The sequence below is a fragment of the Pseudomonas sp. FW305-20 genome (genome assembly GCF_058788075.1).
The window spans coordinates 1-57,096 of the sequence record NZ_JBYTAJ010000008.1; the positions used below are offsets into that span (position 1 = coordinate 1).

52 protein-coding genes (1 of these 52 only partly in view) are annotated in these 57,096 nt (G+C 59.5%); 18 read left to right on the forward strand and 34 right to left on the reverse strand.

Annotated features, from left to right (window positions below; genetic code table 11):
* Positions 1–77: 77 nt before the first annotated feature.
* Positions 78–1,424 carry a class II 3-deoxy-7-phosphoheptulonate synthase gene (locus tag AC3WP4_RS09010; RefSeq protein WP_074878329.1) on the reverse strand — a complete coding sequence of 449 codons (1,347 nt, stop codon included), beginning with the start codon at positions 1,422–1,424 and terminating at the stop codon, positions 78–80.
* 149 nt (positions 1,425–1,573) lie between these two features.
* Here AC3WP4_RS09010 and AC3WP4_RS09015 point away from each other — a divergent pair, with 149 nt between their 5' ends.
* Positions 1,574–2,329, forward strand: a complete 756-nt coding sequence (locus tag AC3WP4_RS09015) for a spermidine synthase (RefSeq protein WP_102616747.1) — start codon at positions 1,574–1,576, stop codon at positions 2,327–2,329.
* Positions 2,330–2,487: 158 nt separating this feature from the next.
* On the opposite strand, the gene AC3WP4_RS09020 is transcribed toward AC3WP4_RS09015, so the two are convergent.
* Positions 2,488–3,279: a crotonase/enoyl-CoA hydratase family protein gene (locus AC3WP4_RS09020; protein ID WP_102616746.1), complete on the reverse strand. Its 792-nt coding sequence runs from the start codon at positions 3,277–3,279 to the stop codon at positions 2,488–2,490.
* 421 nt (positions 3,280–3,700) lie between these two features.
* Here AC3WP4_RS09020 and AC3WP4_RS09025 point away from each other — a divergent pair, with 421 nt between their 5' ends.
* Positions 3,701–5,374, forward strand: coding sequence for a DEAD/DEAH box helicase (locus AC3WP4_RS09025; RefSeq protein ID WP_008146183.1), 1,674 nt, complete (start codon positions 3,701–3,703; stop codon positions 5,372–5,374).
* Between the two features lie 132 nt (positions 5,375–5,506).
* On the opposite strand, the gene AC3WP4_RS09030 is transcribed toward AC3WP4_RS09025, so the two are convergent.
* The 8 genes from AC3WP4_RS09030 to minC form a co-directional block, all read right to left on the reverse strand.
* Positions 5,507–7,660 (reverse strand): mechanosensitive ion channel family protein, encoded by a 2,154-nt coding sequence (locus tag AC3WP4_RS09030; protein ID WP_102616745.1) that lies wholly within the window; start codon positions 7,658–7,660, stop codon positions 5,507–5,509.
* 78 nt (positions 7,661–7,738) lie between these two features.
* Positions 7,739–7,915 (reverse strand): hypothetical protein, encoded by a 177-nt coding sequence (locus AC3WP4_RS09035; RefSeq protein ID WP_162842863.1) that lies wholly within the window; start codon positions 7,913–7,915, stop codon positions 7,739–7,741.
* 229 nt (positions 7,916–8,144) lie between these two features.
* Entirely contained in the window at positions 8,145–9,434 is a 1,290-nt protein-coding gene (locus AC3WP4_RS09040) for a M18 family aminopeptidase (RefSeq protein ID WP_074878319.1), read from the reverse strand.
* A 103-nt stretch (positions 9,435–9,537) separates the two neighbouring features.
* A complete protein-coding gene (locus AC3WP4_RS09045; protein WP_102616744.1) occupies positions 9,538–10,380 on the reverse strand; it encodes a protein kinase family protein in 843 nt (280 codons plus the stop codon).
* A gap of 143 nt (positions 10,381–10,523) precedes the next feature.
* The gene (locus AC3WP4_RS09050) at positions 10,524–11,159 is read right to left on the reverse strand and encodes an RluA family pseudouridine synthase (protein ID WP_046037585.1); all 636 of its coding nucleotides are present in this window, start codon (positions 11,157–11,159) and stop codon (positions 10,524–10,526) included.
* A gap of 256 nt (positions 11,160–11,415) precedes the next feature.
* On the reverse strand, positions 11,416–11,670 hold the full coding sequence (gene minE / locus AC3WP4_RS09055) for a cell division topological specificity factor MinE (protein ID WP_007898843.1): 255 nt from the start codon (positions 11,668–11,670) through the stop codon (positions 11,416–11,418).
* The gene (gene minD / locus AC3WP4_RS09060) at positions 11,670–12,482 is read right to left on the reverse strand and encodes a septum site-determining protein MinD (RefSeq protein ID WP_008146172.1); all 813 of its coding nucleotides are present in this window, start codon (positions 12,480–12,482) and stop codon (positions 11,670–11,672) included. The genes minE and minD overlap by 1 nt, the downstream gene beginning before the upstream one ends.
* A 201-nt stretch (positions 12,483–12,683) precedes the next feature.
* The gene (minC, locus tag AC3WP4_RS09065) at positions 12,684–13,421 is read right to left on the reverse strand and encodes a septum site-determining protein MinC (protein ID WP_074880809.1); all 738 of its coding nucleotides are present in this window, start codon (positions 13,419–13,421) and stop codon (positions 12,684–12,686) included.
* A 118-nt stretch (positions 13,422–13,539) separates the two neighbouring features.
* Here minC and AC3WP4_RS09070 point away from each other — a divergent pair, with 118 nt between their 5' ends.
* Together AC3WP4_RS09070 and AC3WP4_RS09075 are read left to right on the forward strand one after the other, a co-directional pair.
* Positions 13,540–14,472 (forward strand): lipid A biosynthesis lauroyl acyltransferase, encoded by a 933-nt coding sequence (locus AC3WP4_RS09070; RefSeq protein WP_102616743.1) that lies wholly within the window; start codon positions 13,540–13,542, stop codon positions 14,470–14,472.
* Between the two features lie 34 nt (positions 14,473–14,506).
* The gene (locus AC3WP4_RS09075; protein WP_074878314.1) at positions 14,507–15,679 is read left to right on the forward strand and encodes a patatin-like phospholipase family protein; all 1,173 of its coding nucleotides are present in this window, start codon (positions 14,507–14,509) and stop codon (positions 15,677–15,679) included.
* A gap of 109 nt (positions 15,680–15,788) precedes the next feature.
* On the opposite strand, the gene AC3WP4_RS09080 is transcribed toward AC3WP4_RS09075, so the two are convergent.
* From AC3WP4_RS09080 to puuE, 8 genes are all read right to left on the reverse strand, one after another.
* Complete coding sequence (locus AC3WP4_RS09080; protein WP_074878312.1) at positions 15,789–16,574, reverse strand: outer membrane protein OmpK; 786 nt, start codon at positions 16,572–16,574, stop codon at positions 15,789–15,791.
* Positions 16,575–16,948: 374 nt separating this feature from the next.
* The gene (locus AC3WP4_RS09085) at positions 16,949–17,734 is read right to left on the reverse strand and encodes an outer membrane protein OmpK (protein ID WP_074878310.1); all 786 of its coding nucleotides are present in this window, start codon (positions 17,732–17,734) and stop codon (positions 16,949–16,951) included.
* 159 nt (positions 17,735–17,893) lie between these two features.
* A complete protein-coding gene (locus AC3WP4_RS09090) occupies positions 17,894–19,252 on the reverse strand; it encodes a nucleobase:cation symporter-2 family protein (RefSeq protein ID WP_074878309.1) in 1,359 nt (452 codons plus the stop codon).
* 185 nt (positions 19,253–19,437) lie between these two features.
* Positions 19,438–20,739 (reverse strand): urate hydroxylase PuuD, encoded by a 1,302-nt coding sequence (locus AC3WP4_RS09095; protein WP_074878307.1) that lies wholly within the window; start codon positions 20,737–20,739, stop codon positions 19,438–19,440.
* Between the two features lie 50 nt (positions 20,740–20,789).
* Complete coding sequence (locus AC3WP4_RS09100; protein WP_007988150.1) at positions 20,790–21,293, reverse strand: ureidoglycolate lyase; 504 nt, start codon at positions 21,291–21,293, stop codon at positions 20,790–20,792.
* A gap of 120 nt (positions 21,294–21,413) precedes the next feature.
* Complete coding sequence (alc, locus tag AC3WP4_RS09105; RefSeq protein WP_102615547.1) at positions 21,414–22,409, reverse strand: allantoicase; 996 nt, start codon at positions 22,407–22,409, stop codon at positions 21,414–21,416.
* A gap of 88 nt (positions 22,410–22,497) precedes the next feature.
* Positions 22,498–23,013, reverse strand: coding sequence for a 2-oxo-4-hydroxy-4-carboxy-5-ureidoimidazoline decarboxylase (uraD, locus tag AC3WP4_RS09110; RefSeq protein ID WP_074878303.1), 516 nt, complete (start codon positions 23,011–23,013; stop codon positions 22,498–22,500).
* Complete coding sequence (gene puuE / locus AC3WP4_RS09115) at positions 23,010–23,936, reverse strand: allantoinase PuuE (RefSeq protein WP_102615548.1); 927 nt, start codon at positions 23,934–23,936, stop codon at positions 23,010–23,012. Before puuE ends, uraD begins: the two co-directional genes overlap by 4 nt.
* A gap of 422 nt (positions 23,937–24,358) precedes the next feature.
* On the opposite strand from puuE, the gene uraH reads away from it, so the two are divergent.
* Positions 24,359–24,712, forward strand: coding sequence for a hydroxyisourate hydrolase (uraH, locus tag AC3WP4_RS09120; RefSeq protein ID WP_008146146.1), 354 nt, complete (start codon positions 24,359–24,361; stop codon positions 24,710–24,712).
* 184 nt (positions 24,713–24,896) lie between these two features.
* On the opposite strand, the gene AC3WP4_RS09125 is transcribed toward uraH, so the two are convergent.
* The 9 genes from AC3WP4_RS09125 to AC3WP4_RS09165 all read right to left on the reverse strand — a co-directional run bounded on the left by AC3WP4_RS09125 (position 24,897) and on the right by AC3WP4_RS09165 (position 32,326).
* On the reverse strand, positions 24,897–25,523 hold the full coding sequence (locus AC3WP4_RS09125; RefSeq protein WP_074878299.1) for a LysE family translocator: 627 nt from the start codon (positions 25,521–25,523) through the stop codon (positions 24,897–24,899).
* 79 nt (positions 25,524–25,602) lie between these two features.
* Positions 25,603–26,952: an NCS2 family permease gene (locus AC3WP4_RS09130; protein ID WP_074878297.1), complete on the reverse strand. Its 1,350-nt coding sequence runs from the start codon at positions 26,950–26,952 to the stop codon at positions 25,603–25,605.
* A gap of 471 nt (positions 26,953–27,423) precedes the next feature.
* Positions 27,424–27,795 carry a glutathione S-transferase N-terminal domain-containing protein gene (locus tag AC3WP4_RS09135; protein WP_074878295.1) on the reverse strand — a complete coding sequence of 124 codons (372 nt, stop codon included), beginning with the start codon at positions 27,793–27,795 and terminating at the stop codon, positions 27,424–27,426.
* A 100-nt stretch (positions 27,796–27,895) separates the two neighbouring features.
* Positions 27,896–28,441 carry a GTP cyclohydrolase I FolE gene (folE, locus tag AC3WP4_RS09140; RefSeq protein ID WP_207250594.1) on the reverse strand — a complete coding sequence of 182 codons (546 nt, stop codon included), beginning with the start codon at positions 28,439–28,441 and terminating at the stop codon, positions 27,896–27,898.
* A gap of 399 nt (positions 28,442–28,840) precedes the next feature.
* On the reverse strand, positions 28,841–29,515 hold the full coding sequence (locus AC3WP4_RS09145) for a polysaccharide lyase family 7 protein (RefSeq protein ID WP_074878291.1): 675 nt from the start codon (positions 29,513–29,515) through the stop codon (positions 28,841–28,843).
* A gap of 292 nt (positions 29,516–29,807) precedes the next feature.
* A complete protein-coding gene (locus AC3WP4_RS09150) occupies positions 29,808–30,542 on the reverse strand; it encodes an XRE family transcriptional regulator (RefSeq protein WP_102615549.1) in 735 nt (244 codons plus the stop codon).
* Between the two features lie 108 nt (positions 30,543–30,650).
* Complete coding sequence (locus tag AC3WP4_RS09155) at positions 30,651–31,208, reverse strand: Smr/MutS family protein (protein ID WP_008146127.1); 558 nt, start codon at positions 31,206–31,208, stop codon at positions 30,651–30,653.
* 75 nt (positions 31,209–31,283) lie between these two features.
* The gene (locus AC3WP4_RS09160) at positions 31,284–31,604 is read right to left on the reverse strand and encodes a hypothetical protein (RefSeq protein ID WP_074878287.1); all 321 of its coding nucleotides are present in this window, start codon (positions 31,602–31,604) and stop codon (positions 31,284–31,286) included.
* Positions 31,605–31,735: 131 nt separating this feature from the next.
* The gene (locus tag AC3WP4_RS09165; protein WP_074878285.1) at positions 31,736–32,326 is read right to left on the reverse strand and encodes a cysteine hydrolase family protein; all 591 of its coding nucleotides are present in this window, start codon (positions 32,324–32,326) and stop codon (positions 31,736–31,738) included.
* 238 nt (positions 32,327–32,564) lie between these two features.
* On the opposite strand from AC3WP4_RS09165, the gene prmB reads away from it, so the two are divergent.
* Positions 32,565–33,473, forward strand: a complete 909-nt coding sequence (gene prmB, locus AC3WP4_RS09170; protein WP_008146120.1) for a 50S ribosomal protein L3 N(5)-glutamine methyltransferase — start codon at positions 32,565–32,567, stop codon at positions 33,471–33,473.
* A gap of 116 nt (positions 33,474–33,589) precedes the next feature.
* On the opposite strand, the gene AC3WP4_RS09175 is transcribed toward prmB, so the two are convergent.
* The gene (locus AC3WP4_RS09175; protein WP_076027952.1) at positions 33,590–34,381 is read right to left on the reverse strand and encodes a hypothetical protein; all 792 of its coding nucleotides are present in this window, start codon (positions 34,379–34,381) and stop codon (positions 33,590–33,592) included.
* A gap of 367 nt (positions 34,382–34,748) precedes the next feature.
* A complete protein-coding gene (locus tag AC3WP4_RS09180) occupies positions 34,749–35,747 on the reverse strand; it encodes an alpha/beta hydrolase (protein ID WP_102615550.1) in 999 nt (332 codons plus the stop codon).
* A gap of 83 nt (positions 35,748–35,830) precedes the next feature.
* On the opposite strand from AC3WP4_RS09180, the gene aroC reads away from it, so the two are divergent.
* The 3 genes from aroC (at position 35,831) to AC3WP4_RS09195 (ending at position 38,760) form a co-directional block, all read left to right on the forward strand.
* Complete coding sequence (gene aroC / locus AC3WP4_RS09185) at positions 35,831–36,922, forward strand: chorismate synthase (RefSeq protein ID WP_074878277.1); 1,092 nt, start codon at positions 35,831–35,833, stop codon at positions 36,920–36,922.
* A 34-nt stretch (positions 36,923–36,956) separates the two neighbouring features.
* Positions 36,957–38,102: an MFS transporter gene (locus tag AC3WP4_RS09190; protein WP_102615551.1), complete on the forward strand. Its 1,146-nt coding sequence runs from the start codon at positions 36,957–36,959 to the stop codon at positions 38,100–38,102.
* A 112-nt stretch (positions 38,103–38,214) separates the two neighbouring features.
* Positions 38,215–38,760, forward strand: a complete 546-nt coding sequence (locus AC3WP4_RS09195) for a 1,2-dihydroxy-3-keto-5-methylthiopentene dioxygenase (RefSeq protein ID WP_074878274.1) — start codon at positions 38,215–38,217, stop codon at positions 38,758–38,760.
* 127 nt (positions 38,761–38,887) lie between these two features.
* On the opposite strand, the gene AC3WP4_RS09200 is transcribed toward AC3WP4_RS09195, so the two are convergent.
* Positions 38,888–39,166: a DUF3509 domain-containing protein gene (locus AC3WP4_RS09200; RefSeq protein ID WP_102615552.1), complete on the reverse strand. Its 279-nt coding sequence runs from the start codon at positions 39,164–39,166 to the stop codon at positions 38,888–38,890.
* Between the two features lie 344 nt (positions 39,167–39,510).
* Between AC3WP4_RS09200 and AC3WP4_RS09205 the strand changes: the two genes are divergently transcribed.
* Both AC3WP4_RS09205 and AC3WP4_RS09210 read left to right on the forward strand, forming a co-directional pair.
* A complete protein-coding gene (locus tag AC3WP4_RS09205) occupies positions 39,511–41,349 on the forward strand; it encodes a long-chain-acyl-CoA synthetase (protein ID WP_102615553.1) in 1,839 nt (612 codons plus the stop codon).
* Between the two features lie 111 nt (positions 41,350–41,460).
* On the forward strand, positions 41,461–41,979 hold the full coding sequence (locus AC3WP4_RS09210; RefSeq protein WP_056740408.1) for an ankyrin repeat domain-containing protein: 519 nt from the start codon (positions 41,461–41,463) through the stop codon (positions 41,977–41,979).
* 225 nt (positions 41,980–42,204) lie between these two features.
* Here AC3WP4_RS09210 and AC3WP4_RS09215 read toward each other — a convergent pair whose 3' ends face one another.
* Positions 42,205–43,545 carry a substrate-binding domain-containing protein gene (locus AC3WP4_RS09215; protein ID WP_102615554.1) on the reverse strand — a complete coding sequence of 447 codons (1,341 nt, stop codon included), beginning with the start codon at positions 43,543–43,545 and terminating at the stop codon, positions 42,205–42,207.
* Between the two features lie 200 nt (positions 43,546–43,745).
* Entirely contained in the window at positions 43,746–44,558 is an 813-nt protein-coding gene (gene xthA, locus AC3WP4_RS09220) for an exodeoxyribonuclease III (protein ID WP_076027945.1), read from the reverse strand.
* A 311-nt stretch (positions 44,559–44,869) separates the two neighbouring features.
* Here xthA and AC3WP4_RS09225 point away from each other — a divergent pair, with 311 nt between their 5' ends.
* The 7 genes from AC3WP4_RS09225 to AC3WP4_RS09255 all read left to right on the forward strand — a co-directional run bounded on the left by AC3WP4_RS09225 (position 44,870) and on the right by AC3WP4_RS09255 (position 56,181).
* Positions 44,870–45,520, forward strand: a complete 651-nt coding sequence (locus AC3WP4_RS09225) for a GNAT family N-acetyltransferase (RefSeq protein WP_046047485.1) — start codon at positions 44,870–44,872, stop codon at positions 45,518–45,520.
* Between the two features lie 65 nt (positions 45,521–45,585).
* Positions 45,586–47,313, forward strand: a complete 1,728-nt coding sequence (locus AC3WP4_RS09230; protein WP_102615555.1) for an autotransporter assembly complex protein TamA — start codon at positions 45,586–45,588, stop codon at positions 47,311–47,313.
* Complete coding sequence (locus tag AC3WP4_RS09235) at positions 47,310–50,984, forward strand: translocation/assembly module TamB domain-containing protein (protein WP_102615556.1); 3,675 nt, start codon at positions 47,310–47,312, stop codon at positions 50,982–50,984. The genes AC3WP4_RS09230 and AC3WP4_RS09235 overlap by 4 nt, the downstream gene beginning before the upstream one ends.
* Positions 50,985–51,309: 325 nt before the next feature.
* A complete protein-coding gene (locus AC3WP4_RS09240) occupies positions 51,310–51,783 on the forward strand; it encodes a MarR family winged helix-turn-helix transcriptional regulator (RefSeq protein WP_033057114.1) in 474 nt (157 codons plus the stop codon).
* On the forward strand, positions 51,780–53,249 hold the full coding sequence (locus AC3WP4_RS09245) for an efflux transporter outer membrane subunit (RefSeq protein WP_074878262.1): 1,470 nt from the start codon (positions 51,780–51,782) through the stop codon (positions 53,247–53,249). The genes AC3WP4_RS09240 and AC3WP4_RS09245 overlap by 4 nt, the downstream gene beginning before the upstream one ends.
* A 15-nt stretch (positions 53,250–53,264) precedes the next feature.
* On the forward strand, positions 53,265–54,467 hold the full coding sequence (locus AC3WP4_RS09250) for an HlyD family secretion protein (protein WP_102615557.1): 1,203 nt from the start codon (positions 53,265–53,267) through the stop codon (positions 54,465–54,467).
* A gap of 184 nt (positions 54,468–54,651) precedes the next feature.
* Positions 54,652–56,181 carry a DHA2 family efflux MFS transporter permease subunit gene (locus tag AC3WP4_RS09255; RefSeq protein WP_074878260.1) on the forward strand — a complete coding sequence of 510 codons (1,530 nt, stop codon included), beginning with the start codon at positions 54,652–54,654 and terminating at the stop codon, positions 56,179–56,181.
* A gap of 126 nt (positions 56,182–56,307) precedes the next feature.
* Here the strand turns inward: AC3WP4_RS09255 and lpxH are convergent, their stop codons facing one another.
* On the reverse strand, positions 56,308–57,060 hold the full coding sequence (gene lpxH / locus AC3WP4_RS09260) for a UDP-2,3-diacylglucosamine diphosphatase (protein WP_102615558.1): 753 nt from the start codon (positions 57,058–57,060) through the stop codon (positions 56,308–56,310).
* Positions 57,057–57,096, reverse strand: the 3' end of a protein-coding gene (locus tag AC3WP4_RS09265; protein WP_102615559.1) for a peptidylprolyl isomerase. The gene runs 464 nt beyond the window's last position; 40 of the gene's 504 nt are visible here — the last part of the coding sequence; its start codon lies beyond the right edge, outside the window — the gene reads right to left on this strand; its stop codon occupies positions 57,057–57,059. The genes lpxH and AC3WP4_RS09265 overlap by 4 nt, the downstream gene beginning before the upstream one ends.

The window sequence follows — 57,096 nt, forward strand, 5'->3', positions numbered from 1 at the left end:
GCCTCTAGGGACGCTCCGCGTCCAGTGACGCGGAGCGTCACGGGCTGCATTCCCACGCAGAGCGTGGGAACGATCATTTAGCGTCGGACTTGCTTCAGCGTCTCGGCAATCAAAAACGCCAACTCCAGCGACTGATCGGCATTCATCCGCGGGTCGCAATGGGTGTGATACCGATCCGACAACCCGTCTTCGGTAATCGGCCGCGCCCCACCAATGCACTCAGTGACATTCTGCCCGGTCATCTCGATGTGAATGCCCCCGGCATACGTGCCTTCGGCTTCGTGAACCTGGAAGAACTGCTTCACCTCACCAAGAATCTGCGCAAAGTCGCGGGTCTTGTAGCCGCTGCTGGCCTTGATGGTGTTGCCGTGCATCGGATCGGAACTCCACAGCACCTGCTTGCCTTCGCGCTGTACGGCACGGATCAGTTGCGGCAGGTGATCGCCGACCTTGTTCGCACCCATCCGCGCAATCAGGTTCAGACGGCCCGGATCGTTGTCCGGATTGAGCACATCGATCAGGCGAATCAGGTCTTCGGGGTTCATGCTTGGGCCGACTTTGACCCCGATCGGATTGTTCACGCCCCGCAGGAACTCGACGTGAGCGCCGTCGAGCTGACGGGTGCGGTCGCCGATCCACAGCATGTGCGCCGAGCAATCGTAGTAATCGTTGGTCAGGCTGTCGCGACGCACGAAGGCTTCTTCGTAGTTCAGCAGCAGCGCTTCGTGGGCGGTGAAGAAACTGGTTTCGCGCAGTTGCGGCGAGCTGTCCATGCCGCAGGCGCGCATGAACGCCAGGGTTTCATCGATGCGATCGGCCAGGTGGCTGTACTTCTCGGCCAGCGCCGAGTTGGCGATGAAATCCAGGTTCCATTTGTGCACTTGATGCAGATCGGCAAAGCCGCCCTGGGCGAAGGCGCGCAACAGGTTCAGGGTCGCGGTGGATTGGTGATAGGACTGCAGCAGGCGTTCCGGGTCCGGCACGCGGCTTTTTTCGTCGAAGCCGATGCCGTTGACGATGTCGCCACGGTAGGCCGGCAGGGTGACGCCGTCGATGGTTTCATCGTTGGCCGAACGTGGCTTGGCGAACTGCCCGGCCATGCGCCCGACCTTGACCACCGGGCAACCGGCGGCGAAAGTCATGACGATCGCCATTTGCAGCAGCACTTTAAAAGTGTCGCGGATTTTCGCGGCGGAGAACTCGGCAAAGCTTTCGGCGCAGTCGCCGCCCTGCAGCAGAAACGCGCGGCCCTGGGTCACTTCGGCAAACTGACGGCGCAACTCCCGGGCTTCGCCGGCAAACACCAGCGGCGGGTAACTGGCCAGCGTTTGCTCGACGTGCAGCAAATGCGCTGCGTCGGGGTAACGGGGTTGTTGCTGGATCGGCAGGGCGCGCCAGCTGTCAGGGCTCCAGGGTTGGCTCATCACGGTCTCTAGTGTTTTACGCTCGGACGGTCATGTTATCAGCAATTAGTGCGTGACCTGTTCCCGTCGCTTCGCGGACAATCGCGCTTTTGCCGCGCCACTCCGCGGTTTTAGTACGTTGCCGGGCACGGCGACGATCAGGAGACGAAATGACTGAGGAGCGCGTCGAGCATTTGCTCGCCGAGGTACAGGATGAGTTCGGCGTGATTCGCGTGCTGGAAGTGGCCGATTACCGTTTTCTCGAGTTCGGTGATGCCATCGAACAGAGCTGCGTGTTCACGGCTGATCCGAGCTGGCTCGAATACGATTACACCCGGGCGATGCTGATTGGCGCGTTGTGCCACGAGCAGCCGGAAAGCGCGCTGTTCCTCGGCCTCGGTGCCGGCACCCTGACCCAGGCCTGCCTCAAGTTCCTGCCGCTGGAAGACGTCGAAGCCATCGAGCTGCGCCCCGACGTGCCGCGCCTGGCCATTGAATACCTTGGGCTGGATGACGATCCGCGGCTGTATATCCGGGTGGGCGATGCGCTGGAGCTGCTCGATAGCGCTGAGCCGGCGGATCTGATTTTTGTCGACCTCTATACCGATGTCGGGCCGGGTGTCGGGCATCTGGCGTGGAGTTTCCTGGAAAATTGTCAGAAACGCCTGAACCCGGGGGGCTGGCTGGTGATCAATCAGTGGGCCACCGATGATGGCAAGCCGTTGGGCGCCGCATTGTTTCGCGGGCTCTATCACCGGCATTACTGGGAGCTGCCGGTGAAGGAGGGCAATGTGATTCTGCTCGTGCCTTCGGAGCTGGATCAGGAACTGGACATGAACGGCCTGATCGCCCGCGCCGAAGGGCTGGCGCCGCGGTTGGGGTATTCGTTGCAGTCATTGATCAAGGCAATCCGCCCGGCGACGTGAAGGCTGGTGAGGTACTGTGGCGAGGGGGCTTGCCCCCGTTGGGCTGCGAAGCGGCCCCAAAATCAGGCTGATGCGGTTGAGCTGTTACCCCCGGTTGAATGGTTTTAGGGCTGCTGCGCAACCCAACGGGGGCAAGCCCCCTCGCCACAGGTGGGCAGTCATCGGCCTTTGAAGACTCCGGGTCGCTTCTCGATCATCGACCGCACGCCTTCCTTGGCATCTTCACTGGTCAGCAACTTCTTCACCATCGGCGGCAATGCCTGGGCCGCCGCTGTTTCCCCTTCATAACGCGCCTGCCTTGCAGACATCAACGTCGCCCGAACCCCAAGCGGCGCTTGCCGGGCAATCCGCTCAGCCAACTCAATCGCCCGGGGCAGCAGGTCCTCGCTGGCCATGACTTCCTGCACCAACCCCAGGTGCAACGCCTCATGGGCATCGAAGTCATCGCCGGTCAGCAGCCAGCGCATGGCATTGCCCCAGCCAGCGACCTGATGCAGGCGCAACGTGGCGCCGCCGAACGGGAAGAGCCCGCGTTGCACTTCTTTCTGGGCGAAACGGGTATTGCTGGCGCACAGGTTGATATCGGCGGCCAGCATCAATTCGATACCGATGGTCAGGCAGTAGCCTTGCGCGGCGACGATCACCGGTTTGCTCACCCTGGGGCCGGCGAACACCCCCCACGGATCGCAGCCGCCGGGCGGTGCCTGCCAGCCGTCAGCCAGGGCCGCGCTGGCGCTGACCAAATCGAGCCCTGCGGTGAAATGCTCACCGTGGCCGAACACCACTGCCACCCGCGCTTCGCTGTCGGCCTCGAACTCGCCATAGGCCAGGCTCAGTTCGTTGAGCAAGTCGAGATCGAAGGCGTTGCGTTTGGCCACTCGATCCAGGCCGATCATCAGGACGTGACCGTGCCGTTCACGGCTCACACGGCTGGAGCAGGGCTGATTCATGGTGTATTTCCTCGGGCGGGGAAGGGATGTCAGGCAGCAGGTCTGCGTGACAAGGGTGAACCGTTTTAGCGCGATCGTCAGCAGGGCTGGGCCTTTGAAAAATAGACTGTTGTCCGATTGTCCGCAAAGCGTGTGACAGAACGCTAAACACCGCACTTTTCCGACAAATAAAGCTCCCTTTTTGAGCGAATTCCGGTATAGTGCGCGCCGGCCTTTAACCAGGCCGCGTTTAGGTAGCGCAATTCCCCGAAGTCAGCTTCGGCTGCACGTCCGCACAGCGGACTCTCCCTTGACGAATCTTTTTCATTCATTCGTTTTCGCAAATCCCCGCCGACAAAGCAGCCAGGGCGACTCTTGAGTCTTACACGGCATGCGCAGCTTTGGAGCATGGGTCTTTGCGGATGCACTTAGAGGCAGACCCATGACCCAGGAAACCGGCGGCTTCGCCGCTTTTAATCTTAATCCGAACATTCTTGCAGCCGTCATCGCGACTGGCTACGAAGAACCTTCGGCTATTCAGCAGCAATCGATCCCGATCATCATGGCCGGTCACGACATGATTGGTCAGGCGCAAACCGGTACGGGTAAAACCGCTGCGTTCGCCCTGCCGATCCTGCATCGCATCGATCCTGCTAAGCGCGAGCCGCAAGCCCTGATCCTGGCGCCAACCCGTGAGTTGGCGCTGCAAGTAGCAACCGCTTTCGAAACCTACGCCAAGCAAATGCCGGGCGTTACCGTTGTGGCCGTTTACGGCGGCGCCCCTATGGGCCCACAACTGAAAGCAATCCGTAATGGTGCACAGATCGTTGTCGCCACTCCGGGCCGTCTGTGCGACCACCTGCGTCGCGACGAAAAAGTTCTGTCGACCGTGAACCACCTGGTTCTCGACGAAGCGGACGAAATGCTCAAGCTGGGTTTCATGGACGACCTCGAAGTTATCTTCAAGGCCTTGCCTCCAACCCGTCAGACCGTATTGTTCTCGGCTACCTTGCCGCAGTCGATCCGTGCCATTGCCGAGCGCCATCTGCGCGATCCGCAACACGTGAAGATCCAGACCAAGACTCAGACCGTTACCGCGATCGAACAGGCTCACCTGTTGGTTCACGCTGACCAGAAGACCTCGGCTGTATTGAGCCTGCTGGAAGTTGAAGACTTCGATGCCCTGATCATGTTCGTGCGCACCAAGCAAGCGACCCTGGACCTGGCCAGTGCCCTGGAAGCCAAAGGCTACAAAGCCGCTGCGCTGAACGGTGACATTGCTCAGAACCAACGTGAGCGCGTGATCGAATCCCTCAAGGATGGCCGTCTGGACATCGTTGTGGCGACCGACGTTGCTGCTCGTGGTCTGGACGTTCCGCGCATCACTCACGTGTTCAACGTTGACATGCCGTACGATCCAGAATCCTACGTTCACCGTATCGGCCGTACCGGCCGTGCCGGTCGCGAAGGTCGTGCACTGCTGCTGGTGACTCCACGTGAGCGCCGCATGCTGCAAGTGATCGAGCGTGTAACCGGTCAGAAAGTTGCCGAAGTCCGCCTGCCGGACGCTCAGGCTGTTCTCGATGCCCGCATCAAGAAACTGACCAACAGCCTGTCGCCGCTGGTGGCTGATGCCGAATCGACTCACGGTGATCTGCTGGATCGCCTGACTGCCGACATCGGTTGCACTCCGCGTGCACTGGCCGCTGCTCTGCTGCGCAAGGCAACCAACGCTCAGGCGTTGACCCTGGCAGCCATCGAGAAAGAACGTCCACTGGTGCCGAACAACGCACCGCGTGGCGATCGTCCAGAGCGTACCGGTGATCGTCCGGACCGTGGTGATCGTGAGCGTCGTGCTCCGGTTCCATTGGCCGAAGGTCGTGCTCGTTGCCGTACCGCGCTGGGTGCGCGTGATGGTATCGCTGCCAAGAACCTGCTGGGCGCTATCCTCAATGAGGGTGGTCTGGCTCGCGAAGCAATCGGTCGCATCCAGGTGCGTGACAGCTTCAGCCTCGTTGAGCTGCCGGAAGATGGTCTGGAGCGTCTGCTGACCAAGCTGAAGGACACTCGCGTTGCCGGTAAGCAGTTGAAGCTGCGTCGCTATCGCGAAGATTGATCCGCTCTCGGGCTGATTGATCGAACATAAAAAATCCCCGACTGGTTCGGGGATTTTTTTTGCCTGCCGTTTGTAGCAGCTGCGTTGTGGTGAGGGGATAAATCCCCTCGCCACAACGCAGTTGCTACAGGGTTAGTCCGTCACTTGGCCGCCGCCCGCGGTGATCACCTGCACGCTCATGCGTGGTGTCGCCAGGTCGAATCCGGCTTCGTCCAGGTGCCGCTTGAGCGACAGGTTGAACGCTCGGGACACTTCCCATTGCTTGATCGGCGCGGTCTTGAACCGGGCGCGAAGAATTGCGTTGCCTGACTCAAAACTCTCGACACCCTGGATCTCCAGGGGCGACCAGATGTTGCGCCGTTGCAGTGGATCGGTGCGCATCTTCTGGCCGACGTCGCGCATCAGTTTGATCGCGTTATCGATGTCCATGTTGGAAGGTATCGCCACCCGGAAAATCGCGTAGCCGAATTCCCGGGAATAGTTCTTGATGCTTTTGATTTCGCTGAACGGAATGGTATGGACGATGCCGTCAATGTCCCGCAGGCGCACGGTACGAATGGTCAGCCCTTCGACAGTGCCCAGGTGGCCGCCAACGTCCACGTAGTCGTCGATGGCCAGCGAGTCTTCGATGATGATGAACAGCCCGGTGATCAGGTCCGCCACCAGCGACTGTGCGCCGAATCCGATGGCCAGGCCGATCACGCCGGCACCGGCCAGCAAGGGGGTGACGTTCATGCCCATGTTTGCCAAGGCAACAATTAGCGCAATGATGAAAATCGCCACGAACAACACATTGCGAATCAACGGCATCATTGTCTGTGCGCGGGCATTCGCCAGGCCTTTGCGCGAGCGGGTGAGGGCGTGGTGCACGGCGGTGTCGCTGAGAATCCAGATCAGCCAGGCAAAAATCAGCGTGCCGCCGAGGCTGAACAGTTTGACGCTGACTTCATGCCCTTCGCCTTCGGTGAAGCTGATCAGCGACATGCCCCAGACCCGCAGGCCGAGTTCGATGAACGCCAGCCAGACCACCAGGTGGGCGAGTGTGTAGAAAAAGCTTTTCAGGCGATCCGAATACAGGGCATGACGCTTCACGCTGCGCTGTGGCTTGAGTGAATGGCGGCGCACCAGGCCATTGATGACCATGCACAACACCAGCAGCACGGTGCAAATCAGCGACTGACGCAATGCGGTGCTGGTATCGCCGGCCGAGACGAACGTGGCGAACAGCGAAATCCCCACCAGCACCAGCGCCGGCATGTACCAGAAGGTCCCGAGAATCTCGATCGTGTCGCTGAGGGCGCGGCGGGTCAGGCGCCGGGACAACGGTTGGTTGCGGATCAAGTGGGCGATGGGGCGACGGAACCGCAGGATGAACATCCCCGTGGACAACGCCGCCAGTACGTTGGCGACTGTCGCGGCGGTGTGCGCCAAATGACTGCCAAGGCTTTCGACCAGCCGCGGATCGCTCAGGGCTTCACCGAAGGCGGCGAAACTGCCGATCAGCCACAGGGGCCGAAAGGCTTGATGCCGCAGGATGTGCAGGGCGCGGTGGCGGTGTGGGCCGTCGAGCAGCGAAAAGGCGATCACGCAGATTGCCGAAAAACAGGTGCCGACCACCAGCGCATACGCCAGCACCATGGCCAGGCTTTTGCCCAATGACGAAGGCAGGGCGTAGCTCATGTAGACCGTGATGACCAACGCAATCAGCCACGGTCCGAGTTTGCGCAGGGCGAAGCGCAACATGTCCAGGGCCTTGGGGTGCTGCGGCAGTTCTTCGGTGAGGCCGAAGCGCATCCGCACCCGGTGGCTGATCCAGATCAGCGCCGCCGCCAGCAAGCTCCAGAGCATCAGGATCAGGGCGAAGGCAAAGATGATCGGCAGCCATTCATTGGCCGGCAGCACCAGCGCTGTCAGTTCATCCTCAGCCAGTTTGAATTCTTCAGACCAGCGCGTGAGAGGGCTGTCCGCGCCTGAAAACTGTTTTTCGAAACTGGCCAGGGTGCCACCGATCAGTCCCAGGACGCCTGCTTCGGCGACCGGCTGGGCCTTTTTGGTGGCGTCGCGCAGCTTCTTCAGATCCGCCAGCAATTGGGCGCGTTGCTGGTCGTTCTCCAGCGACTTGATGACTTCGTCCAGGGATTGTCCCAAAGGCTCTTGCGCCTCTGGCTGTTTTGCCGAGCTGTTGAGCAGGCCAGGCAAGCCGACCGCCTGGGCAGGCGCCATCGGCAGCAGCGTCATGAGACAGACAAGGAACAAACACGGCAGGGCAAAAAGACGAGCGAACACTAGGCGGTCAACCTTGGAATGAGCAGATCGACCGAGTGTACGAGCCCGTCAAAATCAATGCGAGCCAGGGCTGGGGATTTATTCGTTGAGTTTGGCGAGGATCTTGAAAACCACGGTGGCGAGGATCGTCAACATGCCGATCCACATCGCGAACACGCCGAGGTTTTTATCGCGAAAATTGAAGCCGATTGCCAACATGACCATCCCGGAGAGAATTGGAATCAGCATGGCGTGAAACGAAGATAACGAGATCATGGGCGACTGCCTTGTCAAAGGGGTAGTTAAAGTCTAGGCGGCTTTTGGGCGACCGGTGGTGAGGTGTATCCGAGAGCGGCGAGACCACTGTGGCGAGGGAGCTTGCTCCCGCTCGGTTGCGCAGCAGCCGCAAACACCTATACATGCGGTGTTCCTGAAACACCGCATCAGTGGAATTCGGGGCTGCTTCGCAGCCCAGTGGGAGCAAGCTCCCTCGCCACAGGGTTTGTTACGGCAGTTCGCGGCAAGCGTAAAACGCGCTCAGCACTTTGACCAGGTGTGCCAGGTCATGGCTGCCGCACAATTCGCGGATCGAGTGCATGGCGAAAGTTGGCAGGCCGATGTCGACGGTGCGCACGCCCAGGTGGCTGGCGGTGATCGGGCCGATGGTCGAGCCGCAACCCATGTCGCTGCGCACCACGAAGCTCTGTACCGGCACTTCTTCGGCCATGCACAGGTGACGGAAGAACCCGGCGGTTTCGCTGTTGGTGGCGTAGCGCTGGTTGCTGTTGACCTTGATCACCGGGCCGGCGTTGAGTTTCGGACCGTGGTTGGCATCGTGCTTGTCGGCGTAGTTGGGGTGCACGCCGTGGGCGTTGTCAGCCGAGACCAACAGGGACTTCTGAATGGTGCGCACGAACTCATCGCCTTCAGGCAGCAGGCGACGCAGTGTCTGCTCCAGCATCGGGCCGTCGGCACCGCAGGCCGAGCAGGAACCGACTTCTTCGTGATCATTGCAGACCAGCACGCAGGTTTCGTCGGTTTCGGTGGTCAGCAAGGCTTGCAGGCCGGCATAACACGACAGCAGGTTGTCCAGGCGCGCGCCGGCAATAAAATCGCCATGCAGGCCGATGACCGCAGCGCTTTGGGTGTCGTAGAAGCTCAGCTCATAGTCGAGCACCACGTCGGCGTTCAGGCCATGTTCGCGGGCAAGTTGATCGGTGAGCACGGCACGGAAGTCCACGCGCTCGTCACCGGCAAATTGCGCGAGGATCGGCGGCAGTTCGGTCTGGGCGTTGATCGCCCAGCCCATGTTGGCTTCACGGTTCAGGTGAATGGCCAGGTTCGGGATGATGGCGATCGGCGCCTTGAAGTCGACCAGTTGGCTCTCGACCTTGCCATCACGGCGGAAGGTCACGCGGCCGGCCAGGGACAGGTCGCGGTCGAACCATGGCGCCAGCAGTGCGCCGCCATAGACTTCGACGCCCAGTTGCCAGAAGCCCTGGCGTTGCAGTTCCGGCTGGGGTTTGACCCGCAGGCACGGGCTGTCGGTGTGCGCACCAACCAGGCGAATGCCGCCGTGCAGGGGCGAATGACGGCCCATCTTGAACGCGACGATCGATGAGTCGTTACGGGTGACGTAGTAACGGCCATTGGCTTCGGTGGCCCATGGCTCGCGCTCGTCAAGGCGTTGAAAGCCTGCCGCTTCCAGGCGCTGAACAAGGCTGGCGGTGGCATGGAATGGGGTAGGGGAGGCCTTGAGGAAATCGATCAGGCCTTGGTTCAACTCTTCGCGCATAAGTAGCTCCAGACAGCAATGGCGCAAGTTTAACGTATTGGCTCACGGCATTGCAGAGACAATGCCGTTCGACGTACGCCGGCTGCTGGCTGGTGAAGAGATGTCAGCCGGTGATCAGCTTTCCCTTGAGGAACACTTCGCGACGTTGCTTGCGGCCTACATGCTCATGTTTGCTCGCGAGGTACACCTCGTCGAATTTTTCCTTCGAAATACCCGGGATCTGTCGGATGTATTCGTCCACCAGGCGGTCATAGGCGGCTTCGGTGATGAGCTTGTAGATGTCCCGGCGATAGAAGAAGCCCAGTTGAAAACCCAGGGTTTCGCTTTGATGGTTTGTCTGGCCGGCAAAGCAGTTTTCAAAGTCGATGGCTTTGAGCTGAGTCTGTGGTGTTTGCGGGATCATGATGTTGCCAGCCCAGAAATCCATGTGCGTGATGTTTTTGCGCGCCAATGAACTCAACAAATCGAAGGCGTCGAGAATGAATGTTTCGACGTTGTCCGGGTTGCGTTTAAGCCATTGCACGCCGTCGATATGGTCGTCGAGCAGGCGGGTGATAATGAAATATTCCTGGGTCAGCCCCAGTCGGTCCTTTGTGTAACCGAACCCTTGCAGCGGCGGCATCTGCACGCCACGGCGCTGCGCTTCGAGCGTATTGATCAATTCTTCGAGCGGCCAGTCGAATCGGCCATTGCGCTGTGGTTTGCCAAAGGTCACGCGCATTTTTGCCTTCAGGGTATCCAGCGGCTGGACCTTGGCAAACAGCGGCGTATCGCCGGAAGCCAGCGGCGCACTCGCACGGGTGAGCTTGTGCGCGCGTCGTTTGTGTATGAGCTGTTCAAGCGCCTGTTGTGCTTCGGCTGAAGGCTGCTCGCTAAAGTGCAGGGTGGTGTTGAACAGGCAGAAGGTGAATGGGTAGTCGTCTTGGAATGTCTTGTTGCTGAGCACGAGGGGGCTTCCTGCCTGCTATCAAAGTGATGGCAGTTTACGTTTCATTACAAATTCATGACAATAATTTCACATTATTTTCACTTCTATTTGTAACAAAAAACGCCCTTCAATTGAAGGGCGTTTTTAGATTCTGCGGTTGCTCAAAAAGGAGCAGGACATTCGAAGCGTAAGCGCTCGCCGCTTTGCGGGTGAGTGAAGCTCAGCATGCTTGCGTGCAAGCAGAGTCGTGGCCAGGCGGCCAGTGCTTGCTCGTGGGCATATAGCCCGTCACCCAGCAATGGATGGCCGATGGAAAGCATGTGCACGCGCAACTGATGGGAGCGGCCGGTGATCGGCGTCAATTCGACCCGACACCAATCGCCACAACGTTCCAACACCCGCCAGAAGGTCAGGGCATGTTTGCCGAACTCATGGTCCACGACGTGGCGTGGCTTGGTCGGCGGGTCGTAGCGCAAGGGCAGATCGATGCTGCCACTGTCCAGCTCCGGTTGTCCCCAGCACAGGGCGGTGTAGGCCTTTTCGGTTTCACGGTCGTGAAATTGCCGAGACAGCTCGCGATGCGTGTCCGGATCACGGGCCAACAGAATAATGCCGGAGGTTTCCCAGTCCAGACGATGGACGATTCGCGCTTCCGGGTAGCCGTTTTCTTGCAGGCGGGTAATCAGGCAATCCTTGTTGTCGTCCGCCCGGCCAGGGACAGAGAGCAATAGCGTCGGCTTGTTCACCACCAGTACGGCGGCGTCCTGATGGATGATATGGATGTTGGACAACGGCATTAAAACAGCCTCGTAACAAACGCCAACGGCGGCTCAGGCCTCACACCCGTAGGAGCGACCTGTGGCGAGGGGGCTTGTCGGAACGCCGCATCGCCCCGTTGGGCTGCGAAGCAGCCCCAAAACTTTCGGTGTACCGAAAGTCCTGTGAGTGCTGCGCACTCAAACGGGGCGATGCGGCGTTCCGACAAGCCCCTCGCCACAGTTCGCCCCTACAGGATCTGGAAGGCCTGAACCGCCGTGGCTCCCGCCGGATCGACTAGCGATCTGGCAGGGTGATATTGAGTTCCAGAATCGAGCAGCTGCCCTGGTTTTCCAGAGCGACGTGCACGTCATCGGACCCGATATTGACGTACTTGCGGATGACCTCGACCAATTCCTTCTGCAAGGCTGGCAGGTAGTCCGGTGTACTGCGTTGGCCGCGTTCGTGCGCCACGATAATCTGTAGACGCTCTTTCGCTACCGACGCGGTGCTGACTTTTTTGCTGGCACGAAAGAAGTCAAAAAGATTCATTATCTACCTCCAAACAGGCGCTCGAAGAATCCCTTCTTCGTTACATCGAGAAAACGATGCTCCACGTTCTTGCCCAGCAGGCGATCGACCGCATCGCTGTATGCCTGACCGGCATCGCTCTGGTCGTCGAGAATGACCGGCACGCCTGAGTTGGAAGCCTTGAGTACGGCCTGGGATTCTGGAATGACACCCAGCAGGGCGACTGCCAGAATCTCTTTGACGTCTTCGACGCCGAGCATTTCGCCGTCACTGACTCGTTGCGGGTTGTAGCGGGTCAGCAGCAGGTGTTCCTTGATTGCCTCTTCGCCCTTTTCCGCGCGGCGCGATTTGCTGGCCAGCAGGCCGAGCATGCGGTCCGAGTCACGAACCGAGGACACTTCCGGGTTGGTCACGATAATCGCTTCGTCTGCGAAGTACATGGCCAGGTGAGCGCCTTTTTCGATACCGGCCGGCGAGTCGCAGACCACGTATTCGAAGTCTTCTTTGAGCGCCATCAACACTTTTTCCACGCCTTCCACGGTCAGCGCGTCTTTATCGCGAGTCTGACTGGCGGCCAGTACGTAGAGGTTTTCCAGGCGTTTGTCTTTGATCAGGGCTTGTTGCAGGTTGGCTTCGCCGTTTACCACGTTGACGAAGTCATACACCACACGGCGCTCGCAACCCATGATCAGGTCGAGATTACGCAAACCGACGTCGAAGTCGACGATAACTGTTTTGTGACCGCGCAGTGCGAGGCCGGTACCGATAGCAGCACTGGTGGTGGTCTTACCCACACCACCCTTGCCGGATGTAACCACGAGAATCTTGGCCAAGGTGTTTCACCCCTAAGGAAAAAGGACATTTAGCCCCTGAAAAACATCTCTAGAAAAACTACTGCAGTCGGACAGCCTTGGCTGGAATTCGGCCCAGAGCGGCGCTTACCTCGGGTAAACACTGCTTATGGCCTTTTTCCTACTTCGTTTGAGCCGTTTTCGCTACGTTTTAGAGATGTTTGGAAAATGCGGCAGTATCCGTTAAAGCCGAATGATGTTCAACACATCGCCCGACAGGCTGACCTGTACGCCCGCGCCCCACAAAGGGTCGCGACGCAGATCCTCCGAAACCTTGTAATGCCCTGCAATGGAGACCAGTTCAGCGCTCATTTGCTGACAGAAAATCCTGGCTTTCGTGTCGCCTTTGACACCGGCCAACACTCGACCACGCATCGGGCCGTATACATGGATGTTGCCATCGGCGAGAAGTTCCGCCCCCGGGCTGACTGAGGAAATCACCACCAGATCGCAGCCCTGGGCATAAATCTGCTGCCCACCGCGTACGGGGGAGGTGATGATCTTCGTTGGCTTGATTGTCGGCTCCGGCGGTTTTTCCGGTTTTTTCGGAACTTGGCCTTCGAGCGGGTCCAGCGGACGCTCACGGGCACCGGACGGTGGCAGCACCGGCAGGTCGACCGCAATGGCCGCGGCAATGTCTTCGATACGGCTGGCACGGATCGCCAGGGTGCGCAGGCCATGCTGGCGGCAGACGCGCATCAGGCTCGGCAGATCGACCGCGCCTTCGCCGGCCGGGAGTTTGTCCAGGGCCAGCACCAGTGGCGCGTTACTGAAAAAGTTTGGCGCCTGGGCGACCTTGGCGGCCAGTTGACGATCGAGGTTCTCGAGGTCGTTACGAGCCAGTTCCAGCACCGTAATGGCGAGCATGCTGCCCTTCAGCTGGAACACGGGATCTTGGTCTAGCGGTTCGGTTTGGCTCATGGTCGGCATACAACGACTTGTCACTAAAAGTGCCGAGACTTATAACGAGAACGCCCGCGAGCCGCAAGCCGGGTCGAACGATGTAGAATGCGCGGCCATTGTCTTTCCGGAACCTTTAATGGATCGCCCGCGTTTTCGAACAGCATTTCTATCTCCACGTTTCTGGCCGCTGTGGTGTGGCTTGGGGCTGTTGTGGCTGATTGTCCAGCTGCCGTATCCGGTATTGCTGTCGATCGGTCGCGCCCTGGGTGCATTGATGTATCGAGTAGCGGGCGACAGACGGCGCATAGCCAAGCGCAATCTCGAACTGTGTTTCCCTGAAAAAAACGCTGCCGAGCGCAAGCGCCTGCTCAAGGAAAACTTCGCCTCAACGGGCATCGCGTTTTTCGAAATGGCCATGAGCTGGTGGTGGTCGCGCGAGCGTCTGGCGAAGCTGGCCCATGTCGAAGGGTTGGAGCATTTGAAAAAAGCCCAGCGCGACGGCAAAGGCGTGATCCTGATGGCCGTTCACTTCACCACGCTGGAAATCGGCGCGGCCTTGCTCGGCCAGCAGCACACCATTGATGGCATGTACCGCGAACACAAGAATCCATTGTTCGACTATGTCCAGCGCCTGGGGCGCGAGCGGCACAACGTCGATTCGCTGGCGGTGGAGCGTGACGACGTGCGCGGCATGCTCAAATTGCTGCGCGCAGGCCGGGCAATCTGGTACGCACCGGACCAGGACTACGGCGCCAAGCAAAGTATCTTCGTGCCGCTGTTCGGGATTCAGGCCGCCACCGTCACCGCCACCAGCAAGTTTGCGCGGTTGGGAAAGGCGCTGGTGGTGCCGTTCACTCAGGAACGTCTGGCGGACGGCAGCGGTTATCGACTGGTGATTCATGCACCGCTCGAGGGCTTTCCCGGCGAAACCGAAGAGGCCGATTGCCTGCGGATCAACCAATGGATCGAAGGCGTCTTGCGCGAATGTCCGGAGCAATACCTCTGGGCGCATCGCCGCTTCAAGAGTCGTCCACCGGGCGAACCGAAGCTGTACGCAAAACGCGGTTGAACCACCGTCCTTATAAGCACCATGGAGTGTTGCGATGAGTCCTGCTGAACCGGTAACAGGGTTGATTCTTTCCGGCGGCGGGGCTCGGGCGGCTTATCAGGTCGGTGTGCTGGCGGCGATTGCCGAGCTGTTGCCGGTGGGGGCGAGCAATCCTTTTCCGGTGATCGTCGGCACTTCGGCCGGCGCAATCAACGCAGTCAGCCTCGCCAGTGGGGCGATGGATTTTCGTGGTGCGATTCAACGTCTGACAGCCTTCTGGCAGGGCTTTCGCAGTCATCTGGTGCTGCGCAGCGACTGGCCGGGCGTGATCCACCAGGCCAGCCGTTTTGTCAGCCACAGTTTGCTCGGGATTGGCGCTCAGGTGCCGGTGGCTTTGCTCAACAGTTCGCCGCTGCGTGGGCTGCTCGACGACAAACTGCAGATGAGCGGGATTGCCGAGGCCATTGCACAGAAGCAGTTGCAGGCGGTTGCGGTGACGGCGTTCGGCTACGAGTCCGGTCAGGCCGTGACCTTTTATCAGGGCGGCGGCACCATCGATGCCTGGTTGCGCCATCGGCGGATCGGCGTTCCCACGCAATTGACGGTCGATCACTTGCTGGCCAGTTCAGCCATTCCGCTGTTGTTTGCGCCAGTGAAAATCGGTGAAGAGTATTTCGGCGACGGCGCGGTGCGCCAATCGGCACCGATCAGCCCGGCGCTGCACCTGGGTGCCAGCCGAGTGCTGGTGGTGGGCGTCAGCGGCAACCCCCGCGGCGTCGACCCGGAACAACCGCTGCAACGCGCCTACACCGGCCAGCAGCCGAGCCTGGCACAAATCGGTGGGCACATGCTCAACAGCACGTTCATTGACAGCCTGGAAAGTGACATCGAGTTGCTGCAGCGGCTCAATCAGTTCAGTCATCTGCTGCCCGATGGCACGCCTACGCGTGCGCTGGGTGTGGCGCCGATAGATGTGCTGGTGATTTCGCCGAGTCAGCCGATCGATGAGATTGCGGCGCGGCATCGGCAGGAGTTGCCGGCGGCGCTGCGTCTGTTTCTGCGCGGGCCGGGGGCGACCAAGACGAGCGGGGCGGGGGTGCTGAGTTATCTGCTGTTCGAGGCGGGGTATTGCAGCGAATTGATTGATTTGGGGCGGCGGGATGCGTTGGCCAAGCGCGGGGAGTTGTGTCGGTTTCTCGGGTTGGCGGAGCCTGTGGTTTCGGCTTGAGATTTTTTGTGTTGCGGCCATTCGCGAGCAGGCTCGTTCCCACAGTTGAAATGCATTCCAATGTGGGAGCGAGCCTGCTCGCGATGGCGTCCTTACAGACGCCGCCGAATCAGAAGTGCACCTTGACCAGGAAACTGGTCACGCTCTGATCGGTCTTGAAACCCTGGCTGTCTTCGATGCCGTACTTGTTTTTCCAGTAGTCATACTCGACACCCACGTACAACTGCTTCTCGCCCAGGTTCAGCGCCTTGCCCAGGTCGTATTTGACCTGTGGATTGAAGTGCAGGTTGGCGTGGTATTCGCCTTTTTTGTTGACGTCGTTGTCGACCACCCAGTCCATGAAACCATCGACCAGGATGTTCGAATCGCCCACCGGGATGGTGTAGGACCAGACCGGTGTGACCTGCCAGATATTGTCCCCCGGGCGGTCGCCTTCGGTATGACGGTTGTAGAAGTTCAGCTGGAAGTAATCAAAGCCGGGGATGGCCAGGTCAAAAGCAGGACCGATCAGGTAGGACTCGGTATCGTCTTCACCAAACTCGTACGTCATGGCCAGCAACACGTCCTTGATCGGGCCGAACTCGAGTTTCTGATCGAAGATCTTGCCGAACGACAGGCGCGGGCTGATTTCACCGTAGTAGGTGTTCTCACCGGCGAAGGAGTCTTCCTTGCCGTTGTAGAAGATCTTGTCGACGAACACGAAGTTGTCGCCGTATTTCCAGCCATCGGCGTGTTCGAAGGTCACGGTCTGCTGAATGCGCGGGTTGACCTGGAAGTCCTTGCCATACAGGTAGGTCAAGCTGTTGTTCTGCCATTGCAGCAAGTCGCCAGCCATGGCCTGCCCCCCGGCCAGCAAAGATCCCGCCAGCATCAGGCTAGTGCACGTACGTTTCATTCGGTTGCTCCCAAAAAGTAGGTGTTCCACGTTATTTTTCTAAGGTCGGCGCTCTGGTGTGGCGCCTTTTTCTGTCGCTGTAAAAAATCATCCAATCGGTCAGCTTCAGTGCTGTTAGCAAGAGCTGAGCCAAGGCTTTTGAAAAGCCAAAAAACTCCCGCTCGGCGGCTCAAGAGCAGTCGATTGAGAGTGTTATTGGAGTGCCTTGGTACCGTCCAGGGCCGGGATAAGTTGGCTTTCTGGTCAGGAATTAAATCCGGGCTTTTTTTTAGACCAGATTCGGGCGGCCGCGGAGAATACTGACTCCTTGGCCAGGTCTCAAGTGCCCCGCAACAGCGCACCGACGACAGGTTTGGAGCACCGTTGCGGATCATTTAGAAGTGCACCTTCACCAGCAGGCTGGTGGTGTTTTCATTGGTGTCGAAGCGGGTGCTGTTTTCGATGCCGTATTTGTCTTTCCAGTAGCTGTATTCGGCGCCGACGTACACCTGTTTCTCTCGCCAGCCCAGGGCTTTCCCCAGGTCATATTTGATCTGTGGGTTCACGTGCAGGTTGGCGTGGTAGGTGCCCTGTGAGTTCTGGTCGTTATCGACGACCCAGTCGATGTAGCCGTCGATCAGCAGGTTCGAGTTGCCCAATGGCAGGGTGTAGGACCAGGCCGGCGTGATTTGCCAGACATCGTCGCCGGGACGCGAGCCTTCGGTCTGGCGATAGTAGAAGTTCAAGGTGAAAAAATTGAAGCCCGGCACCGCGAGGTCGAAACCGGGGCCGATCAGATAGGCCTCGGTGTCGTCTTCGCCATTCTCGTAGGTCATGGCCAGCAACACGTCCTTGATCGGGCCGAACTCGAAACGGCGGTCGAGGATTTTGCCGAAAGACAGGCGTGGACTGAACTCGCCGTAGTAGGCGTGAACGCCTTTGTTGCGGTCTTTCTCGCCGTTGTAGTAAGTGCTGTCGACGAACAGGAAGTTGTCGCCGTACTTCCAGCGGTCGGCGTGCTCAAAGGTTATCGTCTGCTGGATCGACGGGTTGACCGCGAAATCCTTGCCATACAGATAGCTCAGGCTGTTGGTCTGCCACAGCAGCAGATCGCCGGCCATGGCCTGACTGGCGGCCAATAGACCACCGCCTAACAGCATGTTTGTCTGTGTCCGAATCATCTGTTGCTCCCTCTTGTTTTTATTTTTCAAGGCGCAGGAGTTTCCACTGTGGGAGCGAGCCTGCTCGCGATGGCGTCGGTTCAGTCAACATCGATGTTGAATGTGATATCGCTATCGCGAGCAGGCTCGCTCCCACAGGGGGCTTGTGGCGTTGGTGGATCAGTGCGGGTGCGCGTGGCAGTCGTTGATGGCCGCGCGTTCGGCGCCGCCGAGGATGTTGAACAGCAGGTTCAGCGACAGCGCACTGAGCGTGGCCATGGCGATGCCGCTGTGGGTGATCGGGCTCATCCACAGCGGAAGGTGAGCGAAGAATTCCGGACGGACCACCGGAATCAATCCCATACCGATGCTCACCGCCACCAGCAACTGGTTGCGACGGTCGCCGATGTCGGCTTCCTGAAGAATCTTGATGCCAGTGGCGGCGACCATGCCGAACATCGCAATGGCCGCACCGCCCAGTACGGCGGGTGGAATCGAGGCCACCAGAAACGCCGCTTTCGGCAACAGACTCAACATCACCAGCAAACCGCCGGCGACGATGGTCACCGAGCGGCAACGCACGCCAGTCATCTGCACCAGGCCGATGTTCTGCGCGAAAGAGGAATGGGTGAAGGTGTTGAAGAAACCGGCGAAGAACGAAGCGCCGGCATCACACAACAAACCGCGGCGCAGCATCCGTGGGCAAACGTCCTGGCCGGTAATTTTGCCCAGCGCCAGGAACATCCCGGTGGACTCGACGAAGATGATCACCACCACCAGGCACATGGACAGGATCGGTGCGAGTTCGAACTTCGGCATGCCGAAATGCAGCGGGGTCACGAATTGCAGCCACGGCGCCTGGGCCATGCCGCTCAGGTCGACCATGCCAATCAGGCCGCAGAGCACGTAACCCAGGCACATGCCGATCAGCACGGAAATGTTGACCCAGAAACCGCGCATGAAGCGGTGGACCAGCAGAATGGTGGCCAGTACCAGCGCGGCGATGGCCAGGTAAATCGGCGAGCCGAATTGTGCGGCACCGGCACCACCGCCGGCCCAGTTCACGGCCACGGGAAACAGCGACAAACCGATCGAGGTGATGACCGTACCGGTCACCAGCGGCGGGAAGAAGCGTACGACTTTGGACATGAACGGCGCGATGATCATGCCGAAGAATCCGGCGGCGATGGTCGCGCCGAAGATCCCTTGCAGACCGATGCCAGGCATGCCGGCCATGGCGACCATGCTGCCCACTGCGGCGAAACTGGCGCCCATCATCACCGGCATGCGAATGCCCATGGGGCCGATGCCCAGGGACTGCACGATGGTCGCGATCCCGGCTACCAGCAGGTCGGCATTGATCAGGAAGGCGATTTCTTCACGACTCAGGCCAGCGGCCTGTCCGATGATCAGCGGCACCGCGATGGCTCCGCCGTACATCAACAGAACGTGTTGCAGGCCGACCAGGATCAGTTGCAAAAGGGGCAAACGCTGAATGGCGGGTGCGTCGGGGATGCGGGCTTTGGTTAGCTCGGACATGCAACACCTCGGATCTTTTTTATTCTTGTGATGTTTGTATCAGGGGACCTGTGGCGAGGGAGCTTGCTCCCGCTGGACTGCGTAGCAGTCCCCTTCTTTTCAGATAGAGAGGGGGCCGCTTCGCAGCCCAGCGGGAGCAAGCTCCCTCGCCACAAAAGCCCGCTTGTCACAGGCTTTTGTGTTGCTTAGTTGGTGGGGGCCCCCTGCACAATCCAGGCACCGATCAGGTCACGTTCCTGCTGGGTCATCTGGGTGATGTTGCCCAGTGGCATGATCTGGCTGGTGACGGCTTGCGCCTGGATGCGCGCCGCGTTCTGGCGGATCTGCTCGGGGGTGTCGAGCATCACGCCGGCCGGTGCAGCACTGAACAGCGGACTGGTCGGTTTGGCAGAATGGCAAACCGTGCAACGTTCCTGAATCACGCTGTGCACCTTGTCGAAACCGGGGCCGGCGTTGGACGCCTGAGCCGGTGCAGCGGCAGGTGCAGCAGGTTTCGCCGCTTCAGGTTTCACGCCACCACCGAGGGCAGTTTCCGGCAACGGCTGGTACTCGATGGTGCCAGGCGCCTTGGCCACTTCAGGTGCGCTGGACATCTGCGCCGGGCCAGTCACGTAAGCCAGGCAAATCATGCCCACTGCCGCGGCGGGCAGGGTCCAGGCAAATTTGTGGCTGTCATGACGGGTGTTGAAGTAGTGACGCACCAACACCGCCAGCACCGCGATCCCGGCCAGGATCAGCCAGTTGTATTGGCTGCCGTAGGTGCTCGGGAAGTGGTTACTGATCATGATGAACAGCACCGGCAAGGTGAAGTAGTTGTTGTGACGCGAACGCAGCAAGCCTTTGGCCGGCAGCGCCGGATCCGGCGTGCGGTTTTCGGCAATCGCGGCAACCAGTGCGCGCTGGGCCGGCATGATGATGCGGAACACGTTGCCGACCATGATGGTGCCGATGATCGCGCCGACGTGCAGGTACGCACCACGACCGCTGAACACTTTGCTGAAGCCGTAAGCGGCGCCAATGATCAGCACGAACAGGATAAAGCCAAGCAGGGCAGGACGTTTGCCCAGGGCCGAGTCGCAGAGGAAGGAGTAGACGAACCAGCCGACGAACAACGAGGCAATGCCCAGAGCGACCCCTTCAGGGCCGGTCAGGCTGCTGCCCGGTGCCAGCAGGTACAGCGTCGGGTTGGAGTAGAACACCACGCACAGCAGCGCGACCCCCGACAGCCAAGTGAAATAGGCTTCCCATTTGAACCAGTGCAGGTTGTCCGGCATGGTCGGTGGAGCCAGTTTGTATTTTTCCAGGTGGTAGATACCGCCGCCATGGATCGCCCACAAATCGCCCGCCAGACCGTTTTTCGGGTTGACCCGATTGAGGTTGTTTTCCAGCCAGACGAAATAGAACGACGCACCGATCCAGGCCACGCCAGTAATCATGTGAACCCAGCGCACGCTCAGGTTCAGCCATTCCAACAGATGTGCTTCCACAGTCTTTACCTCTCGCCTGTCACTCTGTTGTCGAGTGATCAGACCTTCTCTTATTGGTGGGGGGCAAGGATCAAACGCTCATCCTCTTTGAAAAAATGCTCATCGCAGTTATTGCCTGTGCCACTGCGATCAACCACCAGGAAGTCATCCCGCTTTTCGATCGTCAGCACCGGATGGTGCCAAACGCCGCGATGGTAATTAATGCCCTGCCTGCCGTTGGTGACGAAGGCGCGGACCAAGCCTGATACAGGTTCATCGCCAAGTGGCGCGACCACGATCAGAAAGGGGTTGCCGAGCAGCGGAATGAAGGCCTGGCTGCCCAGCGGGTGACGCTCCAGCATGCTGACGGTCAGCGGCATGTCCTGCGCGTCGGCGCGGAAAATGCTGATGATCGCCTTGTCCTCTGGCGTGGCGGTTTCCACCGTCGCCAGTTTGTGAAAGCGCATGGTCGAACCGTTGTTGATCATGAAGTGATCGCTGCCGTCGGTTTCGATCACGTCACCGAAAGGGGCGAAGGCTTCTTTGGTCAGCGGTTCAATCGTCAATGTGCGCATGCTGGTCTTCTTTTCCGAATTCTGTGTTGTTGGTTCTATTGCTATCGCTAGCAGGCTAGCTCCCACATTTGGAATGCATTTCCCTGTGGGAGCCAGCCTGCTGGCGATTGGGTTCAGCGCTTATTTAGCGACCTTGCCCAAAACCCGCAGGCGGCTAACACCGCCATCCGGGAACACGTTCAGGCGGATGTGGGTGATCGGCCCCAGCGCCTTGATCTGTTCGGCGAAGGTGTGTTCGGCGTGCATTTCCAGTTTCTGCGCCGGCAGCAATTCGCGCCAGAACAGCGATTGGGTTTCGATCTGGCTGTCGGTGCCGCCCTTCACGAACGCGCCCTGGATCGAGCACGTGTCCGGGTAGTTGCCCTTGAAGTGCAGGGTGTCGACGATGACTTTCTCGATCTCGCCGGCATGGCCCAGTGCGACGATCACCCAGTCATTGCCCGGCGTGCGACGACGTGCAGTTTCCCAGCCGTCGCCCATGTTGATGCCGCGGCCCGGGTTGAGGATGTTGCTCATGCGCCCGAAGTGTTCGTCGGAGCAGGCGAGGGCGCGGCCACCGTTCAGGGCTGCTGCCAGGTCAACTTGCTCGTTGTCGCCCACAGCGGACCAGTCGCGGAACGGAATACCGTAAACACGCAGGCGGGCCACGCCACCATCCGGGTAGATGTTGAAACGCAGGTGGCTGAACGCCTTGTCATTGTTGATTTCGTGGTAGTGGTGGCTGTTGCCTTGCAGCTCGACGGCGGACAGCACTTCAGTCCACTGGGTGTTTTCGTCCGGTTCGCCCGAAGCGAGGAAGCACGCTTCCAGCGAGGCCGACGGCGGGAAGTTGCCGGTGAAGAATGAAGTGTCGATGTCCACGCCCTTGATCGAACCCGGAACGCCCAGGCGGATCACCGCGCTGTCGTAGCCTTCGAAGCGCTTGCGGCGCGACTCCCAGCCGTCCATCCACTTGCCGTTGTCATCGAACACGCCCTCCTTCCACACAGCCGGGGTCGGCTGGAACAGGCGGTTGGCATCAGCGAACCAGTCATCGGTGACCGAGATGATCTTGGTGCCCAGGCGGGCGTCGGCCAGGTTGACGAACTTCTCGAAAGGTACGGCGTAAGCTTTCATTCTTCTTGTCTGCCTTTAATTAGTTGGCTTGGGATGCTTGCAGGGCCCTGGGCGTTTTCCGCGTTTTTTAACACTCGGGCCAAGTTCGCTATAGGGTCAGTAATCGGAACAGGGCGATCTTGTTGATCTCCGCCAGCGCGCACTTGAACTCGGTGTCTTCCGGGTTGTGAATGCGCGTTTCGAACGCCGCGAGGATCTGATGCCGGTTGCTGCCTTTTACCGCCATGATGAAGGGAAACTTGAACTTGGCCTTGTAGGCGTCGTTCAGCTCGGTGAAGCGTTGAAACTCTTCGGCCGTGCATTGGTGAATACCGGCGCCAGCCTGTTCATTGGTGCTGGCTTCGGTTAGTTGGCCCTGGACGGCAGCTTTGCCGGCCAGGTCCGGGTGAGCGTTGATCAGGGCCAATTGGCTTTCGTGATCGGCGCTCAACAGGATGTCGCTCATGCGCTGGTGCAGGGTTTCGATCTGGTCGATCGAAGCGTCCTGGCCCAGGTCGAAGGCCTTCTCGGCCACCCATGGCGAATGTTCGTAGATGTCGGCGAAGGCCGCGACAAACGCGTCGCGGCTCAGGGTCGAGGGCTTCAGGGTTTGGAAGTGGCTCATTTCGCGGCCCCTTGATGCGGGTGGGTTTCGTGCCAGTGGCGAGCGATGTCGACGCGACGGCTGAACCACACCTGTTCATGACTTTTAGCGTATTCGATAAAGCGTTTGAGCGAGGCCAGGCGCGCCGGGCGGCCGATCAGCCGGCAGTGCAGGCCGATCGACAACATCTTCGGTGCTTCGGCACCTTCGGCGTACAGCACGTCGAATGCGTCTTTCAGGTATTCGAAGAAATCGTCGCCCTTGTTGAAGCCCTGGACCTGGGTGAAGCGCATGTCGTTGGTGTCCAGCGTGTACGGGATCACCAGGTGCGGCTTGCCGGTCGGGTTGTTCGGTTCCCAGTAGGGCAGGTCGTCGTCGTAGGTGTCGCAGTCGTAGAGGAAACCGCCTTCCTCCATCACCAGTCGACGGGTGTTCGGGCCCGTGCGGCCGGTGTACCAGCCCAGTGGGCGCTCGCCGGTGATTTCGGTGAGGACGCGGATCGCTTCGAGCATGTGCTCGCGTTCTTGCGCTTCGTCCATGTATTGGTAGTCGATCCAGCGATAGCCGTGGCTGCAGATTTCGTGGCCGGCATCGACCATCGCGCGGATCACGTCCGGGTGACGCTGGGCGGCCATGGCCACGGCGAAGATGGTCAGCGGAATGTCGAATTCCTTGAACAATTTCAGAACCCGCCAGACGCCGGCACGGCTGCCATACTCGTAAAGGGATTCCATGCTCATGTTGCGCGCGCCTTGCAGCGGCTGCGCCGAGACCATTTCTGAAAGGAAGGCTTCGGATTCTTTATCGCCGTGCAGGATGTTGCGCTCGCCGCCTTCTTCGTAATTGAGCACGAAGGACAAGGCGATGCGGGCATTGCCCGGCCAGTGTGGGTGAGGAGGGTTACTGCCGTAACCGATCAGGTCGCGTGGGTAGTCAGCGCTCACTGCAGTCTTCCTTCTTATTCGTGGTAACAGTTTGTGTGCGCGGCCTGGCGATGAGTTGCAAGGCTGGCGTCACAGCGATGGGCTGATTGTATACAACTTTATATCCACTTTGTAAGCCTGTTTTTTTGCATTTTTCATTGATTGTCATCTACACATGTTATTGCAAGAAACCTGCCTGACTGGTCAGCTAATAGATGAAAGGTCCTTTGGCCCTATGGCTCAGCGACAGATTCAGCGGCAATTCCTGTATGACGGCGATGGCGGTAAATATGTTGTTTTTATTGTGTACAATTTTTTTGAAAAGTGTCTTAATTAGTCGCTCGCCGCAGCGTTTCGTGCTCCGAATCGGTGCGGTCTCCTTTTCAACTGACTTCGGGAGGCGCGAGGTCTGACTGCTCCACGCAGGCAGGCGCGCAGAATCAATGGGACGTTTGACTACTCACGTTTTAGACGCTGCACATGGTTGCCCGGGCAGCTCGATCAAGGTCGAGTTGTACCGCGTTGAAGGTTCGCAGCTGGAATTGGTCGCCACTGCGATAACCAACAGCGACGGTCGGGTCGATGCACCGCTACTGCAAGGCGATGACTACCGGTCCGGGGTCTATCAGGTTCAGTTTCATGCGGGCGATTACTACCGCGCCCGTGGCGTTCAACTGCCAGAACCGGCGTTCCTGGATGTGGTGGTGCTGCGTTTTGGCATCTCTGCGGAACAGGATCACTACCATGTGCCGTTGCTGATTTCGCCTTATAGCTATTCGACCTACAGAGGAAGCTAGACTCCCCCAAGAATCTGCGCATAAAGCTTCTTTGGTCTTTCGCCCGCTCACACTGCGGGCTTTTTTTTGCCTGGAGAAATGTGCTGTCCGTGCCGACGTAATCGCTAGCAGGCTAGCTCCCACAGGGATGTGTGAACGCCGCAAATCCAATGTGGGAGCTAGCCTGCTAGCGATGCTTTTGACGTTAGCGGCTCAACAAGGATGCCGCGCCCGCACCACTGAACAACCCGGCACTCACCCGGTTAAACCAACTCTGCCCCTTGCCGCTGCGCAAATACCGCGCCGCACCATGGGCACCCAGCCCATAAGCCAATTTGCACAGCAGATCCAGCACGGTCCAGGTCACAATCATCACCAGCAACTGCGGCAGGAATGGCTGCTCGGCACTGAGGAACTGCGGGAGGAAAGCGGCGAAGAACAGGATGTCTTTCGGGTTGCTGGCGCCCAACATGAACGCGCGCCCGAACAGTGCGCGAAAGCGTGGCACTGGGGCAGCCTGGGGCACTTCAGCGCCGTGGGAGGGCAGACGCGATTGCTGCCAGCTCTGCCAGGCCAGGTAGAACAGGTACAGCGCCCCGACGACCTTCAGCGCGCTGAACAACTGTTCCGATGCCAACAGCAAGGCGCCTAAACCCAGCGCCGACGCACTGAGCAAGCAGATCGACGCAATCACGCCCCCCAGAAACGCCGGGTAAGAACGGCGCAAACCGTAATTCAGACTGTTGCTGATCATCAGCAAAGACAGTGGCCCCGGGATCAGGATCACCACCAGCGCAGCGCCGCTGAACAGCAGCCAGGTTTCCAGACTCATCACTTTCCTCCATTTGCACAAAAGCCTCACCCGACGGGGTGAGGCTGTTTTGAAACACTGTTTTCGAAACGTAGACGGCTTACAAGAAAACGAACTTGGCGATGAAGATCGCGCAGAGCACCCACAGACTGACGGAAATCTCCTTGTGTTTACCGGTGAAAGCCTTCAGCACCACGTAAGTGATAAAGCCCAGCGCGATGCCGTCGGCGACCGAGAAGGTCAGGGGCATCATGATCGCGGTAACGATCGCCGGAATGCTGTCGGTCGCCTCGTCCCATTCGATATGCGCCATGCCGCCCATCATCAGCATCGCCACATAAATCAGCGCACCGGCGGTGGCGTAAGCGGGGATCATGCCAGCCAGCGGTGCGAAAAACATTGCGGCAATAAATAGCACACCTACGGTCACAGCGGTAAGACCAGTCCGACCACCCGCGGCGACACCCGCGGCACTTTCCACGTAGCTGGTGACTGGCGGAACACCGACCACCGCACCGAATACACTGGAAGCACTGTCGGCCTTGAGGGCGCGGGAAAGGTTTTCGATCTTGCCATCAGCGTTTACCAAACCGGCGCGCTGGGCGACGCCCATCAGGGTGCCGGCGGTGTCGAACATGTGCACAAAGAGGAAGGCCAGCACCACGCTGATCATGCTGATATTGAATACACCGGCGACGTCCATGGCCATCCAGGTCGGTGCCAGGCTCGGCGGGGCGGACATGATGCCCTCGTAGTGCACCAGGCCCAGGCCCCAACCCGCCAGGGTGACGGTGATGATGCTGATGAGAATCGCGCCAAACACTTTGTGGTAGCTGAGTACGGCGATCATCAGGAAGCAGATGGCGGCCAGCAGCGGGCCAGGTTCGCGCAGGGAGCCGAGTTTGATCAGGGTAGCCGGGCTATCAACCACGATGCCCGCGGTTTTCAAGCCTATCAGCCCCAGGAACAAGCCCACGCCGGCACCCATGGCAAAGCGCAAACTCACCGGGATGCTATTGAGCAGCCATTCGCGGATCCGCGAAAAAGTCAGAAACATGAACAACACACCGGAAACAAACACCGCGCCAAGGGCGGTTTCCCAGTTGTAACCCATGGTGCCGACCACGGTGTAAGTGAAGAAGGCGTTGAGGCCCATGCCCGGCGCGAGCCCGACCGGCCAGTTGGCGTACAGGCCCATCAACAGGCAACCCAGCGCGGCGGCGATGCAGGTGGCGACGAACGCGGCACCGTGATCGATCCCGGCATCGGCCATGATGTTGGGGTTGACGAAGATGATGTAGGCCATGGTGATGAAGGTTGTCAGACCGGCAATCAGCTCGGTCTTCACCGTGGTGCCATGCAAGCTGAGTTTGAAGATGCGCTCCAGCCAGCCATTGCGTATTGGCGGCGAGAGTTCCAGCGTCGGGGCTTCGGATTTGCGGCTTTCCACAGCGAGTACTCCTCAAGAGTTTTATTGTTATTTCCAGGGCCGGACCCATGAGGGTGGCAGCGACCCTTTGAGGTACTTGCGAATTTGTTGACCGCTTGGTCAGGAACTCGCACGAAGTGGATTATGCTTTTGTATACAAATAAAGCAAATAATGTTTTTGATTTTGTAGACGAAAAGTTTGGCAATAGGGATATATCGCCGCAGAGGTGCGCTGGATGGACGAAGGATTCACGTGGCTGGCAGGCTGCTGAGTCAGGGCCGGCGGGAAAAGCGGCTCGAGGGGGAGGGTAGAAACGAATAAACCGGCGCAAGGGCCGGTTTATTTTTTGTCTGGAGTTTTGTGGTGACTGTGCCGGCCTCTTCGCGAGCAAGTCGGATCGCCGCACCGCCGCTCCCACAGTTGATCGCATTCTAATGTGGGAGTGGGCTGGGCTTGCTCGCGAAGGCGTCACTCAGAACAGCACAAAACCATCAGGCTGCGGCGAACCGCTTGTCCAGATAATCGATGATCACCTTGGATTCGTACATCCAGGTCGTCTGGCCATTCTCTTCGATGCGCAGACATGGAACCTTGATCTTGCCGCCCTGTTCCAGCAGGGTCTGGCGATCCTGTTCGTTGTTCTTCGCGTCGCGCAACGCCACCGGCACGTTCAAGCGGCGCAGGGTGCGGCGGGTTTTCACGCAGAACGGGCAGGCGTGGAACTGATACAGGGTCAGGTCCTTGGCAGCCGTGTTGACCTGAGCCTGAACCTCGGCAGGGCGCTGCTTTTTGCTTGGGCGGGTGATGAAGTCGATGAAGATGATCAGTTGGCCAAGGCCGACACGAAGCGCTTTAACGAACACGGTATAAGCCTCACAGGGGCAAACAGAAGGCGCGCAGCTTACCTGATTTTCGCAGGCGAAAAAAAACCGGCGATGAATGCCGGTTTTCTTCTGCTGCGAATTACTTGATCAGGCTGAGAAACTCGCTACGGGTGGCCGCGTTTTCGCGGAACTCACCCAGCATCACCGACGTGATCATCGTCGAATTCTGTTTCTCCACACCGCGCATCATCATGCACATGTGCTTGGCCTCGATCACCACTGCAACGCCCAGGGCGCCGGTGACTTGCTGGACCGCATCGGCGATCTGGCGGCTGAGATTTTCCTGGATCTGCAGGCGGCGTGCGTACATGTCGACGATCCGCGCGACTTTCGACAGGCCCAATACCTTGCCGCTCGGGATGTAGGCGACGTGAGCCTTGCCGATAAACGGCAGCAGGTGATGTTCGCACAACGAATAGAGCTCGATGTCCTTCACCAGCACCATTTCGCTGTTGTCGGAGCTGAACAAGGCACCGTTGGTGACCTCTTCCAGTGTCTGTGCATAACCGCGGCAGAGGTACTGCATGGCTTTGGCGGCACGTTTTGGCGTGTCGAGCAGGCCCTCGCGGGAGGCGTCCTCGCCCAATTGGCCGAGAATCGCGGTGTAGTTCTGTTCCAGTGTCACAGAGGCTGATTCCATAAGGGTTTCAGAGGGGTACTGTTTCTGTCTGTACCAATTGTGTACCAATCAAGCTCTTTTCAAGCGTCCCGAGTTCACACCAGTCGATGCTGGAGTTGATCCATCGGGCGGAGGTCGATAGCAACATCTGAACGCCATGACCGAGCTGAGTGGCAATAAACGCAGGGTTCATCCCCGACATGAGGCACATGGTAGCGTATGTGTGCCGGCAGTTGTATGCCGACGGGCGCGAAGCGACATTTCGGCCAGTGCGGCGCGGAAGTGTTTGTCGGTTCCACTGGCCAGGCGGATTTTATCCGCATCCCGCTACACCCTGTCGCCAAGGTGCAGCAGTGATGCTTTCCTGAAGCCTGTCATGACTCATCAGGCCGAAGCAGGTCGTTATCAGACGTGAGTGATCGACAGGTCGCTGATGATGCAGATAGAACCGTCTAGCGGGTCGGTGGTGTCGGAGTAATCGATCTGGTTGTACACGCCACCGTGGAAGGCGAGTGTTTTCGTGTCCCAGGTGTTGTCGAGGCGCATGATCGCGGAAGTGGATTTAACGCCGTTACAGCTAGCCGATACAGAGACGGCGCCGCTCGAGTTGGCGTGAATGTTGATTTTGAAAAGTGCACCGAGCGGCACGTTCTCCAAAACCGTCGAGTTGACCGGATCGTCCTGGAGGTAGCTTGACCGGAACCCCATGGTGATTTTTCCTTTGTTCCAGAACACCTTTACCGGAGGTCGTTCTGAACCCTTCACATGAATCTGGCCGATCACGACTTTCTGCAGCGAGTTGACTTTGGTCAGTCGCATTTCCTGGCGGTTCCAGTGGTCCGCTGCGCTGGAGAACAGCCAGTAACCTGGCTCTTTCCACTCGCAGCGGGTTCGTAGCGTGCTTTTGCTCGAGGCTCCAAGTGTCGGCGCCGTCATCTGCACCGAACCATCGTCAAGCATTGAGATGACGTCGGGGCATTCGATCAGTGCGCGCCAGCCGATGAGCTCAAGCGCAATCGGGTTGGTGTCGGAGATAGGAAGCGGGGTAGCGATGGTGAAGTTGCTGATGTCTACAGTCATGGTTTTTGCCTCAGTCCATTGATGTCGTTTTTGCTCTGGTGAGCCTTGCGTTTGATGCAGGCCTGCATCCTTCTGCCCACTCAGTAAATGGGCAGAAGTGATGCCTGGCAGCTTCCGATCGATTTCCGTTGGCCTGGATATAAATATGGGTTTTCCCATATTTCGTGTCAATGGGTATTCCTATATTTTATTCGGCGCCTATATCCAAGATGCAAAAAAAGCCCGCGCTTGGCGGGCTACTCTTGGAGGGCGTCGAACGTCATGGCACGTTCCCGAGCCACTGCAACTTGGTTCACCGTGAATACATCGCCCACCAGAAGACATGACCCAGAATCGCAATCTGCTGGTCCTGGATCTCGGCGAAGGTGTAGTCCTCGTCCGGATGCTCGTCACGGTTGAAGCTGCGCAGGCGGATCCCGCTGGGCAGTCGGTAGACTTGTTTCACGCGCAACTGACCGTTGTGATTGATCGCGTACATCTCGCCATCGACGATATCGCCGAGCGAGTTCTTTGCGACGTTCAAGCCCACGGTAGCGCCGTCGCGCAGTACCGGGATCATGCTGTTTCCGCTCACCATTACGCACTTGGCATGATTGAACTGCACGTTGTTATGACGCAGGTCTTTCTTGAAGAAACGCAGCCTGGCGCTGTCGTTTTCCGCGATCACGAAACGGCCTGAACCGGCCGCCAGCTCAACTTCACGCAGGAAGGGGACATAAACCTCGTCGTCATCCAGGGGCGTGCTGTCGTCCCAAGGCTGAATGTCTGACATTGCAACGTTTGGAGCAGGGCGATTCAGCGGAACCGCATCGGACAGCCCTTTGAGCATGTCCCCGACACCTTCAGCCAGCCACATCGGTGAAACGCCACACGCTGAAGCGATCTGGGTAGCGAAGGCTGTTGCCTTCGATTTCCCGCGCTCAAGATCGGAGATTGAGGTTTGCGTCAGGCCTGCGCGCGCGGCAAGCTCGGTCTGATTGAGCTTGGCGTATTGGCGGGCTGCTTTGAGTCGTTCTTTGAATTCCATCTGCGGAGTATTACGGGGGCTCCTATATCATTGCAAATCGTTATCTCTACAACGTGCTATGGATGTTCCCGTCCTGGGTGATATGAGTACATTTACAAGGCGACCGCTTTACTCGTCTCGACCTTCCATCATGGTCCGTTTGAGCATCACATAAACTGCTCCGGCGCCGCCGTGTTTAGCTTGGCACGAGGTGAAACCGAGCACTTGTGAATGCTGGCGCAACCAGGTGTTGACGTGGCTTTTGATCATCGGTCGCTTGCCGTCCAGACGCACAGCCTTGCCGTGGGTGACGCGCACGCAGCGGATTTCGAATTTGGTCGCTTCGGCCAGAAACGCCCAGAGGGTTTCCCGGGCCTTTTCCACGCTCATGCCATGGAGGTCGAGGCTGCCTTCGAATGGGATCTGGCCGATCTTGAGCTTGCGCATCTGGCTTTCCTGAACGCCGTCACGCGCCCACATCAGCTCGTCTTCCGGGCCAACATCGATAACGAACTGATCGGACAGCCCGTCAACGGTGGTGGCGTCGGTGCGCACAGTGGCGGCCTGACGCAACTTGGCGATTTGCGCGCGGTCAGCTTTGGGTTTGCCGGTTTCGGCGCGATCGTGTTTGATCGGCTTGACGCCTTGGATCGCGCTTTTGAACAGGGAAAAATCGTCGTCTTGCATGTCAGCCTCCGCGAAGGGCGGCCAGTTTACCCAACTCGAGACGAATGGGGCGCGAGAAAACGCACAGCACTCGGCTCAGTCGTGCTTTTTCATCAAATGCGGGGAGATGTTCAACGCTTGCGACTGCCGCGCGCGGCGACGGCAGCGGCGCCACAGCCACACGCCGAGGTACAGCACGAACAGGCCAATCGCCAGAATCACTGCCGACCCGACCCGGTTGGTGTTCAACTCGCCGAGGGCGGGGGCATGGCCGAGCAGGCTGGCGGCGCCTGCCATCGCCATCAATACGCCGCTCATCGACAGCACGGCAGCAAATGCCGCGCCGATTCGAAAACGCCAGTTGCGTTGGCCTTTGGGCCGCAAGCGGCGAGCGTCAAAACCATCGGATAACTTCATTCCGACCTTCCTCAATGGGTATCGGCCCTTCGACCGGGAGTTGACCGGGATGTTCCTGAGGCTAAGACAATTACAGCAAATGATAGGCTTTTGCGGATGAGCGGCGACATGCACCGCTCATCGAGCGTCGATCAGATCAGTTCGTGAGTCTGTGCGAGGGTGGCGAAGTTGTCCGCCATGATCGCCATTTCCGTCTGCTGAACGTGGGCTGCGCTCAGGACGCCGCCCTTGTAAGGCAGGTCGCGGGTCGCGCAGGCGTCTTCTACCAGCGTGCAACGAAAGCCCAGGTTCTTCGCGGCGCGCACCGTGGTGCTGACACTGGAGTGGCTCATGAAACCGCATACGATCAGGTCCAGCGAGCCGAGGTTCTGCAGGCGCTCCAGCAGTTCGGTGCCGTGGAACGCACTCGGCAGCAATTTACCAATGACGGTTTCGTCGCCCTGTGGTTCCAGGCCCGGGATGAATTCACCGCGCTCACCTTGTGGATCGAACAGCCCCCCGACGGTGCCGAGGTGATGGACATGCACGATCGGCCGGCCAGCTGCACGGGCAGCGGCCACCAGTTGCTTGATGTTCGCGACGGCAGCATCCATACCGCTCAAGGCCAATGGGCCGCTGAGGTATTCTTTCTGGGCATCGATGATGACAAGGGTCGCATGACTCAGAACGGCTGCCGCGTAACCGCGGCCGCTGAGTTGAAACATCGTTTTTGGAACGGACATTCTGGGGCTCCTTCGAGTGGGGCTTTTGCGACATTGTCCTCTGGCTGAGCGCTTCTGTGAATCGCTACCATCGTAGGCGCCGTCTTTGCTGGCTCGCAGCCTTGTCAATAGGCTCGTTTTGTTCAATAGCCAGCTGAAAAAACAGAATAGTCCTACATTCGCCTCGGTAGTTTTCCCGCGTCGTCGAGATGCGTTTTGGCTGTTAGAATCGCCAGTCGTTTTTTTTGGAGTTTGCCCCGTGATCACTTCCCGACTTCGTACCCTGCGTGACCATATCCGTTGGGCCGTCAGCCGCTTCCATGGGGAGGATCTGTTTTTCGGCCATGGGACCGACAACGCCTGGGACGAAGCGCGTCAGTTGGTGTTGGGTGCCTTGCACTTGCCGTGGGAAATCGCCGACAGCTACCTCGACTGCAATCTTGAAGAAGACGAGCTGGTCAAGCTGCAACGCTTGCTCAAGCGCCGTATCGAAGAACGTATCCCTACCGCCTACCTGTTGGGTGAAGCGTGGTTTTGCGGCATGTCGTTCATTGTCGATGAGCGCGTATTGATCCCGCGTTCGCCGATTGGCGAGCTGATCGAAAAACGTTTCGAGCCATGGCTGGGCGCCGAACCTGCGCGGATTCTCGACCTGTGCACCGGTTCCGGCTGCATCGGTATCGCCTGTGCCTACGAGTTCCAGAACGCCGAAGTGGTGCTGGCCGACCTGTCGTTCGAAGCACTGGAAGTGGCCAACCAGAATATCGAGCGTCATGGCGTCGATGAGCGGGTGTACACGGTTCAGGGCGATGGTTTCGATGGTTTGCCGGGTCAGCGTTTCGACCTGATCGTGTCGAACCCGCCTTACGTCGATGCGGAAGATTTCGCCGACATGCCGGACGAATACCAGCACGAACCGGAGCTCGGCCTGGCCTGCGGTGATGATGGCTTGAACCTGGTGCGTCGCATGCTCGCCGAAGCGGCGGATCACCTGACCGAGAAAGGCTTGCTGATTGTCGAAGTGGGCAACAGCCAGGTTCACGTCTCGGCGCTGTACCCGGAAGTCGATTTCGCCTGGCTTGATTTCGAGCGCGGTGGGCATGGCGTGTTCATGCTGACGGCGGAACAGTGCCGCAACCATCAGGCGCTGTTTGCTTCTCGCGTTTAACCCGTAATGATCGTTCCCACGCTCTGCGTGGGAATGCCTCAATGGACGCTCTGCGTCCGCTTTGGGACGCGGAGCGTCCTGGGCTGCATTCCCACGCGGAGCGTGGGAACGATCAGTCAGCGGTGCGTGGCAATCCAGATCAACAACCCCGCCTGAAACACCGCAAATGCCACCAGACAGGTAATGGTAAAGCGCAGTCCGGCGTCTTCGCGCTTGTACTTGCTGACCTTTTCTTCGTGTTTCTTCAGTTTGACTTCCTGCTCGGCGAGATTTTGCTCGGCTTGCTGGAGCATCTGCGCCGCCTCGAGAATTTCCACGATCTGCAGTTTTTCCGTACTCCAGTCACTCAACAGGTCGCCGACCTGCACTTCTTTGACGCTGCCCTTCAAATGCTGGGCGTCGGCGTAGATCACGTCGAAACCATGCATTCGCAAGAAGTGATCGCGGCGCAGGCGAGTGTCTTCGTTCAGCGCATCCTTATTGTTCAGGTCGGTGCCGTCGACGGTGTAGCCGGGCCATCTCTTTTTCGCCCAGGTAATGCCCTGAGCGGCCATGAAGCGACCGATGCCACGGTTCATCGGTTCGATCTGCAAACCGCTGTCAGGCCCAAAATGCACACGCTTGGTGGCGTGATCGACCCACACGTCCAGATGATTCTGTTCCTTGCGCACACGCTGGCCGGGCAGCGCAATGCTCATGCGCATCAGGCTGTGTTCCTTGTTGTTGCGCTCGGCGTAACCGAATTCAACAAAGCGCAGCGGCCGTCCACCGGTGTTGCGGTCGGTTTTCAATGGCGCCAGACGGAGCATCTTGTGGTGCTCGGCGTGGACGTCCGCCCACGGCAGCTCGACCACTGGTGGAGCGTCTTTTTCAGCAGTGGTGTCGGGTGAAGTCTGGGTATCAGTCATAACGGCGAGATCCTGTCCAAGCTCTGCTTGTCGCCAAACTTAGCGCTGGCGACAAAGGCTTATCGGCCGTTTTTTTCAGGACTGGAGGGCTAGGGGGCGTTCTCAACTAGTTTTCACGCCGCGCCGGGTCTGCTGTTGTGCAGGGCAAGGCGCGAGAAGCGTGGTTTGGTCATTCCAAACAAGCTTCGAGCAACGCAGCCCTGCACAACAGCAGGCCCGGCCCTTCGGGTTGTGCCTTAAAGCGGGCCAGGCTGCGTTGCAGGCCTTGGAAAGGGAACAACCATTACCAGCGGCCTGCGCCTTGCCTGGCCCGCTTTAAGGCGACAACGCGGCGTGAAAACTAGTTGAGAACGCCCCCTGACCCCGCTTAACTGGCGCGAAATCCGTCAATAAACCCGAGGATTCGCGTGCCGAGTTCGGCCGCCAGTGGCAATTGCGGATCCTTGTAAGAGGCCAATTGCCGTTTTACATCGTTGGGCACGATGCGCATCACGTGGTTCATGCCTTCGATCAGCGCCAGTTCGGCGTCCGGTTTGGCCGCCTTCAACAGCCTGGCGTCACCGACACCGACCTGGATGTCATTGCTGCCCTGGATGATCAGCGCCGGCATCTTCAACTTGGCGAATGCTGCCGCCGGGTCCTGGCGGAACAATGAAATCAGATACGGCTGCACGCTCGGGCGGAAAATCACCTGCAACTGCGGCGGCACGTTGTCGTCGGTGCGGCCGGCCTTGAGGCTGTCGAGCAGTTCATTGCTGCGCAGCATCAGCGGTGGCGGCAGGCGATTGCTCAATTGCTGGCGCAGTACCTGATCGATCGGCCGGGCGCTGCCGGACATGGAAATGACCGCGGCGGCATCCAGGCTCGGCGCCGCGAGGCTGGCGATCAAGGCGCCTTCGCTGTGGCCCAGCAGGATCAACTGGCCAAATCGCGGGTCGGATTTGAGCTTCCGGCCCCAGGCTTCGGCGTCAGCCACGTAGGCTTCAACCGACAGGTTTCGTTCATCCGGGGTTGCCGCAAGGCTCGCCGCCACGCCGCGTTTGTCATAACGCACGCTGGCGATGTTGTGTTTGGCCAGCACCCAAGCGAGACGCTTGAGGCTGTCGTTGCGTCCGCCGTCGGGGTTGTTTCCGTCACGATCTGTAGGACCGGAGCCAGAAATGATCAGGACAACCGGTACCGGCGTGTCGGACTTGGGCAGCAATAACGAGCCGAAAAGCTCGCCGGTGCCGGTGTCCAACGTGATCGGGCGTTGCAGGACAGTGGCCTGTACAAAGCCGGTAAAGAGGGTAAGGCTCAAGGCTATAACTCGCAGCATCATCACGCCATCATGAACAAGATGCCGGTTGGACTCGCAGGCACCCATAAGGTTCGAGGATGAACTACTTGGGTAGCCTGCGTATACTGGCGCGCATTACGTATTTGGTTCGAATTCACGGAGCGTCCTGCATGTCCGGCAATACCTACGGCAAGCTGTTCACTGTCACCACCGCGGGCGAAAGCCATGGTCCGGCGTTGGTCGCCATTGTCGACGGCTGCCCGCCGGGCCTGGAGATCTCCCTGGAGGATCTGCAGCGTGACCTGGATCGCCGCAAACCCGGCACCAGCCGCCACACCACCCAGCGCCAGGAAGCCGACGAAGTCGAAATCCTCTCCGGCGTGTTCGAAGGTCGCACCACCGGTTGCGCCATCGGCCTGTTGATCCGCAACACCGACCAGAAGTCCAAGGATTACTCGGCGATCAAGGACCTGTTCCGCCCGGCCCACGCCGACTACACCTATCACCACAAATATGGCGAGCGCGATTACCGTGGCGGCGGTCGCAGCTCGGCCCGTGAAACGGCCATGCGTGTGGCGGCCGGTGCGATTGCGAAAAAATACCTGGCCACTCAGGGCATCGTCATTCGTGGCTATATGAGCCAGCTCGGCCCGATCGAAATTCCGTTCAAGACCTGGGATTCGGTGGAAGAGAACGCCTTCTTCAGCCCTGATCCGGACAAGGTCCCGGAGCTGGAGGCCTACATGGACCAGTTGCGTCGCGACCAGGATTCGGTTGGCGCGAAGATCACCGTAGTCGCCGAAGGGGTAATGCCGGGCCTTGGCGAGCCAATCTTCGACCGTCTCGATGCCGAACTCGCTCACGCGCTGATGAGCATCAACGCGGTCAAAGGCGTGGAAATCGGCGCCGGTTTCGCCAGCGTTGCCCAACGCGGCACCGAGCACCGCGATGAAATGACCCCGCAAGGTTTCCTCAGCAACAACGCGGGCGGCATTTTAGGTGGCATTTCGTCGGGTCAGCCGATCGTCGCGCACCTGGCGCTCAAGCCAACCTCGAGCATCACCACGCCGGGTCGTTCCATCGACATCCATGGCAACCCGGTGGACGTCATCACCAAGGGGCGCCACGACCCGTGCGTCGGCATCCGCGCCACACCGATCGCCGAAGCGATGATGGCCATCGTGCTGATGGATCACCTGTTGCGTCACCGTGGGCAGAACCTGGACGTGCGCGTGAGCACGCCGGTGCTGGGTCAACTTTAATGGCTGACCTCACAGCCGCTGCGGTCTAAGGACAGTGGCGGCGCTCCCGTACTGGCGGCTCTCCAGTTTCTATCTGTTCTATTTCGCCTTGCTCGGTTCGACAGCGCCGTTTCTGGCGCTGTACTTCGATCACCTGGGCTTTTCCAGTGCGCGCATCGGCGAGCTGGTGGCGATCCCGATGCTGATGCGCTGCGTGGCGCCGAATATCTGGGGCTGGCTCGGTGATTACACCGGCCGACGCCTGGCCATCGTGCGCTTCGGTGCGGTCTGCACGCTGCTGACGTTCTCGCTGATCTTCATCAGCAAGACCTACGCCTGGCTGGCGATGGTCATGGCCTTGCACGCGTTTTTCTGGCACGCGGTGTTGCCGCAATTCGAAGTCATCACTCTGGCGCACTTGCAGGGCCAGACTAACCGTTACAGTCAGATCCGCCTGTGGGGTTCCATCGGTTTCATCATTGCCGTGGTCGCGCTCGGACGGCTGTTCGAGGGGTTGAGCCTGGATATCTATCCGCTGACGCTGGTGCTGATCATGGCCGGGATCGTGGTGAGCAGCCTGTGGGTGCCCAACGCTCAACCGGTTCAGGGTGAACGACCGGCGGGGGACGGTTTTCTCAGGCAGTTGCGCAGTCCCGGGGTGTTGGCGTTTTACGGTTGCGTAGCGCTGATGCAAATGAGCCACGGTCCTTATTACACCTTCCTGACCTTGCACCTGGAGCGACTCGGGTACAGCCGTGGGCTGATCGGCATGCTCTGGGCGGTCGGTGTGGTCGCCGAAGTCTTGATGTTTCTGGCCATGAGCAAGATCCTCGCGCGCTTTTCCGTGCGACGGGTGCTGCTGGCAAGTTTTCTGCTGGCGGCGTTGCGTTGGTTGTTGCTCGGTTCGTTCGCGGAGTTCCTTTGGGTGCTGTTGTTTGCCCAAGTGCTGCACGCGGCGACCTTCGGCAGCTTTCACGCGGCAGCCATCCAGTTCGTGCAACGTAGCTTCGGCGCGCGCCAACAAGGGCAGGGCCAGGCGTTGTACGCCGCACTGGCCGGCACCGGCGGCGCACTGGGTGCGTTGTATTCCGGCTATAGCTGGAATGCCCTCGGCCCCGCATTGACCTTTAGTATTGCCAGCCTCGCAGCCTTCGCGGCAGCCGTTATCATTGCCACACGCATGCAAGAGGACAGACCGTGAGCCTTGCGCGTGCGCTGCGGCAGATCGAGGCCTTTGAATTTTTGTTCGAGTGCGAGTTGAAGCTGCGCTCACTCTTGAACCATAAAAAGCTGAACCGTTAAGGAGTTGCCAAATGAGCAGCCTGTCCGTTTACCACGTCTCAAGCCCTGACTTGCCCAACAAGGTGCTGACGCATGTCGAAGACATCGCTTCGACCCTGGCCGAGCAGGGCGTGCGTTTCGACCGCTGGCAAGCCGCGGCGAAAATCCAGCCAGGCGCCAGTCAGGAAGAAGTGATCGCCGCGTATCAGGAACAAATCGACAAGCTGATGACCGAACGTGGTTACATCACCGTCGATGTCATCAGCCTGAGCAGCGATCACCCGCAAAAAGCCGAATTGCGCGGCAAATTTCTCGACGAACATTGCCATGGCGAAGACGAAGTACGATTTTTCGTCGCCGGCCGTGGCTTGTTTTCCCTGCACATCGGCGATTACGTCTACGCGGTGCTTTGTGAGAAAAACGACCTGATCTCGGTACCGGCTGGCACCCGGCATTGGTTCGACATGGGCGAGCATCCGCATTTCATCGCGATCCGCCTGTTCAACAACCCTGACGGCTGGGTGGCCGATTTCACCGGCGAAGACATCGCCAGTCGTTTCCCGCGTCTTGAAGACTGAGGCGATGCCCTGTAGGAGCTGAGATCAGGGATCGAAGATCAGAAGCAGGGATTGCGCAACGTCAGAAACAAAACAGGCCGTGGAGCGAAAGCTCTCACGGCCTGTTTGGTTACAGCCCCGGAACGGTTTAAGCCGAGTGATACGTCGGCAGGGCGAACCGCTGCTGGCTTTGCAGCATGGAAATCTGTGGCAGTTCGCTGGCCTGTTCGGCGATGTCACGGCGAATGGCGCTGATCACCCAGGACAGCTGATCACCTGCATGCAGTTGCTGGTAGGAAATCGAGCGCTTGAAGACTTTGCCGTCGGTGCTGCTCAAGGTCAGCAAAATGCCACCATCCGGACGTGGCTGGGTGGTCACTTCGAAGTTGGAGAACAGGGACGAAAATTTTTCTTGGATCAGGTTCATGTCTATCAGCTCCGTTAGCTCTTGAATGGCAAGCATGCAGAGGTAGTTGCAGTGATTGTGCCAGCACCTGATTTTTTAAAAATCCTTATATATCAATAGGTTAGTTTTTAGGTGTTTTTGCGGTTTCGTGCAATCTGCATGAAAGGCCATCGTGCATCCTGCATTTTGCGTGGTCGACATCGATTCGATGGAACCAATTGCCCGGCACAAGCTCGCGATTACGAATGCCGCAGACGTGGATACAAATCATTTCAAAAACCGCGTGTACAGCTCAGGAACCGCTGACGTATTTTCGGCCTCAATCAACGCCGCCCGAACAATAAAAAGATCGACCGGGAGCAACCATGAGCCGCACGCCAAACGACACGATTACCTGGAGCATGATGCTCCGCAAGCTGCCTTCCATTGCCAAAGCCATTCCGCGCGTGGTGAAGGGCATGAAAGCCGCCAACGTCAAGGACCCGACCCAACCGTGTGGCCTGGGCTGGAGCTTCGAGCAAGCGACGTTGCGCAATCCCGATGCCCCGGCATTGCTGCAGGGCGAAGTGGCGCTTGCGTATGCTCAGGTCAACCAATGGGCCAATCGCATCGCCCATCATTTGATTGCCCAAGGCATCCGCAAGGGCGATGTGGTGGCGGTCTTTATCGAGAATCGCCCGGAACTGCTGGTGACGATCCTGGCGGTGGCCAAGGTCGGCGCGATCAGTGCCTTGCTCAATACTTCGCAGACCCGCGATACCCTGGCTCACAGCCTGAACCTGGTGGCGCCCGCGGCGATCATTGTCGGAGAAGAGCTGGTGCCGGCATTTTCGGCGGTTCGCGAACGGGTGTCGATCGAGGCGGCGCACATCTGGTTTATCGCTGATCGAGACACCTTCAGTCATCCGGGCATTGCGCCCGACGGGTTCATCAACCTGATGACCGCCAGTGCCGACAGCTCCAGCGCCAACCCCGCCAGCAGTCAGCAGGTTTTTTTCGACGATCCTTGTTTCTATATCTACACCTCGGGCACAACCGGCTTGCCCAAGGCCGGGGTATTCAAGCACGGCCGCTGGATGCGCAGCTCCGCGAGTTTCGGCCTGATCGCCCTGAATATGCGCCCGGAGGATGTCGTCTATTGCACCTTGCCGCTCTATCACGCCACCGGGCTGTGCGTGTGCTGGGGCTCGGCGATCAGTGGCGCCTCGGGCTTTGCGATCCGCCGCAAGTTCAGCGCCAGTCAATTCTGGAACGATGTGCGCAAGTACCGTGCGACCACCCTCGGTTACGTCGGTGAATTGTGCCGCTACCTGGTGGATCAACCGCCCAGCGCCGACGACAGCCAGCACGGCGTGACGAAGATGATCGGCAATGGCCTGCGCCCCGGCGCATGGGGCGAGTTCAAGACGCGATTCGGGGTCAACCATATCTGTGAACTGTACGCCGCCAGCGACGGCAACATCGGTTTCACCAATATCCTCAACTTTGACAACACCGTCGGTTTTTCCCTGATGTCATGGGAGTTGACGGCCTACGACCACGACAGCGGCGCGCCCATTCGCGATGCCAGCGGCTACATGCGCAAAGTCGCCAAAGGCGAGCAGGGGCTGTTGCTGGCGAAGATCGATGACAAGGCGCCGCTGGACGGCTACACCGATCCGCAGAAGACCGAAAAGGTTGTGTTGCACGACGTGTTCAAGAAGGGCGACCGTTACTTCAATACCGGTGACCTGCTGCGCAACATCGGTTTCGGTCACGCGCAATTTGTTGACCGGCTGGGAGATACCTTCCGCTGGAAGGGCGAAAACGTCTCGACCACCGAAGTCGAGAACCTTCTTTTGCAGCACCCGCATATTTCCGAAGCCGTGGCCTACGGCGTGGAAATCCGCAACACCAACGGGCGTGCCGGGATGGCGGCGATAACGCCAGCCGAGTCCCTGGCGACTCTGGATTTCAGTGAACTGCTGGCGTTCGCCCGTGAGCAAATGCCCGCCTATGCGGTGCCGTTATTCTTGCGGGTGAAGGTGAAAATGGAGACCACCGGCACCTTCAAATACCAGAAGACCCGGCTTAAGGATGAAGCCTTCGACCCCGGCAAGACCGGTGATGATCCGATCTATGCCTGGCTGCCAGGGACCCAGACTTACGTGCAGGTCACTCCGCAGTTGCTGGCGGATATTCACGGCGGCGCTTTTCGTTATTGAATGCAGCGCTATTGAATGTGGCTATGGCCGTCCATGAGAAAAAAGAAGTGACAGCCTCGGGGCTGCTCGGGAAACTGTCGGCTTTGCGAATAACAGAACGTGGAGTGCCCAATGTCCGACCAAAGCCGCCAGATGTCCCCCGAAGAAGCCGCTGAATTTGCCGAACAGGTATTCAACAAGGCGCGTGAGGGCGATGCGGCCATGATGGCTGCGCTGTTGACCAAGGGCCTGCCGCCGAACCTGCGTAACCACAAGGGCGATACGCTGCTGATGCTGGCCGCTTACCACGGCCATGTGGAGACGGTAAAAGTCCTGCTCGAACACAAGGCCGACCCGGAAATCCGTAACGACAACGGCCAGAGCCCGATTGCCGGCGCGGCGTTCAAGGGTGATCTGGCGGTGGTCAAGGCACTGGTTGAAGGCGGCGCGCAAGTGGAAGGTTCGTCCTTCGACGGTCGCACTGCGCTGATGATGGCCGCGATGTTCAATCGCGTGGAAATCGTCGATTACCTGATCAGCAAAGGCGCCGATCCGAAAGCCAAGGACGCCAATGGCGTTTCTGCGCTGGATGCCGCCAAGACCATGGGCGCGGTGGATACCACGGCGCAGTTGCAGAAACTCCTAGGCTAACGGCTCAAGGAATTCTTGAAGCAAACGAAAACCTGTGGCGAGGGGGCTTGCCCCCGTTGGGTGGCGAAGCCGCCCCAAACCGGTTACCCGAGTTTTTCAGGAAGACTGCATTCATCGGTTTTACGACTGCTTCGCAGCCGAACGGGACGGTGCGGCGTTCCGACAAGCCCCCTCGCCACAGGACCCCCACCTACCGCAAAGGGTGTTTCTGAATCAGCCGAGGCATCAATACACCCAAACCTCAACCCGCCGATTCTTGATTCGCCCTTCATCCGCGCTATTGGCCGCCACCGGCATCTCGGCGCCAAAACCGCGAATTTCGCGAAATACCACACCGCTTTTCACCAGTTCCCGCCGCACCGCCATGGCGCGCAGTTTCGACAGCAGATCGGCCCGCGCCGGATCACTTTTGGCGTCGCCAAACCCCACCAGCGTCACCTGCCGATTGGTCTTCTCGTGCTGCTGTAGATAGTCGAGCACTCGTGACAGGTCCTGCCGGGCCTTGTTGTCCAGCGTCGCACTGCCTTCTTCGAAACGGAAATTAACGGTCAGGCGCTGGGCATGGCGACTGAGCGCCTGATAACCCTCCGGCATCAATGCATTTGGCGTGACCGTCATGGCCTGGACGGTCTGGGCGATAAAACCATTGGCCGCGACAATCGCCTGACCTTTGCTGCTTTGGGCAAACGCCACCAATGCGGCGGCCCAAGGGTTTTTGCCGTTGGGCGGTAGGTAAAAGAACAGCCGGCGCGACAATGGATAGTCTTCCGTGGCGATCAAGCTGTTGAGCGGCAACATGGCTTGGGATTGGCCATCGGCAATCGCCACGGCTTTGGCCTGACGCACGTAAGGCAGGCCGATGAAGCCGATCCCTTGCGGGTCCAGGCTAACCGCGTCGGACAATTGCTCGCTGGATTCGAACCGTTTCGCAGCGCTGCTCAGCGTTTTCCCACGACGACTGAGGACCAATTCCTTGAACGTGTCGTAGGTGCCCGATTGGTCATCCCGCGCATAGAGATGAATCGTCCCACCGCTGCCGCCGAGTTCTTCCCAGGTTTTTGCTTCGCCGCTGAAGATTCGCGCCAGTTGTTCGGTGTTCAGTTCACTCAACGGATTTTGCGGATGAAGGATGATCGCCAGGCCGTCGATGGCGATGACCTGCTCGGCGCCGGCGCTTTTAAAATCACCCAAGCGTGCAAGGTCTGCCCGTTCGCTGTCCTTGATCGGGCGCGAGGAGGCGGCGAGGTCGGCGGTGGCGGTTTTCAGGGCGGTGAAACCGGTGCTGGAACCGTGGGCCGCGATGTCCACCGCGACCCGGCGGCCCTGATCGGTTTCACCGATCACGCGCAGTTCGTTGGCTTTGTCCGGGGCCTCGCTGTGAACCTTGAGCAGGCCTTGTTCGCGCATCAGCCCCTCAACCAGCGCCGGGCCCAATGCCGCGCCAATGGTGTTGGAACCCTGGATGCGCAGCACCGGGCCAGTCTCGGGCGTCGGCAATGTGCCAGCCGAAGCCGTCAGCGGCAGCCAGGCGCACAGTATCGACAGGAACAACACGCGCAGCGTCATGCCGGCACCTTATAAGCCAAAGGAAGTGCCGGGAGAATAAGTCAGTAAGGTTTCTGAAAGATGACAGGGTGTGACGGATCGTTCCCTCGCTCTGCGTGGGAATGCATCCCGTGACGCTCTGCGTCACTTCCAGAGGCGGAACGCGGAGCGTCCCTGGCGGCATTCCCACGCAGAGCGTGGGAACGATCAGCGAAACCGGATCAGCTCAATTCAAGCCAGATCGGCGCATGATCCGACGGTTTTTCCATCCCGCGCAGTTCGTAATCCACACCTGCGTCCTTCACCCGTGGCAACAACCCGTGGGACGCCATGATCAAGTCAATCCGCAGGCCACGCTTGGGCTCATCCTCAAAACCGCGGCTACGGTAGTCGAACCAGCTGAAACGATCGGCCACCTCCGGGTTCAAGTGACGGAAGCTGTCCACCAGGCCCCAGTTCTTCAGCCGGGCCATCCACTCGCGTTCTTCCGGCAGGAAGCTGCATTTGCCGGTTTTCAGCCAGCGTTTCATGTTGTCCGGGCCGATACCGATGTCGCAGTCTTCAGGGGAAATGTTCACGTCGCCCATCACCACCACTGGCTGATCGTTGCTGAACTGGCTTTCCAGCAACTGCTGCAGATCGCTGTAAAAACGTTCCTTGGCCGGGAACTTGGTCGGATGATCGCGGCTTTCGCCCTGTGGGAAATAGCCGTTCATGATGGTCACCGGCACGCCATTGGTGTCGGCGAACGTGCCCCAGATGAAGCGGCGCTGAGCGTCTTCTTCATCGGTGACGAAACCTTTGTGCAGCGCGATAGGTTCCTGGCGCGAGAGCAGGGCGACGCCGTAATGACCTTTTTGACCATGGAAATACACGTGATAGCCCAGCGCCTGAACCTCGGCCAGCGGGAATTGGTCGTCGTGCACCTTGGTTTCCTGCAGTCCGATCACATCTGGCTGATGCTTTTCGATCAGCGCCGCCAGCTGATGAGGGCGAGCGCGCAGCCCGTTGATGTTGAAGGAGACGATCTTCATGGTCGGCAGTCCTGGCAAAAGGGCGATGCTAGCTGACATGTAGGAATGGGGCCAGTGTTGGGGTGAGGGGATTCACTGTGTTCTGTCAGATCTATATTGGCGGTGAGGGCCCCTTCGCGAGCAAGCCCGCTCCCACAGGTTAGGAGTCTGGTCTATACCTTTGTGGGAGCGAGCCGGTTCCGGGCGGCGTTCCGACGATGGCGGCATCACAACCAACACTGATTCGGATCAGCAAGGAACTGTGCCAGCGCTATAGGCTCGTAACCAGAAGAGCGCAGTCATTTGAACTGTGCCAGGGGAGATCAACCGTTATGCCCGAAACCTCGACCGTCATTGCCGATATTCACATGCTCGACAGCGGCTATTCCCGCGAAGCACGTTCGCTGTTGTACCAGGCTTACCGGCATGAGCCGACGTTCGGCTACCTGTTCGAAGCCGAGCGTCCCGGTTATGAGCAGCGGGTCCGGGCTACCGTGCGCGAACTGGTCAAGCAACACTTTCTTCAGGACTTGCCGGCCATCGGCCTGCTGGTCAACGACCGGTTGATCGGCATCGCACTGATCGCGCCGCCGCAACGCCGCCTGGGCATCACCGAGAGTTGGGCCTGGCGTCTGCGCATGGTGCTGAGCACCGGTTTTCGCTGTACCCGACGTTATCTCGAGTATCACGATGCCGTGATGGCTTGTGTGCCGTCCGACTCGGTACACCTGCTGCCATTGCTGGGGGTTCATCCGCAATTCCAGGGCAAACACTTTGGCGAACAATTGCTGCAAGCGGTGCACAACTGGTGCGCGGTGGATGAACACTCCGAGGGCGTGATCCTCGATACCGGGAATCCTCGTTATCTGGAGTTCTATAAGCGTCAGGGCTACGAGGAAATCGGTGAGGTCGCCGTAGGACCGATTCGCGAGCACGTGTTTTTCCACGCCAATCCGCAGGTGTTACAAACAGCAACGGCATAAAGGTAGAACTTTCACCGCACGCCAGGCTCTATCACGCTCCCAAGCTCGTGATAGCATCCGCGCCTATGAAGTTTCCAGGAAGAATTACCAGTGGCGTGCTGATGCTGATTACCAGCTGCGCGGCACTGGCGCAAAGTGAATTGGATGTGCGGATCAAACCGTCCAACGATGAACTGAAAGCCAATATAGAGGGCTATATCGGCAGCCTCGGCGATCGAGACGAAGAAGCCTTGCTGCGCTTCAGTCGTGGCGCCGAAGAACAGGCGCGCAAGGCCGCCCAGGCCTTGGGTTATTACCAGCCGCAGATCGACTCGGATGTGAAGGGCGGCAAGACGCCGCGCCTGGTGCTGAACATCGAGCCCGGCGAGCCGGTGCATTTGCGCAACGTCACCATTCGCGTCGACGGCCCTGCTGCCTCCCTCAAATCATTCCGTGTGCCCAAAAGCAATACGCTGAAAACCGGCGCAGTGCTTAACCATGGCCATTACGAAGACGCCAAGCGCCTGATTCAGAATCAGGCCTCGCGTTTTGGCTTTTTCAGTGGTTATTTCAGCAGCCAGAAATTGTTGGTCGACCCGCGAGCCGGCGTCGCCGACATCGAACTGGTCTACAACAGCGGCCCGCGTTATTCATTGGGCAAAGTCAGTTTTGAAGGGGACACGCCGTTCGACGAGGACCTGCTACAACGCATGGTGCCATTCAAGGAGGGGGCGCCTTACGACTCCGAACTGATCGCTGAGCTCAGCCAGGCCATGCAGTCGAGTGGCTATTTCGAAAGCGTACGGGTGGATGCGGCGCCGACGGCGTCCAAGAACAACGTGATCCCGGTGGACGTCAAACTCGAAACCCGCAAACCACGGACCATGGGTCTCGGGCTGGGTTATTCCACCGACGTCGGCCCACGGGTCAAGGCCAACTGGACGCGGCACTGGGTCAACCCTCAGGGGCACAGCTATGGCTGGGAAACCGAAGTCTCGGCGCCTCGGCAGAACGTCGGTGTGTTCTACGACATTCCCCTGGACCCGCCGCTGACCGACAAGCTGCGGTTCGCCGGTGGCTATCAGAACGAAGAAATCGCCGACAAGGACTCCCTGAGCAAACTGCTGACCATCGGTCCCGAGTGGCACAGCAAGCTGCCCAGCGGTTGGCAGCGAGTGGTGTCGCTCAAATGGCAACGCGAGGAATACAGGCTTGGTGACGACTCGGGGCTCAGCACGTTGCTGATGCCTGGCGTCAGCTATTCCTACCTTAAAAGTGATAACCGCATTGACCCGCACAACGGTTATCGCCTGGAATTCGAGACCAAAGTGGCCAAGGAAGGTTTGGGTTCCGACACCAACCTGCTTTACGGCACCGCGTTGGTGAAGGGCTTGACCACAGTCTTCGACAAACACCGCTTCCTCGGTCGGGTGCAGGTCGGCGGCAACGCCACCAACGGCTACAAATCGGTACCGCCGTCGTTGCGCTTTTTTGCCGGTGGCGATCAGAGCGTGCGCGGCTACGACTATCAGAGCCTGTCACCGGAAAACTCCGAGGGCGACCGCATCGGGGGCCGTTACATGGTTGCCGGCAGCGTCGAGTATCAGTACTCCGTTGCCGAAAAATGGCGGGTCGCGACGTTCATTGATCAGGGCAACTCCTTCAATACACTCGAACTGCCGAACCTCAAGACCGGCGTCGGTATCGGCGTGCGCTGGGTTTCTCCGGTAGGGCCGATTCGCCTCGACCTGGCCCATGCGATGGACGACGACGGCGGCATTCGACTGCACTTTTCCATGGGGCCAGAGCTGTGAAGCGTGGTTTGAAAATAACGCTGTTGGCGATTCTGGCGCTGCTGATGCTGGTCGTTTTGACCGTGACCACCGTGCTGGGTACGGCGACGGGCAGCCGCTGGGCGTTGGGGTTGGTGCCGGGTCTGACCGTGGAAAATTATCAGGGCCGATTGGGCGGACAGTGGAGCGCCGACCGTGTGTTGTGGCAGCAAGACACCAGCCGGGTTGAGCTGAGCAAGGTGATTTTCGCCTGGTCGCCGCTGTGCCTGACGCGCATGGCACTGTGCATCGAGCAACTGAAGGCCGATCAAGTCAGCCTGCAATTTCCACCGGGCACGGATGAAGACAGCAGCGGTTCGATCGAACTTCCGGACCTGGATTTGCCGCTGGCCATCGAACTGGGCGACGTCCAGGTCGGCAGCCTGCTGTTCAACGGCAGCGAAGAACTCAAGGGCCTGCAACTGGCGGCGCACTGGACGGCCAACGGTCTGCAGATCGATTCCGTTCATTTGCAAAGGGATGACCTGAGCCTGAATCTTTCAGGCCTGCTGCAACCCAGCGGCAACTGGCCGCTCAAGGCGCAAGGCCAACTGACCCTGCCAGCCCCCGGCACCGCGCCTTGGACGCTGGCCCTGAAGGTCGACGGCGATCTGCTGAAAACCCTGAACCTGAAAGCCGACAGCAGCGGTTACCTGAACGGGCAATTGACCGGAGAGCTGCAGCCACTGGTGGAGAACCTGCCGGCCAAGGCACGGATCACCGCTGACGGCTTCAAGCCCGATGCTGATCTGCCGGACACCTTGCAACTCAACCAACTGGAACTCACCGGCGACGGCGACCTGAAAAACGGTTACCAGTTGCTCGGCAAAGCCACGTTACCGGGCGAAAAAGGCCCCGTCGCGTTATTGCTGCAAGGCAAGGTCGATGCCAATGGCGCGCAGATCGCCGGGTTGGACCTTACGGCCAACGACAAGCAACGCCTGAAACTCACCGGCAACCTCGACTGGAGCAAAGGCCTGAGCGCCGATGCCAAAATCGACTGGCTGGATTTCCCGTGGCACAGCCTCTATCCACTGATCGACGAGCCCGAAGTGGCGTTGCGCAGTTTCAACGGTGAAGTCTCCTACACCGACGGTAAATACCTCGGCAGCTTCAAAGCCGCACTTGACGGCCCGGCCGGGGCGTTCAGCCTGATCAGCCCGTTCAGCGGCGACCTGACGAAAATCTACCTGCAACAAATTCAACTCGAAGCCGGGCAGGGCAAGGCCGAAGGGCACCTGAACCTGCAATTCGCCGATGGCATTGCCTGGGACACGGCGCTGGACCTGTCGGCGATCAACCCGGCGTACTGGGTCGCGGAGTTGCCGGGCATCCTGGCCGGACCGTTGCGCAGCAAAGGCGAGATGAAGAATGAAACACTCAGCCTGACGGCTGATCTCGACTTGAAGGGCAAACTGCGCGGCCAACCGGCAGTGATCCAGGCCAACGCCGATGGCGGTGGCGAGCAGTGGAATCTCAGCGCGCTGCAAGTTCGCCTCGGCGACAACAGCATCAACGGCAAGGGCAGCCTGCAACAGAAGCTCACCGGTCAGATCGATATCAAGCTGCCGCGCCTGGCTCAGTTGTGGCCGCAACTGCGCGGTCAGCTCAATGGTCGCGTCGATGTCGCCGGAACACTCAAGGCCCCGCAAGGCAAGCTCGGGCTGCAAGGCACGCAACTGGCCTTCGAAGACAATCGCCTGCAAAGCCTGAATCTGGACGCCACCCTCGATAGCGCGCAACGGGCGAAAATCGACCTCAAGGGCAGCGGCATTCGGGCTGGTGAAACGTCGCTGGGGACGCTGACCGCCAGCGGCCAGGGCGACATCAAAAACCAGAAACTCGCCCTCGACCTGCAAGGGCCGAAGCTGAAACTCGCGCTCGGCCTCGACGGCAATCTGGACCAAGGCAATTGGCGTGGGCGCTTGGCCAGCGGCGATATCCAGGCCGGAGGTCAGGACTGGAAACTGCAAGGCCCGGCGAAGCTCGAGCGGCTGGCGGACGGCAAGATCAACTTCGGCGCCCATTGCTGGACATCCGGCCCGGCCAGCCTGTGCGGTGAGGATCAGCGCCTGATGCCTGAGCCGAAGCTGCGTTATCACCTCAAACAGTTCCCGATCGACAGCCTGGCGCAGTGGTTGCCCAAGGATTTCGCCTGGAAGGGCCGGCTCAACGCGGACCTGCAACTGGACCTGCCGGCCAGCGGCCCGAACGGCCTGATCAGCGTCGATGCCAGCGGCGGCACGTTGCGCATCAAGGAAAAGGACCAGTGGCTGGACTTCCCGTACCAGACCCTGAAACTCAACAGCAAACTCACGCCCAAGCGCATCGACACTGACCTCAATTTCGTCGGCGGCAAGCTCGGTGAGCTGATGCTCCAGGCGCAGATCAATCCGTTGCCGAAGGACAAGCCACTGACCGGCTCGTTCCGCCTGAGTGGTCTGGACCTGTCGGTGGCGCGGCCATTCGTGCCAATGGTCGAGAAACTGACCGGACGCTTGAATGGCAGCGGCACGCTCGCCGGTACGCTGCTGGCGCCGCAGGTCAACGGCAATCTGCTGCTCAGCGACGGCGAGATTTCCGGGCCTGAACTGCCGATGGACCTCGAAGCGCTGCAACTTCAAGCCGTGATTGCGGGTGAAACCGTGCAATTGAACGGCGGCTGGAAAAGCGGCAAGACCGGGCAGGGCACCTTGAGCGGCAACATCGCCTGGGGTCAGGCATTGGTGGTGGATCTGGCGCTCAAAGGTACGCAATTGCCGGTCACCGTCGAGCCCTACGCCAAGCTGGAAATGGCGCCGGACCTGAAGATTTCGGTGAAGGACGACAAACTGGCGATTGTCGGCAAGGTATTGGTGCCCAAAGGCGAGATCACCGTGCGCGAGTTGCCGCCATCGACGGTCAAGGTGTCCGATGACACGGTGATCGTCGGCCAGCAGACCGAAGAGGGCAAACCCCCGATGGCCATGGCGATGGATATCGATGTGGTGGTCGGCCAGGACAAACTCAGCTTCGCCGGGTTTGGCCTGACCGCCAACCTGCAAGGTCATGTGCACATCGGCGACAACATGGACACCCGCGGCGAGCTCTGGCTCAACGATGGGCGTTACCGCGCCTACGGTCAGCGGTTGACCGTACGCCGGGCGCGTTTGCTTTTTGCCGGCCCGATCGATCAGCCGTACCTGGACATCGAAGCGATTCGCCAGACCGACGACGTGATCGCCGGCATTCGCCTGAGCGGCAGCGCCGAGCAGCCGACCACACAGATCTTCTCCGAGCCGGCGATGAGCCAGGAACAGGCGTTGTCCTATCTGGTGCTGGGGCGCCCGCTGAGCACCAACGGTGAGGACAACAACATGCTGGCTCAAGCGGCGCTCGGGCTGGGCTTGATGGGCAGTTCGGGGGTGACCAGCGGCTTGGCGAAAAACTTCGGGATTCAGGATTTCCAGCTCGATACCGAGGGTAGCGGCAACGCCACTAGCGTGGTCGCCAGCGGCAATATCTCCGAGAAGCTCAGCCTGCGTTATGGCGTTGGCGTGTTCGAACCGGCCAACACCATCGCCTTGCGTTACAAGCTGAGCAAGAAGGTCTACCTCGAAGCAGCGGGCGGCGTGGCCAGTTCGCTGGACATCTTCTACAAGCGGGATTTCTAAACCCCCGCGCGATCCCTGTGGCGAGGGGGTTTGTCGGAACGCCGCATCGCCCCGTTGGGCCGCGTAGCGGCCCCAAAACATGCAACTTCATTCCTTGATCGTTCCCATGCTCCGCGTGGGAATGCAGCCCGGGACGCTCCGCGTCCCTTCCCAAGCCGAACGCAGAGCGTCCGTTGAGGCATTCCCACGCAGAGCGTGGGAACGATCACTCACCAGCCATTGATCAACCAAATAGCAAGCAACCTAACTATTACGTTGACATTCGCTGCCTAGGCAGTAACATCTCGACATACATTCTCTGCCTAGGCAGCTAATTGGTGGTCAGATGAAGCATTTCACCCCAGACGAATTCCACACGTGCCATCTCGGTCTCCTGCTCGGGCGCGCTGCGCTGCTCAAGGACCGGATCATCGACACGCACATGGAACCCCACGGCATCACTGCCGCGCAGTTCAAAGTGCTGATCATCATGGCCCAGTTCGGCGTCGATACCCCCGCCGAGCTGTGTCGTCACCTGTCGCTGGACAGCGGATCGATGACCCGCATGCTCGACCGCCTGGAACAGAAAGGCTTCCTCGCCCGCCAACGCTCCGAAGCGGATCGCCGTCAGGTTCAGTTGGTGTTGACCGAACAAGGCCAGCAGTTGACTGACCGCCTGCCGGAGATCGGCGCCGACGCCATGAATGAACTGGCTGGCGCGATCACCCCAGAGGAATTGAAAACCCTGGAACAGATCCTGAAGAAAATTCTGGTGGCAGCCGGTGACTCGATCACCCTGCTGCGGGTAGGTGACAAATGAGCAGTAAAACCCTGCGTGCCGGCCTGAGCCTGGTGCTGGCGGCCATGACCCTGGCCGGTTGCGCCAGCTACAGCGGACTGACCACCGAAGGCAAAAGCCTCGATGCGAAAACCCTCAAGGCCGGACAATCCCTCAGCGGTGTAACCCTGTCGCCCGCGGCCTGGCCGAAAAGCGACTGGTGGAAGAGCCTCGGCGACCCACAGCTCGACGGCTTGATCCGCGAAGCCCTGCACGACAGCCCCGACATGCAAATCGCCGACGCCCGCGCCCACCAGGCCAGCGCCGCCGCTTATGCAGCGGATGCCGCGCGCATGCCGACCCTCGATGCCAGTGCCGGCGTCAGCCGTTCGCGTTTGGCCCGGGATCAGGACCCGAGGGGCGAGGGCGATGCGTACTCCACCGTGCGCAACATCAGCGCCAGTTTCAATTACAACTTTGACCTTTGGGGCGGCCAGCGTGATGCCTGGGAAGCAGCATTGGGCCAGGCCCGTGCTGCCGAAGTCGATCAACAGGCCGCTCAGCTGACGTTGTCCGCCGACGTGGCTCGCGCCTACAGCGATCTGGGGCAGGCGCATATCGTCTACGACCTGGCCAATGAAGACCTCAAGCGCACCAAACAAATGCTCGACCTGAGCCAGCGTCGCCTGAGCTCGGGGATCGACAGCCAATACCAGTTCCAGCAAACCGAAAGCCTGGAAGCCACCTCCGAAGCCAGCCTGATCGATGCCGAAAAACGCCTGCAAAGCGCGAAAATCGCCTTGGCCGTCTTGCTCGGCAAAGGCCCGGATCGCGGCAACGAAATCCCCCGGCCGAAAATCCTCCAGGCCAGCGCCGTCGCGTTGCCATCGGTGCTGCCGGCCGAGTTGCTCGGTCGGCGTCCAGACCTGGTGGCCGCGCGTTGGCGGGTCGAGGCGGCGAGCAAGAACATCGATGCCGGCAAAACCCGCTTCTACCCCAACCTCAACCTGAGCGCCGCGGCCGGTGCCGAGTCGTTGCTGGGCGATGCGATGTTCGGTTCGGCCAGTCGCTTCTTCAACATTGCGCCAACGATCTCGGTGCCGATTTTCGACGGTGGCCGCCTGCGCGCCGACCTCGATTCTCGCGACGCCGATTACGACCTCGCGGTGGCGCAGTACAACAAAAGCCTGGTGAAAGCCCTGGGCGACGTCAGCGACACCATCAACCAGCTGCGCGATATCGGCCGGCAGATCGGGGCACAACAGCGCGCCACCGACATTGCTCAGGATTCTTACAACACGGTGGTTGAGCGGTACGGTTCCGGCATCGGGAATTACCTGGACGTGCTCAGCATCGAGCAGCAACTGCTCCAGGCCCAGCGGCAGCTGGCCAACCTGAATGCCGAGCAGATCGACCTGTCGATCCAACTGATGCAGGCGCTGGGCGGCGGCTTCCAGGGCGAAACCCTGGCCGCCGCCAATGCAACCCCAGCCACGCTGAACAACTGATTCGAGGTATTTGTCATGGCCACTGCCGAAACAACACCCACCCCTGACAACGCACAAGACACCCGCAATTCGCGTAAACGCAAAGTCATGCTGGCAGCGCTCGCGATCGTGGTGATCCTCGCCGGCATCGGCGTCTGGGGTTATCACGAACTCTATGGGCGCTGGAACGAAAGCACCGACGACGCCTATGTAAACGGCAACGTGGTTGAAATCACTCCGCTGGTCACCGGCACTGTGGTCAGCATCGGTGCCGACGATGGCGACCTGGTTCACGAAGGCCAGGTGCTGATCAACTTCGACCCGAACGACGCCGAAGTCGGCCTGCAAAGTGCCCAGGCCAATCTGGCCCGCACCGTGCGTCAGGTTCGCGGCTTGTACAGCAACGTCGACGGCATGAAAGCCCAGGTCAATGCGCAGCAGGCCGAAGTGCAAAAGGCTCAGGACAACTTCAATCGCCGGAAAAACCTCGCCGCTGGCGGGGCGATTTCCCAGGAAGAACTGTCCCATGCTCGCGACGACCTGACCTCGGCGCAAAACGCCCTGGCCAACGCCAGACAGCAACTCAAAACCACCAGTGCGCTGGTTGATGACACCGTGGTGTCGTCGCACCCGGACGTGATGTCCGCTGCCGCGCAATTGCGTCAGGCGTATTTGAACAACTCCCGCAGCACCTTGATCGCGCCGGTCACCGGTTACGTGGCCAAGCGCTCGGTACAACTGGGCCAACGCGTTCAGCCGGGCACCGCATTGATGGCGGTGATTCCGCTGGATCAGCTGTGGATCGACGCCAACTTCAAGGAAACCCAGCTGCGTGATATGCGCATTGGCCAGCCCGTAGACATCGAGGCCGACCTGTACGGCAGCGACGTGAAGTTCAGCGGCACCATCGACAGCCTTGGTGCCGGTACCGGCAGCGCGTTTGCCTTGCTGCCGGCGCAGAACGCCACCGGCAACTGGATCAAAATCGTCCAGCGGGTGCCGGTGCGGATTCACATCAACGCCGAAGAACTGGCCAGGCACCCGTTGCGGGTCGGCCTGTCGACTCAGGTCGATGTGAACCTGCGTGACCAGAGCGGCCCGGTGCTGGCGCAACAGTCGCCGCAAAAGGCTTCGTTCAGCACCAATGTCTACGACCGTCAATTGGCCGAGGCCGACGCGATGATCACTCAGTTGATCCATGACAACAGCGCGGCGGTCAGCAAAACCGTTCAACGCTGATCAGTCATCACACCGACCCTGTGGGAGTGAGCCTTTGTGGTGAGGGGGCTCGCCCCCGTTGGACTGCGCAGCAGTCCCATCTTCCAGGGCCGCTTCGCGACCCAACGGGGCGATGCGGCGTTCCGACAAGCCCCCTCGCCACAGGAGCCCCCGCTCCAAAAAATTCAGCTCCAAAGGATTTGCGATGAGCAATAACGCGTCTTTCACGCCGCCCAGCCTGCTGCTCAGCACCATTGGCCTGTCGCTTGCGACCTTCATGCAAGTGCTCGACACCACGATCGCCAACGTGGCGCTGCCGACGATTTCCGGCAACCTCGGCGTAAGTTCGGAGCAGGGCACTTGGGTGATTACTTCATTCGCGGTCAGCAACGCCATCGCGCTGCCGCTGACCGGCTGGCTCAGCCGGCGTTTCGGCGAGGTGAAGCTGTTTCTCTGGGCAACGATTCTGTTCGTGCTGGCTTCGTTTCTATGCGGTATCTCGACCTCAATGCCGGAGCTGATTGGCTTTCGGGTGCTTCAAGGCCTGGTGGCAGGTCCGTTGTACCCGATGACTCAAACGCTGCTGATTGCCGTCTATCCGCCCGCCAGGCGCGGCATGGCCCTTGCGTTGCTGGCGATGGTCACGGTGGTGGCGCCGATTGCCGGCCCCATCCTCGGTGGTTGGATTACCGACAGCTACAGCTGGCCGTGGATCTTCTTTATCAACGTGCCGATCGGTGTTTTCGCGGTGATGGTGGTGCGCCAGCAACTCAAGGCGCGGCCAGTGCAAACCAGCTACCAACCGATGGATTACGTCGGCTTGATCACCCTGATCATTGGCGTCGGCGCATTGCAGGTGATCCTCGACAAGGGCAACGATCTGGATTGGTTCGAGTCGAACTTCATCCTCATCGGCGCGGCGATTTCGGTGATTGCGCTGGCGGTGTTCGTGATCTGGGAAATGACCGATAAGCACCCGGTGGTCAATCTGCGGCTATTCGCTCACCGCAACTTCCGCATCGGCACGATTGTGCTGGTGTTGGGTTACGCCGGGTTCTTCGGGATCAACCTGATTCTGCCGCAATGGCTGCAAACCCAGATGGGTTACACGGCAACCTGGGCGGGGCTCGCGGTGGCGCCGATCGGGATTCTGCCGGTGCTGATGTCGCCATTTGTCGGCAAGTACGCACATAAATTCGACCTGCGGCTGCTGGCCGGGCTGGCGTTCCTGGCGATTGGCCTGAGCTGCTTCATGCGTGCCGGGTTTACCAACGAAGTGGACTTCCAGCACATCGCTCTGGTGCAGTTGTTCATGGGAATTGGCGTGGCGCTGTTCTTCATGCCGACCTTGAGCATTCTGATGTCGGACCTGCCACCGAGCCAGATCGCCGACGGCGCGGGCCTGGCGACGTTCCTGCGGACACTGGGCGGTAGTTTTGCGGCGTCGCTGACGACCTGGATCTGGATTCGCCGAGCCGATCAGCACCACGCCTATATGAGCGAAAGCATCAGCACCTATGAGCCGGCTACCCGCGAGGCGCTGAACAGCCTGGGCGGGGCGAGCAGTCCGGCATATGCGCAACTGGATCATGTGCTGACCAGCCAGGCGTACATGCTCTCCACCGTGGATTACTTCACGTTGCTGGGGTGGGCGTTCATGGGCTTGATTGTGCTGGTGTGGCTGGCGAAACCGCCGTTTGCGGCGAAGGCGGGGCCGGCTGCGTCAGGTCACTAAGGCCTGAAACTGATCGTTCCCACGCTCCGCGTGGGAATGCAGCCCGGGACGCTCCGCGTCCCTTCCAATGTCGAACGCGGAGCGTCCGTTGAGACATTCCCACGCAGAGCGTGGGAACGATCAAGATCAGGCAGAAGGTGCTGCCAGTTGTGGCGGCGGGGCGAAGTCGAACGGCGCCAACGCAAACCCACTTTCATCCACCTGCAACGCCCACCCCTGACGATCCCAATCCCCTAAAACAATCCGTTTGGCCGCCTGCTCGCCAATCTGCAACTTGTGGATGGCGGGGCGATGGGTGTGACCATGGATCAGGGTTTTCACACCATAGGCCTGCATGATCCGCGGCACTTCTTCGGGCGTGACATCAACAATGTCATTGGCCTTCATCCGTGTCTGCGCACGGCTTTCATTGCGCAGCTTGCGCGCCAGCTTATGGCGAGTCCGCAAAGGCAAGTGGCGCAGGATGAACAGGGTAACCGGATTACGCAGATAGCGACGCAGCTTCATATAAGCCTCGTCGCGGGTGCAGAGGCTGTCGCCGTGCATCAATAGCACCGGCTCGCCGTAAAATTGCACGACACTCGGATCTTTCAGCAACGTACAACCGGCCTGTTTGCAAAAGGCCTGGCCGAGCATGAAGTCGCGATTGCCGTGCATCAGAAAAATGGCCGTGCCGCTGTCACTGAGGTCGCGCAGCGCCTGGCAGATGGAACGCTGGAACGGCGTCATGGCATCGTCGCCAATCCACGCCTCGAAAAAGTCGCCCAGGATGTACAACGCACTCGCCGAGCGGGCGCGTCCGGCGAGCAAATCCAGAAACGCCCGGCTGATGTCCGGGCGCTCCTCTTCCAGATGCAAGTCTGAAATCAGCAGTATCACTCAATGATCTCGGCTTTCTCGATGATCACGTCTTCT

What these genes read in the sequence shown, in the direction of transcription:
- AC3WP4_RS09010 (WP_074878329.1), bottom strand. Translation starts at nt 1,424, where the DNA reads ATGAGCCAACCCTGGAGCCCTGACAGCTGGCGCGCCCTGCCGATCCAG.
- AC3WP4_RS09015 (WP_102616747.1), top strand. Translation starts at nt 1,574, where the DNA reads ATGACTGAGGAGCGCGTCGAGCATTTGCTCGCCGAGGTACAGGATGAG.
- AC3WP4_RS09020 (WP_102616746.1), bottom strand. Translation starts at nt 3,279, where the DNA reads ATGAATCAGCCCTGCTCCAGCCGTGTGAGCCGTGAACGGCACGGTCAC.
- AC3WP4_RS09025 (WP_008146183.1), top strand. Translation starts at nt 3,701, where the DNA reads ATGACCCAGGAAACCGGCGGCTTCGCCGCTTTTAATCTTAATCCGAAC.
- AC3WP4_RS09035 (WP_162842863.1), bottom strand. Translation starts at nt 7,915, where the DNA reads ATGATCTCGTTATCTTCGTTTCACGCCATGCTGATTCCAATTCTCTCC.
- AC3WP4_RS09040 (WP_074878319.1), bottom strand. Translation starts at nt 9,434, where the DNA reads ATGCGCGAAGAGTTGAACCAAGGCCTGATCGATTTCCTCAAGGCCTCC.
- AC3WP4_RS09050 (WP_046037585.1), bottom strand. Translation starts at nt 11,159, where the DNA reads ATGCCGTTGTCCAACATCCATATCATCCATCAGGACGCCGCCGTACTG.
- minE (WP_007898843.1), bottom strand. Translation starts at nt 11,670, where the DNA reads ATGAATCTTTTTGACTTCTTTCGTGCCAGCAAAAAAGTCAGCACCGCG.
- minC (WP_074880809.1), bottom strand. Translation starts at nt 13,421, where the DNA reads ATGAGCCAAACCGAACCGCTAGACCAAGATCCCGTGTTCCAGCTGAAG.
- AC3WP4_RS09070 (WP_102616743.1), top strand. Translation starts at nt 13,540, where the DNA reads ATGGATCGCCCGCGTTTTCGAACAGCATTTCTATCTCCACGTTTCTGG.
- AC3WP4_RS09075 (WP_074878314.1), top strand. Translation starts at nt 14,507, where the DNA reads ATGAGTCCTGCTGAACCGGTAACAGGGTTGATTCTTTCCGGCGGCGGG.
- AC3WP4_RS09080 (WP_074878312.1), bottom strand. Translation starts at nt 16,574, where the DNA reads ATGAAACGTACGTGCACTAGCCTGATGCTGGCGGGATCTTTGCTGGCC.
- AC3WP4_RS09085 (WP_074878310.1), bottom strand. Translation starts at nt 17,734, where the DNA reads ATGATTCGGACACAGACAAACATGCTGTTAGGCGGTGGTCTATTGGCC.
- AC3WP4_RS09090 (WP_074878309.1), bottom strand. Translation starts at nt 19,252, where the DNA reads ATGTCCGAGCTAACCAAAGCCCGCATCCCCGACGCACCCGCCATTCAG.
- AC3WP4_RS09100 (WP_007988150.1), bottom strand. Translation starts at nt 21,293, where the DNA reads ATGCGCACATTGACGATTGAACCGCTGACCAAAGAAGCCTTCGCCCCT.
- alc (WP_102615547.1), bottom strand. Translation starts at nt 22,409, where the DNA reads ATGAAAGCTTACGCCGTACCTTTCGAGAAGTTCGTCAACCTGGCCGAC.
- uraD (WP_074878303.1), bottom strand. Translation starts at nt 23,013, where the DNA reads ATGAGCCACTTCCAAACCCTGAAGCCCTCGACCCTGAGCCGCGACGCG.
- uraH (WP_008146146.1), top strand. Translation starts at nt 24,359, where the DNA reads ATGGGACGTTTGACTACTCACGTTTTAGACGCTGCACATGGTTGCCCG.
- AC3WP4_RS09125 (WP_074878299.1), bottom strand. Translation starts at nt 25,523, where the DNA reads ATGAGTCTGGAAACCTGGCTGCTGTTCAGCGGCGCTGCGCTGGTGGTG.
- AC3WP4_RS09145 (WP_074878291.1), bottom strand. Translation starts at nt 29,515, where the DNA reads ATGACTGTAGACATCAGCAACTTCACCATCGCTACCCCGCTTCCTATC.
- AC3WP4_RS09150 (WP_102615549.1), bottom strand. Translation starts at nt 30,542, where the DNA reads ATGGAATTCAAAGAACGACTCAAAGCAGCCCGCCAATACGCCAAGCTC.
- AC3WP4_RS09155 (WP_008146127.1), bottom strand. Translation starts at nt 31,208, where the DNA reads ATGCAAGACGACGATTTTTCCCTGTTCAAAAGCGCGATCCAAGGCGTC.
- AC3WP4_RS09160 (WP_074878287.1), bottom strand. Translation starts at nt 31,604, where the DNA reads ATGAAGTTATCCGATGGTTTTGACGCTCGCCGCTTGCGGCCCAAAGGC.
- AC3WP4_RS09165 (WP_074878285.1), bottom strand. Translation starts at nt 32,326, where the DNA reads ATGTCCGTTCCAAAAACGATGTTTCAACTCAGCGGCCGCGGTTACGCG.
- AC3WP4_RS09175 (WP_076027952.1), bottom strand. Translation starts at nt 34,381, where the DNA reads ATGACTGATACCCAGACTTCACCCGACACCACTGCTGAAAAAGACGCT.
- AC3WP4_RS09180 (WP_102615550.1), bottom strand. Translation starts at nt 35,747, where the DNA reads ATGGGTGCCTGCGAGTCCAACCGGCATCTTGTTCATGATGGCGTGATG.
- aroC (WP_074878277.1), top strand. Translation starts at nt 35,831, where the DNA reads ATGTCCGGCAATACCTACGGCAAGCTGTTCACTGTCACCACCGCGGGC.
- AC3WP4_RS09195 (WP_074878274.1), top strand. Translation starts at nt 38,215, where the DNA reads ATGAGCAGCCTGTCCGTTTACCACGTCTCAAGCCCTGACTTGCCCAAC.
- AC3WP4_RS09200 (WP_102615552.1), bottom strand. Translation starts at nt 39,166, where the DNA reads ATGAACCTGATCCAAGAAAAATTTTCGTCCCTGTTCTCCAACTTCGAA.
- AC3WP4_RS09205 (WP_102615553.1), top strand. Translation starts at nt 39,511, where the DNA reads ATGAGCCGCACGCCAAACGACACGATTACCTGGAGCATGATGCTCCGC.
- AC3WP4_RS09210 (WP_056740408.1), top strand. Translation starts at nt 41,461, where the DNA reads ATGTCCGACCAAAGCCGCCAGATGTCCCCCGAAGAAGCCGCTGAATTT.
- AC3WP4_RS09215 (WP_102615554.1), bottom strand. Translation starts at nt 43,545, where the DNA reads ATGACGCTGCGCGTGTTGTTCCTGTCGATACTGTGCGCCTGGCTGCCG.
- xthA (WP_076027945.1), bottom strand. Translation starts at nt 44,558, where the DNA reads ATGAAGATCGTCTCCTTCAACATCAACGGGCTGCGCGCTCGCCCTCAT.
- AC3WP4_RS09225 (WP_046047485.1), top strand. Translation starts at nt 44,870, where the DNA reads ATGCCCGAAACCTCGACCGTCATTGCCGATATTCACATGCTCGACAGC.
- AC3WP4_RS09230 (WP_102615555.1), top strand. Translation starts at nt 45,586, where the DNA reads ATGAAGTTTCCAGGAAGAATTACCAGTGGCGTGCTGATGCTGATTACC.
- AC3WP4_RS09240 (WP_033057114.1), top strand. Translation starts at nt 51,310, where the DNA reads ATGAAGCATTTCACCCCAGACGAATTCCACACGTGCCATCTCGGTCTC.
- AC3WP4_RS09245 (WP_074878262.1), top strand. Translation starts at nt 51,780, where the DNA reads ATGAGCAGTAAAACCCTGCGTGCCGGCCTGAGCCTGGTGCTGGCGGCC.
- AC3WP4_RS09250 (WP_102615557.1), top strand. Translation starts at nt 53,265, where the DNA reads ATGGCCACTGCCGAAACAACACCCACCCCTGACAACGCACAAGACACC.
- AC3WP4_RS09255 (WP_074878260.1), top strand. Translation starts at nt 54,652, where the DNA reads ATGAGCAATAACGCGTCTTTCACGCCGCCCAGCCTGCTGCTCAGCACC.